The organism is Nocardia sp. NPDC052112 (genome assembly GCF_040680135.1).
GTDB lineage: Bacteria > Actinomycetota > Actinomycetes > Mycobacteriales > Mycobacteriaceae > Nocardia.
Genome location: NZ_JBFAWD010000001.1, coordinates 77329 through 134999 on the forward strand (window position 1 = coordinate 77329; position 57671 = coordinate 134999).

Below are 57671 nucleotides of genomic sequence, written 5' to 3' on the forward strand. Positions count from 1 at the left end.
CCGGAACCGGATTCGGGCGGTGCGGAATCGGATCGCGGGGCGGGTGCCGAAGCGGGCGTCGAGCCCGGTGCGTCTGGGGAAGATTCGTCGGAACCGGATTCGGGCGGTGCGGAATCGGATCGCGGGGCGGGTGCCGAAGCGGGCGTCGAGCCCGGTGCGTCTGGGGAAGATTCGTCGGAACCGGACTCGCAGGGCGGCGGTGTGGGATCGGGCCAAGGCGGCACCGGCTCGTCGGGAGACGAAGTGGGCGACGACTCGGGATCCGACGAAGGGCGTGCGCGTCTGGGGGCGGGTGAGGGCGGTGGGGGTTCGGACGCGGAGGAGTCGAGTACTACCGGGCGTAGTGGGGTGGCTGCGGGGGATGGGGATCGTGGTGGCACAGTGAATGCCGATAAGGCAGCGGAGCAGGGATCAGCCGAAGGAGACGAGGGCTCAGTGAACTCGGTCGAGAGCAGTAATGGCTTCGAGCAGTTCAAGGACGAACTCGATGCCGTCGAGCGGCGCATCGCGGGGGAGATCGATCCGGGGGTGCGCGCGATGGTGGTCGCGGGCGCGGTGTTCCTGCTGCTGTTCTCGCTCGTGCTGTCGCATGCCGGTGGTGCCCGCGGATTCGATGTGCTGCTCGGCACCGATGCTGCGCGCGCCGAGCACATCGGGCTGCCGTCGCGGATCTTCGTCTGGCTTGCCGTGCTCTTCGGCATCGGCTTCTCGTTGCTCGCGCTGATGACCCGCCGCTGGGTGCTCGCCTGGATCGCGGTTGCCGGTTCGGCCATCGGCAGCGTCTTCGGCGTGTTCTCGATCTGGCACCGCCAGACCCCCGGCCTGGGTAATTACCACGGCGCCGGTCCCGGTGTCGGCCTCATCCTCGGCACCATCGCCATCATCGTCCTGACCTTCCACTGGATCCGCGTCGTCTGGAGTCGCACCGCGCTGCAGCTCGCCGCGGAAGAACAGCGCCGCAATGCCGCGGCCGCCGCCGAGGAACGCGACCGTCGCCGCCTCACCGGCGATTCCTGAACCATCGCCGCGTCCGCGACTGCCGGACCGATGCCGACGGTGCACATTCGTGGCTGTGCGGCAGAACGGCTCGAATCTGCCGAACAACGAGGGCTCATGGAGTCGCCTACGGCCTCTGACGTGTCCGCACCCGTTCGGCGGCACACGACGCGCTGATGGAAGCTGGTGGGTTCCTGAGCTGTCTGCGCGGCGGCACTCGGCGCGGACCGCAGGGGCAGCGATCTGGCCACCGCCGAGGACCTCACCTACCGTCTCGGCGAATCTCGAGCCGCCCGCTCCATCGCAAAGCAGCGAGCCGAGTTGGGCCTGCGTGTGCACTTTTGTGCGACCGCGACAGAGAATGCCAAGGGCCCGCGAGCACAATTGGGCGCGGCCGCACGGGTCGCAGCTCGGTTGTGACGAGCGCCAGGTCCGTTGCCCACCGCGAGCCCGGATTCCATGAGCTCGCGGGCCGACCACCAATCCCCGAGTGCTCGAGCCCACGCGGATGATGCCGCCGACTCGGCACCGCTGGTCTCATCCGAGCTGAGATGAACACTGGACCAGTTCCGCGGTTTCGGTCTCGGGGGCTGGACGCCGAGGTACGCACACTGCGTCGCTTCCGAGATGCGGAGTCGAATCGACGGCCGGATGCCGATCGCACGCGAGTTCTACGCGGCCGACCACCCGTCCGCATCAGCGCCTACAGAGGATCAGCGGTTGCTGACGGCGCCTTCCGCGGCCTCGGCCCACTCGCGCCACTGTTTGGCCTGCTCCAGTGCCTTCTCCGCATCGCGCTTATTGCCGGCGGCGGTTGCCTTGGCCGCCTGCTCCTCGAACTGGGCGACGCGCTCGCGGAACTGGGCGGCTCGGGCCACGGCCTCCGGATCGGTGCGGCGCCATTGGGCGTCGACCGCGTCGCGGACGCGCTTTTCGATAGCACGGAGTCTGCCTTCGAGTTCCTGGATGCGTTCGCGCGGGACCTTGCCGATCGTGTCCCATTTGTCCTGGAGTTCGCGCAGGGCGGCGCGGGCGGCGTCCAGATCGGTGGCCGGATCGATGTGTTCGTAGGCGCGCAGCAGATCTTCTTTGGCTGCGGCATTGTGCTCGAATTCGGCGTCGCGCTCGGAGACGGCGGCATTGCGCGCGGCGAAGAAGACGTCCTGGGCGCTCTTGAAACGCCGCCACAGTGCCTCGTCGGCCTCACGCGGTGCCCGGCCCGCGGCTTTCCACTCGGCGAGCAGATCGCGGAAGACACTGGCGGTGCCGGCCCAATCGGTGGAATCGGACAGTTCCTCGGCCTGCACGCAGAGTTCTTCCTTGCGCGACTTCGCCGCCGCACGCTCGCGATCGAGTTCGGCGAAGTGTGCGCCGCGGCGGCGGTTGAACGCCTCCCGAGCCTTGGAATAGCGCTTCCACAGTGCGTCGTCGACCTTGCGGTCCACGCCGCGGATGGACTTCCACTCCTCCAGGATTTCGCGCAGCCGATCGCCCGCGGCCTTCCACTGCGTGGATTCGGTGGCGATCTTCTCGGCCTCGACGCACAGTGCTTCCTTGCGCTCGGTGTGCTCGTGCCTGGCCTTTTCCTTCTCCTCCTTGGCGTGCGCCGCCGCCTCCTCGGAGTGTTCGGCGATGGCCTGCAGTCGTCGCGCCAGCCCGTCGACATCGCCGATGACCGCCGCGGTGGGCAGCGATTCGGCGATGGTGACCGCGGCCGCCTTGGTCTTGCGGGCATCCGCCCCGGCGGCCAGCCGAGCCTCGAGCAACGCCACCTCGGTGGCCAGATCGTCGAACCGACGGCCGAAATGTGCCAGGCCCTCGGCGGCGTCACCGGCCTGCCAGGATCCGACGACGCGTTCGCCTTCGGCGGTCTTCACCCACGCGGTGCCGTCGTCATCGACGCGACCCCACGCACTCGGATCGCTGACGGTCGGGACGACGACGGGATGCGGATGCTGCTGCGCGGCCGGACCCGGCGCCGGCTTTACCGCATGTGGCTTGGGATGGGCCGTCGACCCGCCTGGTTTGGGCGCCGCGGATGGTTTGGGGGCGGCGGAAGGTTTAGGCACGGCGGCCTTCGGGGAATCCGAGGGGCGCGGCGTGCTGCCGGGGGTCGCTTTCGCCGTTCCGTTGCTGTCGCTCATTGCTCCTCGTCCCTGCCGCGCGTCACGGCTGCCTGGTTACGCCCTAGCTCACTCCATTGAACCCGGTCCGAGCCCTGTAAACCATCGATCAATACCCTCCGACTGATGATTCCCAGGGAAATCAACCCGTGATGACCTGGGTTGTAGCACCTCGAACACTATCAATCTCGGCCGAGTTTGCGGCAAAGACACTCGAAGCCCGAGGTTGCGGACGCGACAGCGGCGGTGTGGATCGCCCATTCGGCGAACGACTACGGTTACGGCGTGTTCTCCATTGCGGCCCTGGTCCCGTCGCCGCCGATCCTGGTGCCCGAGCTGTGCGGCGCGCACGCGCACGCGGCCGGGTCGGATTCCGACGACGCACCGGCGGTGTTGCGCGTGGCCGCACTCACCGCGATCGGCGCCTTGGCCGCGACGACCCGGCACTGGACGGTCATCGGTGTGGGCGCCTCCGCGCAAATCATTGGACCGGATGCGGTCGGCACCTTCCGCGGTTTCGGTGCGGACGTGCGGGTCGGGCTTTCGGAGGAGGCGCTGTCGCGATCGGGGCGCACACCCGGCGCGGCGGATCCCCAGCAGCCGCTGCCTGCGCTGATCGCCGGGTGGTTGCGTGGTCAGGTCGCCCCGGAAGCGGCGGCCGCGACCACCCTCGTCGCCGTCGACACCCCTGCCGATGAGTGCGCCCGGATCGGCGCGCGGTTGCGTACCGCGCTGGATGATTCGCCCGAGCAGACGGGCGTACTGGTCGTCGCGGACGGCGCGGCTACGCTGACCCTCGAGGCACCGGGATACCTCGACGAGCGTGCCGCCGACGTGCAGCGCGAACTGGACCGCGCACTGGCCGAAGGCGATACCGCGGGCCTGCTCGCCCTGGAGCCGGCCTTGTGCGACGAACTCGTGCTGTCCGGCCGCGCGGCCTACCAGGTACTCGCCGGACTGTTCGCCGCCGATCCGATCGCACCCGCCGTCGAAACCCTGTACAGCGAGGCCCCGTTCGGCGTCGGATATCAGGTGGGCATCTGGCGGCCGAGCGCATCGGGAGGTGATCGGTGACTACGCCGATCGCCGTGGTCGGCCCCACCGCCACCGGCAAATCCGACCTCGGCCTCGACCTCGCCGAACGACTCGGCGGCGAAATCGTAAATATCGACGCGATGCAGCTCTACCGCGGCATGGATGTGGGCACCGCGAAACTCCGGCCCGCCGAACGCCGGGATATCCCGCACCACCAACTCGATGTCCTCGAGGTGACCGAAACCGCCACCGTCGCCGCCTATCAGGCCGCGGCGGGCGTGGACGTGCGCGAGATCATGGCGCGCGGCCGGACGCCGATCATCGTCGGCGGCTCGATGATGTATGTCCAAGCGCTGCTTGATGATTGGGAGTTTCCGGCCACCGATCCGACGGTCCGGGCGCGCTGGGAGGCGCTGCTTGCCGAGCGTGGCGTCGCTGCCGTGCACGAGGCGCTGCGAGCGGCCGATCCGGCGGCCGCGGCGACGATTCTGCCGACCGACGGCCGCCGCATGGTGCGCGCGCTCGAGGTCGTCGAACTCACCGGCCGCCCGTTCGCCGCCTCGGCGCCGGTCATCGGGAAACCGCGCTGGGATACCGTGATCATCGGCGTGGACCGCGACACCGCCGAACTCGACGCGCGCATCGAACGACGCACCGCGCTGATGTTCGAGGCCGGCCTGGTCGACGAGGTCCGTGGACTGATCGGCAAGGGGCTGCGCGAAGGCGTCACGGCGCGCCGGGCGATCGGCTACGCACAAGTCCTGTCTTATCTGGACAACGAATACGACCTGAACCACGCGCAGGAACGCACCCTGATCGGCACCCGGCGCTATGTCCGGCGGCAGCGCTCGTGGTTCCGCCGCGATCCCAGGGTGCGGTGGGTGGACGGCGCCGATCCCGATCTGGTCGTGACCGCGTTGTCCCTGCTCGAGAGGGAACGGATTCCGCAGTGACTCGTCGTGTGAGTACCCGAAATGCCTCGGTCCAGGTGTGGCAGGCGTATCTGAACAACCGGACCAAGCGTCACCGCGACGGCCGCTTCCTGGTGCAGGGTGTGCGCCCGATCAACCAGGCGATCGCCAACGACTGGCCGCTGGAGACGATGCTCTACCGCCTCGGCGCGCCGGATCTGTCGAGTTGGGCGCGCGAACTCCTGGAGACCAGCGGCGTACCGCAGGTCGGCCTGGTACCGGAGTTGATGGCCGAGCTCGGCGAAAAGTCCAGCGGCATACCGGAATTGGTGGCCGTCGCGATATCCAGGCAACCCGAGCTCGACACCTTCGAGCCGGGCGAGCCCGATGACGCCGCGCCACCGGTCGTGGTGGTTTTCGACCGCCCCAACTCGCCCGGCAATCTCGGCACGCTCATCCGCTCCGCCGACGCGTTCGGCGCCGGCGGCATCATCGTGACCGGTCACGGTGCCGACCAATACGATCCGCAGGCGGTCCGCGCATCCACGGGTTCGCTGTTCGCCATGCCGGTCTTCCGCGCGGCCGGGCCCGCTCAGGTGCTCGAATTCCGCGACCGGCAGATCCAGCGCGGCATCCCGACCCGCATCGTCGGCACCGATGAGCACGGCGCGGCCGCGGTCTTCGACTACGACTTCGCCGAGGCGACGATTCTGGTCGTCGGCAATGAGACCAGCGGCATGAGCGCGGCCTGGCAGGAGGCCTGTGACGATATGGTCTATATCCCGATGGGCGGCACGGCCAGCTCGCTCGGCGCGCCCTCGGCCGCCGCGATCGCGCTGTACGAAATTTCGCGGCAGCGCCGTACGTTGGTTCGAGGACGATAAGCAGGGAGAATGCGCGACGTGTCGGATATCGAGTTCACCAAGGGCCACGGCACCGAGAACGATTTCGTGGTGCTCCCCGATCCGGAGGTCCGGCTGGACTTGACGCCGGACCGGGTCGCCGCACTGTGCGATCGTCGCCGCGGACTCGGCGCGGACGGTGTGCTGCGGGTGGCGCGTGCGGGTGCGCTGCGGGACGCGGGGGTGCTCGCCGAGATACCCGAGGGCATCGCCGAAACCGACTGGTTCATGGACTACCGCAATGCCGACGGCTCGATCGCCGAGATGTGCGGCAACGGTGTGCGGGTTTTCGCGCACTACCTGGCGGCGAAGGGACTCGACTCACGTACGGAGTACATCGTCGGCAGTCGTGCCGGGGCGCGTCCGGTCACGGTGCATTCCGGTGGGCCCGCCCACGGTGAGGTCACCGTGGAGATGGGTATCGTGCGGGAGCTCGGTTCGTCGAACGCGACCATCGGTGGTTGGGCCCTGCCCGGCATCGGCATCGATGTCGGCAACCCGCACCTGGCGTGCGTCGATTCGACCATGTCGGTGGACGCGCTCGCGAAACTCGATCTCACCGTCGCCCCAGGCTTCGACCCGGACCTGTTCCCACAGGGCGTGAATGTCGAGATCCTGACCGGCCTCGTCGACGGCGCGGTCGATATGCGCGTCTACGAACGCAGCGTCGGCGAAACCCGCTCCTGTGGCACCGGAACTGTCGCCGCCGCGGCAGCGGCCTTGGTCGCCAACGGTTTTCGCATCGCCACCGACACCGGTGAGGTGCGCGTGCGGGTGCTCGGTGGCGAGGTCAGCGTCCGGCTCGCCGAGGGCGCGGCGTGGTTGCGCGGACCGTCGGTGCTGGTCGCGACCGGTCGGATTGCCGAAAGCTGGTGGTCGTCGCAGTCGTTGTGATGGCGCCCGCCGGAGCGGACGGTGCTGCCTGGACGCGGCGGTATCGGCCGCGCCCAGGGATAACCGAGTGCACATCGGTGAGCAGTCGTGGCAGCATGGATGCTGTATGACGAAATCGAAGACTTATGAATTCACTCCGGCCGACGGCGACAATGACCACGTCGAGGCCGTCGAGGACACGACGGAAGACACCGGCGACGTAGTCGCCGAGCACGCCGCGCGGATGCAGCGGTCCGGATGGACCGCCGACCCCACCGTCGGCGAGATGCAACTCGACGAACGATCCTCGCTGCGGCGTGTCGCAGGTCTGTCGACCGAGCTTGCCGATATCACCGAGGTCGAGTACCGGCAGCTGCGACTGGAGCGGGTCGTGCTGGTCGGGGTGTGGACGACCGGTACCGCGACGCAGGCCGAGGCGAGCATGACCGAACTGGCGGCGCTCGCCGAAACCGCGGGCTCGGAGGTGCTCGAGGGACTGATCCAGCGTCGGGACAAGCCGGATCCGGCCACCTATATCGGTTCCGGCAAGGCCGACGAACTGCGCGCCGTGGTGCTCGAAACCGGCGCCGACACCGTGATCTGCGACGGTGAACTGACCCCGGCGCAGCTGACTGCGTTGGAGAAGGTCGTCAAGGTCAAGGTGATCGACCGGACCGCGCTGATCCTGGACATTTTCGCCCAGCACGCGACCTCCAGCGAGGGTAAGGCGCAGGTTTCACTCGCCCAGATGGAATACATGCTGCCGCGACTGCGCGGGTGGGGTGAGTCCATGTCCCGGCAGGCCGGTGGTCGTGCGGGCGGCAACGGTGGCGGTGTGGGTCTGCGTGGTCCCGGTGAGACCAAGATCGAGACCGATCGCCGCCGCATTCGCGAACGAATGGCCAAGTTGCGCCGCGAGATTCGGGAAATGAAGACCGCGCGCGATACCAAGCGGGCCCGTCGCACCTCGAGCGGCATCCCGTCGGTCGCCATCGTCGGCTACACCAACGCGGGTAAATCCAGCCTGATGAACGCGCTGACCGGTGCGGGCCTACTGGTCCAGGACGCACTGTTCGCGACCCTGGATCCGACCACCCGCCGGGCCGAACTGGACGACGGCCGCGAGGTCGTCTTCACCGATACCGTCGGATTCGTGCGGCATCTGCCGACCCAGCTGGTCGAGGCGTTCCGATCCACCCTGGAGGAGGTCACCGGCGCCGATCTGCTGCTGCATGTCGTCGACGGTTCCGACCCGCTGCCCGCCGAACAGATCAAGGCGGTCCGCGAGGTGATCACCGATGTGATCAAACAATCGGGGATACCGGCGCCGCCGGAACTGTTGGTGGTCAACAAGATCGACGCGATCGAGCCGGTCGAGCTCACCCGGCTGCGCGCGATGCTGCCCGACGCATCCTACGTCTCGGCGCACAAGGACATCGGCATCACCGAACTACGTGAGCGCCTGGCCGAGGTACTCGGCGGCCTCGATGTCGAAATCAGTGTGCTGCTGCCCTACACCCGTGGCGATCTGCTCGCCCGCATTCATGCGGACGGTCGCATCACCACCTCCGAGCACGAGGAAGGTGGCACCCGGGTGCGCGCTCGCGTCCCGCACGCACTGGCGGCGGCGCTGTCCCCGTTTGCGCATGCCGGTGGATCGTCCGAGGAGAGCAGTGCGGGTTCGCCCGCGGCCAATGGTTCCGTGCACTGAGTAGCGGTTTCGCGTGGCGGACCGGCCGGTCGGTAATGCACGCTCAGCACATCCGGTGCTACACAGGCGAATTCGTTGCGCTATCGTCATCGAATCGACATCAGGAGGGTTAAATGTCGCGTGACCACTCCGGTTCGACCGATTCGGTTGATCGGCGTTCCGGTGCTTCGTCGCTCACCGCGCCGGAGTTGAGTGACGGTGCGCCACTATCGGTTTCGCTCACCGACACCGATATTCGGGTGCTCGACACCGTACTCGCGCCGCTGCGCGCGTGGACGAGTCCACGGTTCTACGGCCTGGAGAACATTCCCGCCGAGGGACCGGTACTGCTGGTCGGCAACCACAATTTGCTGGGCGGTATCGATGCACCGCTGTTGCTGCCCGAGGTGCTGCGCCGGCGTGGTCGACTGATCCGCGGGCTGGCCGAGAATGTGCTCATCAATGTGCCCGGTATCCGTCAGTTGCTGCACCACTTCGGCACGGTGCGGGGCAACCGGCGCAACTGTCTGGCGCTGCTGGCCCGCGGCGAGGCCGTCATCGTATTTCCCGGCGGCGGTCGCGAAGCGGTGCGCCGCAAGAACGAAAAGTACGTCCTCAAGTGGGAGGGCCGTTCCGGCTTCGCGCATATGGCGATCGAGGCGGGCGCGCCGATCGTGCCGGTGGCGATGATCGGCGTCGACGACGCCTACGACATCGTCTTCGACGGCGACCATCCGGTCATGCGACCGCTGCGCTGGGCCGTCGAGGCACTCGGCCTGAACCGCGACCTGACTCCGCCGTTGATCCGTGGCGTCGGCCCGACCGGTATCCCGCGCCCCGAGCGCTTCTACTTCTCCGCCGGTGCGCCGATCGATCCGACGCCGTGGCGTGATGCGCCGGATATGCACGCCGCCGCGGTGGAACTGCGGGACGTGGTGCGCAAGGAGTTGGAGGAGGAGCTGAAGTTCCTGTTCAGCGAGCGCGATCGTGATCCAGGTCGCACCCTATTCGGTCGACTGCGCAGTCTGTTCTGAGGCTGTTCTCAGTTATTTTTCAGTAACTCTCCATACTTTGGCCGGATGGCTGGAACGAGAGTGCGTATGGCGGCAGTAACGGGTGTGGCGGCGGTTCTGGTGGGATTTCCAGCCGCATCGGGTGGTTTTTTCGCGTCCGCGGCCCCCGTCGCCGATCCGGTCATCGCGTCCGGCAAATTGCTCGTTTCGTCGCACTCGTCCGATGGCTCGTATATCGCCGATATCGCGGTACAGGACAACCGCAATCTGACCCTGCAGGTGTTCTCGGCAGCCATGGGTAAGAACATCGAGATCCAGGTGCAGCGCCCCGCCGACACCTCGGTCCCGCGCCCGACCCTGTATCTGCTCAATGGCGCGGGTGGCGGCGAGGATTCGGCGACCTGGCAGGCGCAGACCAATGCCGCGCAGTTTTTCAACGACAAGGATGTGAATGTGATCACACCGGTCGGCGGCGCATGGAGTTACTACACCGACTGGCGCGCCACCGATCCGGAGCTCGGCGTGAATATGTGGAAGACCTTCCTTACCGAGGAATTGCCCCCGCTCATCGACAGCGGCCTCGGTGCCAACGGCACCAATGCGATTGCGGGGCTATCGATGTCGGGTACTTCGGTACTGCAACTGCCGATCGCGGCACCGGGTCTGTACCAATCCGTGGCCGCCTACAGCGGTTGCGCGCAGATTTCCGACCCGGTCGGCTACAACTTCGCGAACGCCGTCATCGCCGCGGGCGGCGGTGACTCGGCGAATATGTATGGGCCAAAAGGTGATCCGATGTGGGCCGCCAACGACCCCTATGTGCACGCCGACCAACTGCGCGGCCTGAACCTGTTCATCTCCGACGGCAGCGGCATTCCCGGCCGATGGGACACTCTCAACGGTCAGCACTCCCTGCCGGGTGCCGGTGGCCTCGCCAACCAGGTCGCCGTCGGCGGTGCTCTCGAAGCCGCGGCCAACTACTGCTCACACAATCTGCAGACCCGCCTGAACCAACTGGGCATCCCCGCCACCTACGACTTCCAATCCACCGGCACCCACTCCTGGGGCTACTGGGAAGACGCTCTGCGGGCTTCCTGGCCCGTCCTGGCGCGGGGACTCGGGTTGCCTGCCTAGCATCTCCGTGTTTACCGATCGGCTTGCCGAATCACCTCCGCCGGTCCAGGTGAGACCACGATTTCCGGCCCAGAAGTAAACGATGGTTCTCATTCCGGGTACCGTGTGTAGCAACGACGGGTCGGTGTGGACCGGCCGTGTGGTCACTAGGAGGTTGGCGTGCAGCGCACACTGTTCGAACCCGAACACGAGCTGTTCCGGGAGTCGTTCCGCAAATTTCTCGATCAGCACGTCGCGCCGAATCACGCGAAGTGGGAAGAGCAGGGCATTGTCGACCGCGAGGTCTGGCTGGAGGCCGGTAAACAGGGATTCCTCGGCATGGCCATGCCGGAGGAGTACGGCGGCGGCGGGGTGCAGGACTTCCGCTACAACGCGATCGTCGCCGAAGAGTCGGTGCGCGGCCAGTACTCCGGCCTCGGCTTCGCCCTGCACAACGATGTGATCGCGCCCTACCTCCTCGAACTCGCCAACGATGAGCAGAAGCAGCGCTGGCTGCCCGGCTTCTGCTCCGGCGAGATCATCACCGCCATCGCGATGACCGAACCGGGCACCGGCTCCGACCTCCAGGGCATCAAGACCCGCGCGGTCCGCGACGGGGACGACTGGATCCTCAACGGCGCCAAGACCTTTATCACCAACGGCATCAACTCCGATATCGTCATCGTGGTCGCCCAGACCGATCCGGACAAGGGCGCGATGGGCTTCAGCCTGCTCGTGGTGGAACGCGGCATGCCCGGCTTCGAACGCGGCCGCAACCTCGACAAGCTCGGCCTCAAGGCCCAGGACACCGCCGAGCTGAGCTTCACCGATGTCCGCGTTCCCGGCAAGAACCTGCTCGGCACCGAGGGCATGGGCTTCATCCACCTGATGAACAACCTGCCGCAGGAACGCCTGTCGATCGCCGTCATGGCGGCCGCGGCCATGGAAGCCTGCCTGGAGATGACCATCCAGTACGTGCGCGACCGCAAGGCCTTCGGCAAGCCGATCGGCGCGCTGCAGAACACCCGCTTCGTGCTGGCCGAACTGGCCACCAAGACCACCGCCGTCCGCGTCCTGGTCGACCGCTTCATCGAAGACCTCAATGCGGGCAAGCTGTCCGTCGAGGACGCCGCCATGGCCAAGTGGTGGAGCACCGAGGAGCAGCTCGATCTCATCGACCGCTGCCTGCAGCTGCACGGCGGCTACGGCTATATGAAGGAATACCCGATCGCCAAGGCCTACATGGACGCCCGCGTCCAGACCATCTACGGCGGCACCACCGAAATCATGAAGGAAATCATCGGCCGTTCGCTGAAACTGAGCTGATACCAATCGGTTTCGCGTCCCAGTCGCAGGCTCCGGTCCGCGGCCGGGGCGCTTTCGTCGACATCGAACCTGTTGCGTCACCGGCCGAAGTTGTCTAGTCCTGTTATCGGGCCACCGCGGCTCGAAGGCTGAGGAGAAGGTAGGTACGGCACAGTGACGGAGCAGGCCCTCGGGCAGGGGCACACCTTCGGTACGAGCGCATTCGCGACTACGGAAGATGGACGGCGGCTGCACTATATGGTGCGGGGAACGGGCGAGCCGACGGTGGTGTTCGAGTCGGGGATGGGTTTTTCGCGGTCGATCTGGGGGCTTGTGCAACCGGTGATCGCCGAGCGAATGCGCGCTGTTGTCTACGATCGAGCCGGTACCGGGCGCAGCGACGACGATGCGCGGCCGCGCACGCTGGGACGGATGGCGGGGGATCTCGACACGCTGCTGCGTGACCTGGGGGCAGGGCCCTTCATCCTGGTCGGACACAGTTGGGGTGGCCCCATCGTTCGGGTTGCCGCGGCGGCCGATCTCGGACGCATTCGGGGAATTGTGTTGGTGGATCAGAGCGATGAGAACTGTGAACTGTACTTCGCGCCGGCAGCGGACAAACGGTACGCGATGACCCGAGTGCTCATGCCCGCACTCGCCCGTTCGGGTCTGTATCGAATGCTCGCCGGCAAGGTGGGTGGTGCGCAGCCCGCCGATATCGCCGCGGACCACCGTGCCGAGGACTTCACCGTGCGAGCGGCGCGTACCTTGCTCGCCGAGCAGGATCAGTTCAGCGGCGAGCTGGGGCGCCTCCGTGAACATCCACCCCAACTCGGCGTGCTGGACATCAGCGTCATCTCCGGCACGAAACAGCCACGTATCGACAAGAACACCCGAAGTGCGCTGACCGCCGCCCATTACCGCACCGCCAACGCATCGCCCAATGCACGGTTGGTCGAGGCGAAGCGCTCGGGACACCTCGTGATGTTCAGCGAGCCCGAGGTGATCGTCGAGGAGATCCGCCGTATGGCCGTGGACGCGTAACCTCGACGCACGGATCTACCCGACTGTCACTGGTTTACGTCGTCGCGCGGTCCATCGTCATGGCGGACAGCAATTCGTATCCGACATGCGCGGCGGCGATACCGGTGATTTCCGCGTGGTCGTAGGCGGGCGATACCTCGACGATATCCGCGCCGACCAGGTTCGCATTGCCGAAAGCGCGCAGCAGGTAGAGCAGTTCGCGGCTGGTCAATCCACCCGCCTCGGGAGTGCCGGTGCCCGGTGCGTGTGCCGGGTCGAGGACGTCGATATCGACCGAAACATAAACCGGACGGTCGCCGATCCTGGCGCGCATTCGTTCGACCGCCGCCGAAACACCGTCGATTTCGATCTCGGGCGCGGTGATCGTTGCGAAGCCGAGCATCCGATCGTCGGCGAGGTCGCCGCTGCCGTAGAGCGGTCCGCGCGTGCCGATGTGCATACTCGCCTCGCGGTCGATCAGCCCTTCTTCCGATGCTCGCCGGAACGGGGTGCCGTGGGTATAGGACGCACCGAAATACGTGTCCCAGGTATCCAGGTGCGCGTCGAAGTGCACCACCGCGACCGGACCGTGTCGCCGCACCACCGAGCGCAGCAGCGGCAGGGCGATGGTGTGGTCACCACCAATGGTCAGCAGCCTGGCACCGGTGCCGGTGATCGCGTCCGCGCCGTATTCGATTTCGGCGATCGCCGCGTCGATATCGAACGGATTGCAGGCCAGGTCCCCGGCGTCGGTGATCTGCAATGCATCGAACGGAGAGACGTCGAGTGCCGGGTTATAGGGCCGCAACAGCTTCGACGACATGCGTACATGGCCGGGGCCGAGTCTGGCACCGGGCCGGTAGCTCACGCCGGTATCGAATGGCACGCCGACGATGGCGATATCGGTCGCGGCGACCTCATCGATGCGCGGCAGCCGGGCGAAGGTCGCCGGGCCGCCGTAGCGAGGAATGACGGTGGCATCGACCGGTCCGACAGTGGTCATGATCGAATGCTCCTCTCTGGGGTGGTTGATACGTCAGTCGACGTAATGCGGATCGATACGGTCGAGCAGCCGCAACAGGGCTGCCCAGGCCAGGTCGTACGCCGAGGTGTCGACGAAGTCGTCGCCGGTTTCGGTGCCGGTCAGCTGCTGTGCGGCGCGCTCGCACACCTGTGGTGGTGGCAGCGTCAACGTTCCGGTCGCGGCGGCCGAGAGCTGGATCTCGCAGGCTCGGTTCAGGTAATACATGCGAAGAAACGCTTGTGCCGCGCTGGCTCCGACGGTGAGCAGGCCATGGTTGCGCAGGATCATGACCGGATGGTCGCCGAGATCGGCAACGAGCCGGGCCTGTTCGTCGAGATCGAGGGCGACGCCCTCGTAGTCGTGGTAGCCGATCCGGCCGTAGAACTCCATCGACATCTGATTGACCGGCAGCAGCCCCGCGGCGGTGGCCGCCACCGCACATCCGGCCCTGGTGTGGGTGTGCAGCACGCAGTGTGCGTCGGGTCGGGCAGCGTGTACGGCGCCGTGGATGACGAAACCGGCCGGATTCACCACGGGCTCCGCATCGCCGAGGGGCTGTCCCGCCGCATCGACGACCACCAGATTCGACGCGGTGATCTCCTCGAACAGCAGCCCGTACGGGTTGATCAGGAAGCGCGGCGTCGGTCCCGGCAGGCGCAGCGAGATATGGGTGAAGATCAGGTCGGCAATCCCGAAGTGGGCGACCAGCCGATACACCGCGGCGAGTTCGCGCCGCAACCGCAGCTCGATCGATGGAGTGTCCGTCGCCATGGTCATCGGTAGCCCGCCTTTGTCGCGACCCGATGCTGGAAGAGCGCGGTGATCTGGTCCCAGTGCGAGACCAGATTCGTCGCGTCCGCAGCGGGTGAGCTGCGACCGATCTGCAGGCGGTGCAGCATCGGCATGTCCTGGTCGTTGACTTCCCACAGCACCTCGGTCAGCTGCTGATGGGCCGGTGCATATTCCGCACCGGCCGCGGCCGAATCGACGAAGACCGCCATATGCTCGATTGTGCGATCGGGGGCGAACGGATGGAAGCCGATGACCTGGAACCAGTCGGCCTCGAGGAATAACAGGGCATTGGGGAAGACACAGAAAATGTCTTGGTGCTCGAGCCGGTCGGCGGGGACGTCGCCGAGCCAGGGCAGGGCGCGATCGGTTTTGTCCGCCTTGCCGACCGCCCCATGCGGATAGGTGCCGCCCATGATGTCGGGATGTAATGCCACATCGTCGACGTCCAGCGACGCGGTCACCGGGCCGACCTGAGGATGCACGAATGGCAGATGGTAGAAGTCGAGGAAGTTCTCCACCACGAGTTTCCAGTTGGCGTCGACGTCGTAGCGTCGCTCCCCGGCGAGGTGGATCCGATCGAAGTCGATATGTGCCCAACGGGTCAGGATCGGCTCGAGATGATGTCCGAAATCATCCGCGCACGCCTGCGGATCGGTATCGGTGGCCGACAGGTCGACGAACACCATGCCTGCCCAGACATGGCTGGCGACGGTGAGCAGACCGAGCCGTTCGGCGATCGCCGGATCCACCTTCGCACGCCGCTCCCGTCCGTAATACGGTGCGGTGGAAAGCTTTCCGTCCAGATCGAAGGACCAGCAGTGATAGGCGCACTGGATCCGGCGGGTGACGACCAGTGGTTCCTCGGTCAGTGCCATCCCACGGTGGCGGCACGAGTTGTGGAACACCCGGATCCGGTCGTCATCGCCGCGCACGATCAGCAGCGGCTTGCCGCCGATCGTGATCGGATGTACCGCGCCGGGCTCGGCGACCCAGTGCGCGTAACCGGCCCACACCCAACCCGCGGAAAAGATGCGGTCCTGCTCGAGCGCGAACTCCGCGCCACCGGTGTAGGCGCGCGCGGGTACCAGTGCGCGGCCGATGGGTAGGTCGGGGAGCGGTCCGGCGACGACCACATTTCCGCTCGGGGTGATCCGCTCGGAAAGGGGAAAGTGTATGTCGCTCAATGTATTCCTCCTCGGGATGCGGTGATCGGAACGCGGCGCGCGGCCGCGGCGAACGCGGCCTCGGCGCGGTCGCGCAGAATCAGGGTTTCGGCCCACCGATCGGACAGTTCATGGCCGTCCCGATCGGTGATCGCGTAGGGCGTGGTGCCCAGTTCGGTGCAGAACAGCACGGGCTCTCGGCTGTCACCGCGACCTGCCAGGATGGCCGTGAAGGCGCGAATCCACCAGTCCTGGAACAGGTCCTCCCAGGCACGGTGCTGTGGGAAGCCGAGCGGGATCTGCACCTGGCAGCGGGTCGCGACGCGGCCCTGCACGGATTCGGCGCGTGCGAACAACGCCGCGAGGTGACCTTCGAGTTCGGCGGTCGGCGGCAGTGGGAACTCGCTGCCGCATACGTAATGGGACAGGTCGATCGCCAGTCGCACGTCCGGATCGAGCTCACGAAGCAGGCGGGTGGTCGTGCGGATATCGTCGGTGAGCGTGTTGCGATGCGTCTCCAACTGCATCGCGACGCCCGCCGTAGCGCACCTGCGGTGCCAGCGCTGCACTGTTTTCGCGACAGTTGTCAGGTCATCGTCGAACAGTCGGCCGCATACCACCATGCGATCGGCGTCGATAATGTCGGCGTAGCGCAGGGCTGCATCGAGATCCTCGTCCTCGCCGACGAATGCAAGGACCGCCGTGCGCAATCGGTGTTCGAGTGCGGCCGCGAGTTCGGCGGCGGCGGGCCGCCCGCGAGCGCCCAGATCGACCGCGACACCATCGAATCCGGATGCCACCAGCCGGTCGAGCTGTTCGGCCAGGGTCCACGCGCGGGTCGCTTTCCAGGGCAGATCTTCCATGGCCCACAGGGAATTGAACATCTCTAGACGCACAGGCTCGCCAGTCACCCGACGGCCATCCAGCGCCGAATCGCGGTGCGGTGCCGCATTCATCGGGCCACCGTGGATGGAGCGGCGACGGGGTGTAGCGGGCGGCCGGTGCGATACCACCGCACCACGTTGCGGGCCTGGGTCAGGACATAATCACGTGCGGTCGCATCCGACAGATAGGCCACGTGCGGGGTCAGCAGGACATTCGGATGTTCGGCTAGCCGGTCACCGGCAGCCGGCGGCTCGGCGTCGAGCACATCGAGCGCCGCACCGGCGAGATGGCCGCTGTCGAGTGCGTCGGCCAACGCAGTGGAATCGACGATGCCGCCGCGGGATACGTTGATCAGCCACGAGCCAGGGCGCATTCGCCCGATGCGGTCGGCGTCGAACAATCGCGCGGTGCTCGGATCGAGCGGCAGATGGATGGAGACGAGGTCGGCATTGGCGACGACCTCCGTGAGCGATGCCGCGGTGACGCCGGCGGGCATCGCGCGCCCCGAATGGTCATGTCCCAGAATCGACGCCACCGAACCGGCGGCGAGTTCGGCGACCTTGGCCCCGATCCGGCCGACTCCGACCAGCCCCACGGTGATCTCGGACAGCCGCCGCGGGCCGGATGCGGGCCGGTCCAGCCACCCCCGGCGACCGTGCAGCGTGAAGAAGTCGAGGCGGCGAACCGCGGCCAACGCCAGCGCCCAGGTGTGGGTGGCGACCTCGGCGGTGGCGATGCCCCCGACGGTCGCGATCCAGATACCACTGGCCGTCGCCGCGTCGATGTCGATGGTGTCGTAGCCGTGCGAGAGCATCGACACGATTCGCACTCGAGGCAGGCGGGCCAGCAAGTTCGCATCGATCGGCGCGTAGCCGACCAGCAGTGCGGTTGCGTCCGCCGCCGCCGCGGCGATGGTGTCGGGGTCGCGCGTCTCGAGTACCCGCACCTCGAAACCGGCCGTCTCCAAAACGGCGATGCCCGGTCCCGGGTCGAGGTCGTCGAGATCGGTGTAGACCGCGATCGGCGCCGACATCGGCCGATCTCCTTCCGAGTCAGTGGACATGGGACAGGAAAGCGCGTGTTCGTTCGTGCTCGGGCTGGGTGAAGAATTGCTCGGGTGGTGCCTGTTCGACGATGACGCCGGAATCGAACAGCGCTACCGCATCGGCGACCCGGCGGGCGAAACGGATCTCGTGGGTCACCACGATCATCGTCATCCCTTGTGCGGCTAGATCTTCCATGACCGACAGCACCTCGTTGACCAGTTCCGGATCGAGCGCGGAGGTCGGTTCGTCGAACAACATCACCGACGGTTCCAGTACCAGTGCCCGCGCGATGGCGACCCGTTGTTGTTGTCCGCCGGACAGTTCCGAGGGATAGTGCCGCAGATGTCCGGCCATGCCGACGCGTTCGAGCATGGTCTCGGCGCGGTGCACCGCCTCGGCCCTGGACAGACCCTTCACCGCAGTCAGGCCGAGCGTGACATTGTGCAGCGCATCGAGATGGGCGAACAGGTTGAAGCGCTGGAATACCATGCCGATATCGGTGCGCTGCCGAGCCAGCCGTCGTTCGGGCATCGGCGCCGGATGACCGGTTCGGCTGGTCTCGATGCCGATCTCCTTGCCGTGCAGCAGGATCGAGCCGCTGTCGGCGGGTTCGAGCAGGGCCATCAGCCGCAGGATGGTGGATTTGCCGGAGCCCGATGGTCCGAGCACAGCCTTGACTTCGCCCGGTGCGATAGCGAAATCCACGCCGTCGAGGACAACGTGGTGGCTGTAGCTCTTGTGTAACGCGATCGTCTGCAGCAGTGGCGTGCCGGTCATACGGTCACCGTGTCCTTCGTGCGGCCGGGCGTCCCCGACGAGACCCAGCGGTAGCGGCGTTCGATAAGGCTCTGCCCGCCCATGAGCGCGCTGACGATCACCAGGTAGTAGACGAGCGCCGCGGTGTAGTACTCGGCGTATCGAAAGGTCACCGAAACGCCGACCTGCGCGGTGGTGAGCAATTCGCGCAGCGAGATCACCGACGCCAATGAGGTGTACTTGAGCATCGCGATGAACTCGTTGCCGGTCGGCGGCAGCGCGACCTTCACCGCCTGCGGCAGTAGGACTTTCAGCAGCACCTGATGCGGCCGCAGTCCGATCGCGCGGGCAGCGAGATGCTGCCCCTCGTCCACGCTCAGCAGCGCCGAGCGCAGGATCTCCGCCATATAGGCGGCCTCCACCACGGCGAATCCGATGAAGGCCGCGATGAACGGCGTGAACCAGTTCTCCCGCAGCCCGGGAAACAGCTGCGGCCCGGCGTTCCAGATGATCAGCAGCACCAGCAGGGAGGGGATGGCGCGGAAGAACCACACGTACGCGCCGCCGAGTGCGCGCAACGTGGGCACCTTACTGATGCGGGTCAGCGCCACGCCGAAGCCGAGTACGGTGGCGAAGATCATCGAGACGGCCGCGAGGGCGACCGAAAGCCAAGCGCCGTGCCGGAATTCGGCCGAGGTCAGGGCCTGGAGGAAAATATCCCGATCGAAGGTCATTGTGCTGTTCCGGGACGAATTCGGGCCGGATCGAGTCCGTACTTGGTGGCGATCTTCGCGAGCGTGCCGTTGTCGGTCAGTGTGCGCACGGCTGCGGCCACCGGGCCGCTCAGCGGTGACCCTTTCTTGGTGAAGACGCCGAAAACCGTTTCTGCGGTGAACACGCCGGGCACAGCGCGCAACGCGCCGCCGGATTTTGCGACCATGTCGACCACCGCGACATCGGTCTCGATCAGTGCGTCGGCCTTGCCATTGGTCACCGCCGCAACGGTTTCGGCGGTCTTGGGGTAGGCCTGAATGGTGATGGTGGGCCTGCCTGCGGCCTCGAATCGTTGCGAAAGCTGTTGCAGGGTCTTCTCGTTGGCGCCGCCGCCTTGGACGGCGATGGTCTTGCCGGACAGGTCGTCGGCGGCGGCGATCCGGGTTTCGCCGCTGCGGACGATCAGTCCCGGTCCGGTCGCGAGGAACGGTGCCGCGTCGGCGACTGCGGTGCGTTCCGGGCTGACGTAGAGCGCGGACCAGAGCACATCGCATCGCTGGGCCTGTAGCGCCGGCATGAGTCCGTCGAACGAGGTGATCTGCCAGCTCGTCTCGACCTGCCACAGTTCGGCGAGTGCGCGGGCGGCGTCGGAGTCGAAACCCACCGGGGCAGTGGTGTTTCCGTTCTCGAAGTACTCCATCGGCGCATACTCGGGATCGGTGCAGACCCGGAGCTCACCACCGCGGATCAGACCCGCCGGTGCGGCACCGCTGGCGGCACTGCCTTGTGATCCGCTTCCGCAACCGGCGATCAGCAATGCCATACCGGTTCCCATGGCTACCAGTCCCAGCTTTTTCATCTGCTCAATCTCCTCCAGTGCAGTGGCGTTATGGTCAACGTTCCTGCTCTGATTGATGCTCGTTCGATTGAGATGCACGATAGAAACTGCGATAGGTTCAGTCCACATGAAGGGCTGAGCAACTAGTGCCACAGTTTGATGTTCTGGCAAAACTCACCCCACATTTTGGGTGGTTATGTATCCAGATGAAGGGAATTACCGATGATTGGTAAAGGACAACTGGTCTGCACGTCGATTGTTAAGTTCCGATGACCGCGGCCGCGACATCCGGCACGCACACGCTGGATGCCCGCATCCTCGAGGAGTTGCGCATCGATGGGCGGATCGGTCGCAACGAACTCTCCGCCAAACTCGGCGCATCCCGCCCGACGATCTCCAAACGGCTCAATACGCTGTTCGATTCGCGGCGGGCGCAGGTGGTCGGCATTGTGCATCCGTCGACGATCGGGCTGACCGCGCTCGCACACGTGTCGATCAGCGTCGATCAACCGGTGCGGCAGGTCGCCGGGCGCGTGGCCGGACTGGACGACATTCCCTATGTGTCCCTGACCAGTGGCCGGTATCCACTGGTCGCCGAGATCCGCACCCAGGGGCCGCAGCAGCTCGCCGCCGCACTCGACCAGATCCGCAGCATCGACGGTGTGCGCGAGACCAATACGCTGTTCTACTCGGAGCTGATCGTCGATGTCGGCCGACCGGAGCAGGCGTCGGCGGCCTCGATCGACGCGCTCGACACGCGTCTGCTCGAGGTGTTGCAGGCGGACGGGCGCGCGTCCTACGCCACCCTCGCCACGGCGGCCGGTACCTCACCGGGTACCGCGCGGTTGCGGGTGAAGCGCTTGATCGATGAGCGTATCGTCCGAATCGCCGCACTGTCCGGACCGGGACACGGCGATACCGAGTACGCAGTCGGATTCGGTGTGCGGGCCAGTGGTCGCACGGCGGGACTCGCGCCTCTGCTCGCCGAACTTCCCGGCCTCCGCTTCCTCGCCGCGACAATTGGGCGGTTCGATCTCGTCGGCACCGTACACGCCGCCGCGCTGGAGGACATCGTGGCCGCCCTCGACACCCTGCGCGCACTGCGCCCAGTGCTCGAAGTCGACAGCTGGGTGCATCTCTTCACGGTCAAGGAGCGCTACAGCAATGTGCCGGCGCGGGCTCTGGTGGCCAAGCCGTGACCACGCGCGGCGACGGGGCCGGGCGTCGGCGTGACGCAGTCGTGACTGCGCCGTTCGCGTCGATCCCGGTGCGCGGGCGCATCACGGTACCGTCCCCGGTCCACGGCGTATCCGATGAACTCGCCGAAGCCGCGTTGACCGCTGTGTTGCTGGCCGGGGTCGTCACCGGTGGCACGGTATCGGCTCGTGCGCCGCTGCCGCAGCAGGTGCTGCGAACGGTGCGGTGCTCGGTCGCCGAAACAGGTGCGTATGTGGTGTCGTCGGCTGCCGGACTGACGGCGACTTCGCGCGCTACCGCGGGTGAGGTGACATCGTTTCGATGCCCGGTGCCCGACCATCTGGTCGGGCTGTACGCAGTCGCGGCCGCTCGGGCATCGGCCACCTGTGTGCTCACTCCGCGCGGGGGCGGTGCGACCGAAACGGCGGCGACATTGGTCCGGCTCGGTCTGTGTGCCCGGGGCGCCGGTGGCTCTGTCGTGATCGAACCCGGCTTCGTCGGCGGGGATGGGGTTATCGATCACGCCGGTGATATCTACCTGGTCCTGGCGACACTGCTCGTCGGTCTGCTGCGGTTCGGTACCCGGATCATCGACACCGCCCCGTTGGACATGTGGATGCCGGACTTCATCGATAGCTGGTCCGCGCTACTGGTCGCCGATGAATTCCTGCTTCCCGGTAGCGCTCTCGTGCCCTCGGACTACATCATGCGTCGGCCGTGACACAGGGGCAGCGCGGTCGACGCCGTTGGAGCCGCGTCCGGCAGGCCGCGCAATGTGCGTCGCTGGGCCAACACCAGCAATGCCTCCCCGACGATCATACCGAGCCTTCCGGCGTGGCGGATTGCGCGCGTCATTCGGGCGGGGTCGTGGCGGGGACCGGCGAGCAGTTCGGTGAGTTCCATTGCGGCCCAGGCCTGGTCGTCGGTCAGTAGGCGATCGGGTAGCCGACTGACGCGCCATCGAGTCGGGTATCCGGGGTTCGCCACGCGCGCGAACTCCACGGTGCGATCGCTGGTCAGCGCCCTATCCGAGCCGGCACGGCCGGGTCGAGTTCGCGGCCCACTGGCCGCTTGCCGAACTCGGCGATCCGGCCCGACCGGCCGCGGCCGGTCGGTGCCATAGTCGGCGGCGGACTCACCTCGCGGCTGCGCTATTCGCTCACCCAGGTGGGACATACGCTGCCGACCTGGCCGCAGCTCGGTACCGCGGCGACCATGGCCGGTGCCGTCGGCGCACTGGCCACGCGTTTGATCGCATGCGGTGGCGGCCTGCGCTCCGGGTGCTATCGGGTCGATCTCGACGAACCGTTGCTCGGTGTGGCAGCCACGAGTACGTCTTCGTGACCGTTGCGGCGGCACCAACTGAGCAGGTAGTGCGCGTGCACGCCGCACCACCGATAGATCGCCGTCGCGGTCAGCGGCAAGTCGGGATCGTGCTCGCCGCGTTCGAGCACGATCGGCCCGATATAGACGCTGGCCACCTTATTGGCGGTATTGAGACCGACCCGCGCGGCCCTGGCCAGTGAGACGGCGTCGGTGGCGCGGCCCGCGGCAATGGCGCCGGCCAGCCGCGCGGCGGTCTCCCCACGCTGCCCTTGGAACAGCCGATACAGCGGGGGCGGCGTGGCGGGCGGCGGCTCGAGATGTGGCCGTCGCCCGGCCGCCGCCAGGGGGATCGCCTCCAACAATGCCGGTATGCCAGCGGATTTGGCATAGAAACCGGCCAATTCCGCAGATCTGAGCAGCGCTTCGTCCAAATGGTCGCGCTCCATGCTGTGGCCCTGCGCCGCCATCAGCACCGCGGCCTGGCGCTGCGCGGCACCCAGCATATCCAGCACATCCAGGCCGTCGAAGCTGTACTCCAGTGCCGGATCGTTCCAGATCAGGTCGGTGATCACCACATCGAAGCGGACCTGGTGCACGACCTCGCGGCGTACGGCCTGCCGGTCCAGGGCCACGGCGATCATCGAACCAGCAAATGCTTGTTCGAGTACCGGTTCGATGACCCGACCCAGCGGCGAGGCCACCAGTATTCGCAGCCGCTCCATATCCCGCTCGGGCAATATATTGCCCGTACCCAGGCTCATCGGGCGATTCTTACACCCGCATCGAGGGAGTACAGGTGAATTGCGGTACAGCACAGTGAATTTCCAGGAAACAATCCCTGCCAAATGTTTGGCTACCGGTGTGCGATGCCCAGAGTGTGACCGTGCGAACCCCGAAGGCTACGCGTTCTGCGGGAACTGTGGGGCGCCCGCGCGTCGAGTGGATCCTGCGGAGGGGAGGACGCAGCCGACCGGACCCGGTCTGCTGCGTCGTGACCAGGCCACCCGGTATCTTCCTCGATCCTCGGCAGCTGAGCCACGCGGCTGTGGCGGGCGGTTGTCGTACTCGTCCTGGCCGCCGGCCGTCCGCGCCGCCGAGCGTCACCACGATCGTCGTGGGCTACTACGTCGTTCGGGGCGGCGCGATCGCTTCCGTGTCTGTCCGCGTGGCCTGGGATTCCAGCAGGGCGACGATGGTCGCGGCGGTCCAGCCGAGGACCGCGCCCGGACGGGTGGCGATATAGGCGGCGATCTCTTCGACTGTCCAGGAATGGGATTCGGTCAGACCCGCGGCGAGGTGGCGTATGTAGGCGGCCGACGGCGGGTTGCCGGGGAGGTCGGTGTAACGCCAGGGTGCGGTGATGGTGAGGACCGGATGTCCTTCGAAAGTGCCGGTACAGACGACGGTTTCGTAGCGACCGGGACCAAGTGTCAAGCGGCCGTGGGTGATTGCTTCGCCGAGGTCGAGGTCGGTGCCGGGGGTTCGGTACATTTCCTGGGCGGCGATGTCGCAGAACTGGTCGACGGTCACCAGGTGGGCGCGGGCCGCGGTCGTACCGTGGGCGTCGGGATCGTAGAAGGCTCGCCCGCCGGTCCAGGTCAGGGATTCGGTGGCGAAGTATTGCAAGCCGGCAAGTGTAAGCGGTTCGGAACGCAGCGGTTCGGCCCGGTGGCGGCAGCCGGGGAGGGTCACCGCGCCGCCATCGGGTGTGCCGCCGGCCAGGTAGCAGCGCAGACGGCTCGAATGCATATTCGAGCCGTACGACGCGTACCACACGGTCTCGGTCATGGCGCTGGTCCGGGCATCGCACCCGCCTTCCGGTCGGAATCGCCCATAGGACGAGCATGCCACGGGTACCGATATCAGCGCCTTGCGACCGTGAGCACGTCCGGCACCAGCGAGTTCGGCAGTGGCCGACGCACCGGCCGCTGTTCGACGACGGTCAGTTCGGCGGCTCCGACCAGCGAACGCATTTGCTCCGGTGACGGGAAGTAGGCGAGTCCGCGCACGGCCGGCCGCTGCAGTGCCATTGCCCACCGGCTGCGTGGATTATTGATCACGATCGCGAGCAACCCGCCGGGCACCAGCACTCGATGGAACTCCGCCAGCGCCGCCGCATGATCGAAGAAATGGAAGGCGTGCGTGGACACCACCGCATCCACCGCACCGTCGGGCAAGCCGAGATCCTCGGCCTGCCGATTGCGCCACCGCACCCGATCGGATCGCGACTGCGCCCGCTTCAACATCCCCACCGACGCATCGCAGCCGTATACCACTTCCGGGCGCAGCTCGCGTTCGATGCGGGCGGCGAGAATGCCGGTGCCGCAGCCGACATCGGCAATCCGACGCGCCTGGCTGATCCGCAATTGCGCGATGATCTCGTCCTGCGGTGGGCGATAGGCCAGGTGCTGCAGTATCGGGAAGTTGTAGAGCTGCGCGGCCCGGTTCCAGCCGTGGGTCACCAATCCGTTGAGTGCGCGCGTCGGCGCTTCCGATTTGGCAGACATCGCTGTCCCTTCGAAGATGTGATAACAGCCTATGTTGTCTGAGACGGAATCGGCACATGTGGCCGACGAGGTGCGCGTGGTAGTTGGTCTGACCGGCAGATACCAAGCCTGGCACAGCATTTCGTGCGCGTTGGGAAGTCGAATCCGTGGCGCGCGCGAGCGGAATGCGTACACTTCTGCCCAGCCGGAAGCAATCTGAAACAGGTGTCTGTCGGCTGACGTTGGAGGGGTAATTGTCAACACGACGCGACGACATTCTCGATGCGGCACGGGACCTCATCGTGCGCGAGGGCTACGCCGGCGCCAGTATGCATGCGATCGCGCGAGCCGCGGGCATCACCCGACCCGGGCTGTACGCCGAATTCGGCGATCGGGACGAGTTGTTCGAGACATTGCTCGATCGTGAGGAAGAACGGGTGCTTGCCATGGCGGCCGAGGCGACTCCGGTATTCCGGGAGGGCGCGGATCCGGCGGCGATCGCGGCTGATGTCTCGACCGACGCCGTCGACATCTTTCTCGACCTCGTCTCGGCGGCGCCACAGAGCTGGCGGTTCGTGCTTATGTCCGGGGACGGGCTGCCCGAAACCGCGCACGAGCGGGTGGATCGCGGTCGCGAGGCACTGCGGGAGCGCAGTCGCGCGGTGCTCGCACTGATCGCCGCGCTCACCGAGCGAGATATGGACGAGGAGTTGTTGAGCCACGCCGTGATCAGTGCGAGCGAGACCGGTGCCAGACTTGTACTCGCCGAGGGGGGTGCGCAACGGCGTGTGGCGGTATCGGAGACATTGCGGTGGCTGGCACGTCGGGCGGTCGCCGCCGCGGGAGCGGGGGAGCAGTAGCCATGGCCGACGCGAAACACGCAGCGCCCCATAAGCAATCGACACCTCGATCGTCCAAACGCAAATACGCCAAGCGGCTGCAACCTGCGGACCGGCGTGAGCAACTACTCGACGCGGCGCTGCGCATTGTGGTGGAGACGGGGTTCACCGGTGTCAGCATTGCCGCCGTCGCCGAGCGCGGCGGGGTGACCAGGCCGGTCGTCTACGACTCCTTCGGCAGCCGCGACGAACTGCTCGAGGCGCTCATCGACCGCGAGACCGCCCGCATGGCGGTGGCCGTGGCCCGCGCGGTCACCGATACCGCCATGACACCCGATTTCGGTTCCGCCGCAACGGAACAGCTGCCCGCGATGCTGAGGCACTTCCTCGGCGAGGTCTGCTCGATGCCCGACACCTGGCGGCTGGTGTACTTCCCCATCGACGGTGTTCCGTCGGTACTGCGGGAACGGGTCGCCGCGGCGCGCGACGAGTTGCGCGCACCGCTGCGGCAGGCACTCGGGCGGTGGCTGGCTGAGCAGCCCGACGCCGATGGCGTCGATCCGGATGTGTTGGCTCAGGTCGTGCAGGGCACGATCCAGACCGCGGCGGGTCTGGTGCTCGACCATCCCGATGAGTTCGGCGTCGACCGGATCCTGGCGCTGTTCGACTATGTGTTCTTTCGTGCGTGAAGGCAGTGCGTGAACCATCAGCGCTGCGGCATAGCGAATTTCGACGGTGAGTGGTTGTGGTCGCCGTACCTGCGGTGCTGGGCATTCCAGGGCGTCCTGCTCGTATCCGCCGATCGTGCGGCGGCGGCGACCGAACTGAGCGTGAGCTTCGCCTGCGTGCTGGGCCAGCTCGACGAGATCGCGGCCGTGTGCGAGCAACTGCCGCCGGGTTGCACGTCGGGGCCACGGCCGATGCTGTGGAATACCGTGGATCTGGAGATCCGCACGCCGGACAGCACCCGGGTGATCATGACGGCGGCGCGGCCACACGATCCGAACAGCGCCGAGGCCGAGCAGTTGCGGTCCATCGGTATCGAGGCGCGCAGACATGAGCGTGCCTGGCGAACTGGCCGGTGCGAGCTGCGCCTTCTATGAAACCTCGCCCCCGGCCTGACCCTGGCTATCCGCCGGCATCCACTCCGACGCCGGTCAGCTGATAACGCACTGATATAGGTGCCATCTCTCGACGTTTGTCGCCATCGGTAGACGGTGATCGACCCTCCAGCGAGCGGCACGACAGCGCAGGCCCGTTCGCGATGGTGTCGATGACCTTGTCCGGCGTGCGCGGCTCGGCAATTTCAGAAGAATGCAGATCGAACGGTAATCGTAATTCCGCTGCGCATGTTAACAACACGGCGGAATTTATATCGTTTTGCGCATCCTGACGTCACGTTTCGGTCATTTGTATATGCGACATAACGCGGCAAAGGCTAGAGCATTCGGTCGTCGGATCGAGGGCCGAAGGTCACTGCGTCGCATCGTCTTACGTGCGACGCCCTCACCAGCGAAAACGTGCTCGACGGTAAACAAGATCGCGGCTCGCCGCAATTATGAATTATGGCGAGAATTCCACGATGAAGATTTCGAAATCCGGGTAGGCACGGCGAATCGATCAGGCTTAGACTGGGCCGTGGTCGGGGATAGAGGAAAGTTCAATGACCGTTCTGCGACCACAGCTCTATCCCGACGCGGGATCGAGCGGACTTACCGAGCCGGACGCGTCAGCAACACAGCTGGTTCCCCTGTCCGCTGGGCAGCGGGGGTTGTGGTTGGCGCAGAAGTTGAGTCCGGATGTGCCGATATCCGAGGCACAGTACGTCGAGTTGCGGGGAGATCTCGATGTCGATCTCCTGCGCGCGGCGTCGATTCGAGCAGGCCATGAGTTCCAGTCGGGATACCTGCGGCTGGTAGAGGTCGACGGCGAGCCGTATCAGTTGTTCGACCCGTCGCTCGAGGACGCGGGGCCGGTGATCGATATGCGCGGTGCACCGGATCCCGTTGCGGCCGCCTTGGAGTGGATGCATCGGGAGTACACCAGGCCGCTCGACATGACGCGGGACCGGTTGGTGGGAACGGCGGTTCTGCAGGTCGGGGATCGGCATTACCTGCTGTACAGCAGAATCCACCACGTCGCGTTGGACGGCTACGCCGGAATGATGATCGTGAACCGCATCGCGGCGCTGTACACGGCGGCGGTGCTGGGACGGACGGCGGAGCCGAACCGGGCGGCGGACGTGCGCACCCTTTACGAGGCCGACCGCGACTATCGGGAGTCGAAGCGGTTCGCCGACGATAGGGAATACTGGCTGAACAGACTGGCCGATGCCGGGGACGAGTCCAGTCTGGTCGCCGGGCAGGCACCTGCCTGCGCGGACAGTACCGTTGCCACCGCCGAACTTTCGCCGGAGACGGTGCAGCGAATCGATCATTGCGCGAAAGCGTTGGACGCGAGCCCGGCCGCGGTGGTGATCGCCGCATTCGGCTGCTATCTGGCCCGGCTGACCGGCCGCGACGAGGTCATGGTCAATATTCCCGTTTCGGGTCGCACCAACGCCGTACTGCGGCGGTCCGGCGGGATGTTCGTCAATGTCGCGCCCCTTCCGCTCGTGCTGGCGCCCGGCGACACCGTGGCGTCAGTGACGCGGCGGGTGCAGTCCGATCTGGTGGGCGCGTTGCGGCACCAGCGGTGCGGCCTCACCGACATCCGTGCCGCCGCCGGATACCACGGCGGACAGCGGCGATTCGCGGGCCCGGTGGTGAATGTCATGTTCTTCCACCAGGAGATCCGGTTCGGATCGACGACCGGGGACGTCCGTATCCTCAGCTCGGGGCCGGTCGACGACCTGCTGATCGACCTGTATCAGACCGGGGACCCGCCGCGGACGATCCTGCACTTCCTGGCCAACCCCAACCTGTATACCGACGCCGAACTGTCGGCACATTGCACCAGATTCGAGGAGTTCCTCGACGCGTTCGCCGCCACTGTGGACACCGCCCTCGACCAGGTTCACTCCGACAGCGTCCGCGACGGCGCCCGGATCAAGCGTCGCCGTACGAATCTGGCGTTCTGGCGGGCCACACTCGCGGACCTGCCCGAGGAGCTTCGTCTGCCGTTCGACCGGCCACGGCCGGCGGTACCGTCGAATCGAGGCGCCACCGCGAGTTACCCGTTGCGCGCCGATCTGGTTCCGGCCTTGGAACGGTACGCGCGGCAGCATGATTCGTCACTGTTCACGGTGATCCACGGCGCAATGGCGGTCCTGCTCGCCCGGTTGAGCGGCACTACCGATATACCGATCGCCACGCGCGCGGTGGCGCTCGACGATGCGTCGGACGAATTCGTCAATACTCTGGTGCTGCGGACCGAGATCGATCTCGATGAATCGTTCACCGACCTACTCGGTCGGGTCGAACAAGTCGATCTGGACGCCCTCCGACATGCCGATATTCCGTTCGAGCAGGTGGTGGACGAACTCCCCGCGCAGCGGCATCCGCTGTTCCAGGTGATGTTGGCACTGCGGAGTCTCGAGCCGCCGGTGACCGATCTGTCCGAAGCGGCGTCGCGATTCGACCTGCGGTTCCTGGTGTCGGTCGACAGCGGCGATATGACCGTCGCGGTCACTTACGCCACCGACCTGTTCGACGCCGTGACCATTGATTCTCTTGCCTATCGCTGGATTCGGATGCTCGAAGCGATAACCACCGATGCGACTGTTCCGGTCGGGGCGATCGACGTACTCGAGCCTGCGGAGCGGGCGGATCTGCTGACCCGCTCCCGCGTGCCGGCGGCGCTACCGACGACACTGCCCGATTTGTTGGCGGCAGCGGTTGCGCTCGATCCCGATGCCACCGCGATCGTCTGCGATGGTCAGCGGTTGAGTTATCGGGAGCTGGACGAACGCTCCAACCGGCTGGCACGACGGCTTATCCGGCGTGCTATCGGACCGGAGGACGTTGTCGCCATCGGTATTCCACGCTCGGTGGACTCGGTGCTCGCGGTATGGGCGGTGGCGAAGTCGGGGGCCGCGTTCGTGCCGATCGATCCGACCTATCCGGCCGAACGCATCATCCACATGATGACCGATTCGAATGCGGCGGTCGGACTGACCGTGACTGCGGTGCGCGCACAATTACCCGGCAATATTGATTGGCTGATATCGGACAATCTCGACACGTCCGGCGACCAGCCCGACACCGACGCCAGTCGTCCTGTCACCGACAGCGACCGGGTTCGTCCGTTGCGGTTCGATGATCTCGCCTACGTCATCTATACCTCCGGCTCGACCGGACTACCCAAGGGTGTCGCGGTCACTCACCGCGGGCTGGGCAACTGTGCGGCGGAACATCGGGTCGCCATGGGCGTAGAACCCGACTCCCGCACGCTGCATCTGGCTTCGCCCAGCTTCGACGTATCGGTACTCGAGTTGCTGGTGCCGCTGTCGGCCGGCGCGACCATGGTCATCGCACCCGATGATGTCTACGGCGGGGATGAACTCGCGGTCTTGCTCGACCGCGAGCACGTCAGCCACGTTCTCATTACGCCGTCGGTACTGTCCACCATCGAGCAGACCCGTTGGCCGCTGCCGGATCTGAAGTATCTGATGGTCGGCGGTGAGGACTACGGCAGCGATTTGGTCGAGCGTTGGGGCGGCGGCCGCGTCGTACTCGACGAATACGGCCCGACCGAGACCACCATCGCCGCGACGCTGAGCGACCCGTTGGCAGTGGGCGAGTTGGTCACGATCGGCCGCCCGATCCCCGGTGCCTCGGCATGGGTGTTGGATCAACGGCTGCAACCGGTTCCGGTCGGTGTGGCCGGTGAGTTGTATGTCGCGGGTGATCTGCTGGCCCGCGGTTACCACCGCCGAGCAGATATCACTGCTGAACGTTTTGTAGCCTGTCCGTGGCTATCGGGCCGACGCATGTATCGCACCGGCGATATCGTCCGCTGGACCGGCACCGGAGCGATCCAGCACCTGGGCCGATCCGATTTCCAGGTGAAGATTCGTGGTCTGCGTATCGAACTCGGCGAAATCGACACTGCGCTGACCACGCATGAGAGTGTCGCCTATGCCGTTACCATCGGCCACCACAACGACACCGGGGCTCAGACGCTGGTGTCCTATGTCGTCGCCGCACCTGAGCACGCGATCGACACGACGGCGCTGACGGATTACCTGAGCGACCGGTTGCCGTCGTATATGGTGCCGTCCTCGATCATGGTTTTGGACCGTATCCCGTTGACGCCGGTGGGCAAACTGGACCGAAAGGCGTTGCCGAAACCGGTTTTCACCGATACCAAACCCTTCCGACCACCACAGACACCCACCGAACACACGATCGCCCAGGCATTCATCGACGTATTGGGCATCGACACCATCGGCCTCGACGATTCGTTCTTCGCCCTCGGCGGCGACAGTTTGGTCGCGACGCGCGTCGCGGCGCGACTCGGGGCCGCATTGGATGCCGAGATTCCGGTGCGACTGTTGTTCGAGGCGTCCACAGTCGCGGAGCTCGCCACCCGCATAGAGCAGCATGCCGGTACGGGACGCAGACGCCCACCGCTGGTCGCCGGGCCCCGCCCCGATCTCGTGCCGTTGGCACCGGCCCAACAACGGATGTGGTTCTTCAATCAGTACGACACCGCATCGGGCGCGTACAACATGCCGATCGCCATTCGGCTGCGTGGCGAATTGAATATCGACGCCCTGCACTCGGCCGTTGTCGACGTGCTGGGTAGACACGAGTCGCTGCGAACGCGGTACCCGGATCACGACGGAATGCTGATCCAACTGATCGAGCCCGTCGAGAAGCTGGACCGCGAGCTGATCGTGGTGCCGGTCGCGCCGAACCGGTTGGTCGAGACCGTAACCGAATTCGTCGCCGAAGGCTTCGATGTGACCGCCCAGGCGCCCGCGCGTGCCCGGTTGTTCCGCATTGTCGGCGACAAGCGACCGGAATACGTATTGGCCGTCGTGGTGCACCACATCGCCGCGGACGGCTTCTCCATGGCGCCGCTGGCCCGCGACGTGACGACTGCCTATGCCGCCCGGATCCACGGAACGGCCCCGGCCTGGGCGCCGCTCCCGGTCCAGTACGCCGACTACGCACTGTGGCAACAAGCTACCCTCGGCGCGCCCGACGATCCGGAATCGCTGTGCGCCGAACAGATCCGATACTGGACCGAGACGCTGGACGGCGTTGCCGAGGAGCTTCGTCTGCCGTTCGACCGGCCGCGGCCGGTGGTGATGTCGAATCGCGGCGCCACGGTCGATTACTCGGTGCCTGCCCATGTGATGCGGGCATTGGAACGGTTTGCGCGCCGGCATAATTCGTCGCTGTTCATGGTGATCCACGGCACCCTGGCGGTCCTGCTCGCCCGGTTGAGCGGCACCACCGACATTCCGATCGGCACACCGATCGCCGGTCGCGGAATAGCCGCACTCGACGACATGATCGGCATGTTCGTCAACACCCTGGTGCTGCGGACCGAGATCGATCTCGATGAATCCTTCACCGAGCTGCTCGGCCGGATCAAACAAGCCGATCTGGACGCCTTCGAACACGCCGACGTTCCGTTCGAACAGGTGGTGGACAAACTCGTCGTACAGCGGTCCCAAGCACGACATCCGCTGTTCCAGGTGATGCTGGCATTCCAAAACCTGGAACCGGTAACGCTCCGACTGCCCGATCTCGAGCTGTCGATGGTCGATCTGCCCAATGCGGTGTCCCGGTTCGACCTGCAGTTCATCCTGTCGGAAAACCATGACAGCGGCGCCATGACTGTCGCGGTCACCTACGCCACGGATCTGTTCGATGCCGCGACCATCGATTCTGCTGTGCATCGGTGGATTCGGATTATGGAATCGATAACCATCGACGCGACCGCCGCTGTCGGAATGATCGATGTGCTCGAGCCCGCGGAGCGAGCGGACCTGCTGACCCGCTCCGGTGCGCCGGCGGCACCGCTCACCGCACTGCCCGATTTGCTCACGGCAGCGGTTGCGCTCGATCCCGATGCCACCGCGATCGTCTGCGATGGTGAGCGGTTGAGTTATCGGGAGCTGGACGAACGCTCCAACCGGTTGGCACGACGGCTTATCCGGCGTGCTATCGGACCGGAGGACGTTGTCGCCATCGGTATTCCACGCTCGGTGGACTCGGTGCTCGCGGTATGGGCGGTGGCGAAGTCGGGGGCCGCGTTCGTGCCGATCGATCCGACCTATCCGGCCGAACGCATCTCCCACATGATGACCGATTCGAATGCGGCCTTCGGTATTACGACCGCGTCCGTACACGCGCAACTGCCCGACGACACCGATTGGCTGATACCGGACAACCTCGACGAGACCGACAGCGATCCGATCACTGACAGCGACCGGGTTCGTCCGTTGCGGATCGATGATCTCGCCTACGTCATCTATACCTCCGGCTCGACCGGACTACCCAAGGGTGTCGCGGTCAGCCATCGCGGGCTGGGCAACTGTGCGGCGGAACACCGGGCCGTCATGGGTGTCGAACCCGGTTCCCGCACATTGCATCTGGCTTCGCCCAGCTTCGATGTATCGGTGCTGGAAATGCTGCTGCCGCTGTCGGCTGGCGCGGCGATGGTCGTCGCACCCGATGATGTCTACGGCGGGGATGAACTCGCGGCGTTGCTCGACCGCGAGCACGTCAGCCACGTTCTCATTTCGCCGTCGGTACTGTCCACCATCGACCAGACCCGTTGGCCGCTGCCGGATCTGAAGTATCTGATGGTCGGTGGTGAGGACTACGGCAGCGATTTGGTCGAGCGTTGGGGCGGCGACCGCGTCGTACTCAATGAATACGGCCCGACCGAGACCACCATCGCCGCGACGCGGGGCCTGTTGTCGGCCGGAGAGCTGGTCACGATCGGCGGCCCGATTCGCGGGGCCTCGGTATGGATCCTCGACCAACGGCTGCAACCGGTTCCGGTTGGTGTGGCTGGTGAGTTGTATGTCGCGGGTGATCTGCTGGCCCGCGGTTACCATCATCGAGCAGACGTAACGGCACAGCGTTTCGTAGCCTGCCCCTGGACACCCGGCCGACGCATGTATCGCACCGGCGATATCGTCCGCTGGACCGGCACCGGAGCGATCCAGCACCTGGGCCGATCCGATTTCCAGGTGAAGATTCGTGGTCTGCGTATCGAACTCGGCGAAATCGACACTGCGCTGACCACGCATGAGAGCGTCGCCTATGCCGTTACCATCGGCCACCACAACGACACCGGGGCTCAGACGCTGGTGTCCTATGTTGTCGCCGCACCTGAGCACGCGATCGACACGACGGCGCTGACGGATTACCTGAGCGACCGGTTGCCGTCGTATATGGTGCCGTCCTCGATCATGGTTTTGGACCGTATCCCGTTGACGCCGGTGGGCAAACTGGACCGAAAGGCGTTGCCGAAACCGGTTTTCACCGATACCAAACCATTCCGAGCACCACAGACACCCACCGAGCACCTCATCGCTCGCGCCTTCGCCGACATACTCGACGCCGATACGGTCGGTCTCGACGATTCCTTCTTCGCCCTCGGCGGCGACAGCATCATGTCGATTCAGTTGGTAACCCGAGCCAGGGCCGCCGGTGTGGCGTTTTCCGCACGCGATGTGTTCGAACAGAAGACGGTCGCCGGACTGGCCGAGGTCGCAGTCCGCGACGGCACCGCGGAATCCCTTGCGACGGAACTGCCCGGCGCAGGTGTGGGGCCGGTACCGCTGACACCGATCATGCGCCAGCTGCTGGAACGAACCGAGACGCGGTTCGGCCGCCTCTCCCAGGCGATGATGTTGAATCTGCCGATCGGAATCGACCGGCAGCGGCTGGTGGAGACCGTGCAGGCGGTCCTGGATCGGCACGACATGCTGCGCGCACGGCTCACGGACGACGGTGGCCACCGGGCGTGGGATGTGCAGCCGATAGGAGCGGTTCGCGCCGACGACGTCATCCATCGAGTGCCGATGCAAACAAGCATCGTGCCGCAGACATCGGCAGCGGTGGAGTCGACTTCCGCTGCGGACCGGCTCGATCCGGACGCCGGAATCGTGCTGCAGGTGGTCTGGTTCGATCCGGTGGACACGGCGGAACCGGGCCGGCTCCTGGTGCTGGTGCATCATTCGGTGATCGATGCGGCTTCCTGGCGAGTGCTGGTGGCCGACCTCGCGGTCGCGTGGGCGCGGATCGAGTGCGGCGAACCACCCGATCTGGCCCCGGTCGGGACATCGATGCGCAGGTGGGTCCATGGGCTGGTCGAGGCGGCCCGACACCCGGAGCGGACAGCCGAGCTCGAGCTGTGGCGAGCGACGGCCAGTGGGCCCGATCCGATGATCGGGTCGCGACCCCTCGACCCGGCGATCGATGTGGCCGCCACTGCTCGGACGGTCGAGATCGAGCTGTCTCCCGAGGTGACCGCTGAGCTGTTGACCGAGGTGCCAGCGGTATTCCACAGCGGGGTTGGCGACGGGCTGCTGACCGCGCTGGCGTTGGCGGTGACGAAATGGCGGCGCGAACGGGAGCCGGAGGCCGCCGGGCTGACGGATATGCTGATCGGTCTCGAAGGGCAGGGTCGGCAGGAAGGTGTCGTCCCAGGCTCGGACCTGACCCGCACGGTCGGCTGGTTCGCCACGAGTTTTCCGGTGCGTTTGGATCTGTCGGGCATCGATATCGACGACGCCTGCGCGGGTGGGGCAGCTATGGGCGCAGCGCTCAAGTCCGTCAAGGAACAGCTGCTCGCCATTCCGGACCACGGGATCGGCTACGGCCTGCTGCGGTACCTCGACGAGGACACCGCCTCGACATTCGGCGCCCTGCCGACGCCGCAGATCGCGTTCAACTACGTCGGCCGCGTGTCCACCGGGCATACCGAAGGGGTACCGGCGGTCGGATGGCTGCCGGTGGACGGCGGCGAGCTCGCCGGTGCGCGGAATCCGGATATGCCGGTGTCGGCGGTGCTCGATATCCAAGCCTGCACCCGCGACGACGGAGCAGGCCCGCGGTTGCGGGCCGTGTGGTCTTATCCCGCCGACGTGCTCACCGCCGACGAGGTGTCCACTGCGGCGCAGCTGTGGTCCCGGGCATTGACCGCCCTGGCGAGCCATGCTCGCAATGCCGGTAGCGGGGGAAGGACGCCATCGGATCTGGAGCTGGTCCGGCTCGAGCAGGCCGAAATCGAGCGACTCGAGCACAGGTATCCGACGTTGAGCGACGTCTGGCCGTTGACACCGTTGCAGGAGGGGTTGCTGTTCCACGCGTTGGTGTCCGTGGATTCGGTCGACGCCTACCTGACCCAGCTGGTACTCGAGCTGCGTGGACAAGTCGATCCGGAGCGGCTGCGCCGGGCCGGGCAAGTGCTGCTGGACCGGCATGCGAATCTGCGCGCTGCCTTCGACTCCGATGTCGGGCCGGTACAGGTGGTCCTGCAAGATGTCGACGCTGCCTGGTCGGAGCTCGACCTGTCCGGGCTCGACGACAGTGCACGTGATCGCGAGTGGGAGCTGCTGCTGGCCGCGGACCGGGCAACCAGATTCGATCCGGCTCGTGCCCCGCTGCTGCGCTGGATGCTGGTCAGCACCGGGCTACAGCGCTATCGACTGGTACTGACCAATCATCACCTGCTGCTCGACGGCTGGTCGACGCCGCTGCTCCTGAGGGAGTTGCTGGTGCTCTACGCCACCGACGGCGATGCCGCGATGCTGCCCGAAGTCCGCCCCTACCGGGACTTCCTGGCCTGGATGGCCGGACAGGATCCGGCCGCGGCACTCGACGCCTGGGCCCGCGCGTTCGACGGCGCCGCGGAGCCGACCCTGGTGGCCCAGGCCGATCCCGGCCGCCGCTACACCGAATCTCGCGATGTGCTCGGCGAGCTGACCGAGGAGCAGACCACAGCGCTGACGAGCATCGCCAGGGCCCGTGGCGTCACCCTCAACACCGTGATCCAGCTGGCATGGGCAATCATGCTGGGCACGTTGACTTCTCGCGACGATGTGACGTTCGGTGCCGTGGTCTCCGGACGGTCCCCCCGGATCACGGGCATCGAATCGATGATCGGACTGTTCATCAACACAGTGCCGGTGCGCGTCCGTCTCGAACCCGACCAGAGCCTGGGACAGTTGCTCGACCGAATCCAGACGGAACAGGCGGCCCTGCTCGACCACCAGTTCGTCGGACTCACCGAAATCGAGCGGGTGGCCGGGCCGGGTGCGATATTCGACACGATGACGGTTTTCGAGTCATTCCCGATCGACCGTTTCGGGCTGACCGCGAACACCGATATAGCTGGTATGCGAGTAGTCGATGTCACGGGCATGGACGGCGCGCACTATCCGCTGGGATTGGTCGCGCAGGTCGACACTCGACTGCATCTGAAGATCAAGTACCTGCCCGAACTCTTCGATCGCGACACGATGAACGCGACCCTGCAGCGTGTCCTGCGCGTACTCGGCACCGTCGCAACCGACCCGGATCTGCCGCTGGCCCGGCTGAACCTGCTCTCCGCCGCGGAATACCGGGAGTTGACGCCGGTTTCGGGCTCCCCGGCGGTGCCGGGACGAGTGCTGCCGGAACTGTTGGCGGCGGCGGTCGCGCGGGATCCGGGTGCGGTCGCGGTGGTGTACGAGGATCGGCAGTGGACCTACGGCGAACTCGATGCGCAGTCGAATCGGCTGGCACGGTTGCTGATCGATCAGGGGGTGGGGCCGGAGACCGATGTCGCGGTAGCGCTGCCGCGATCGGTCGAGTCGGTGCTCTCGATTTGGGCGGTGGCGAAGTCGGGGGCGGCATTCGTACCGATAGACCCGGAGTATCCGACCGACCGGATCGAGCACATGCTCACCGATGCCGGCGTGGCGGTGGGAATCACCTCGGCACAGTGGCGGCATCGATTGCCCGGCTCGGTGCCGTGGTTGGTGCTCGACGAGGCGGCGGCCGAAGCCGAGATGTCGGTGGCGTCGGCGGCGCCGGTGACCGATGCGGAGCGAACCGCGCCGCTCCGGCTCGACCATGCCGCGTACCTGATCTACACCTCCGGTTCCACGGGTGTGCCCAAGGGCGTGGTGGTGTCGCACCAAGGGTTGGCGGATCTGGTGGTCGAGCAGCATTCGCGGTTCGATATCGAGCCCGGTGCGCGGGTGCTGCACATCGCATCGCCGAGTTTCGATGCGGCGGTCCTGGAACTGCTCTGGGCATTCACCTCGGGTGGGCGGCTGGTGATCGCGCCGCCGACCGTCTACGGCGGGAACGAGCTGGCGCGGATCCTGTCGAGCGAGCGGGTGACCCACGCGGCGATGACGCCGACCGCCCTGGCGACGATCGACCCGGCCGGGCTGGAGAACCTCGAGACCGTCGTGGTCGGTGGCGAAGCGCCCCCACCCGAGCTGGTGTCCCGGTGGGCGCCGGGCCGGCGGCTGTTCAACACCTACGGTCCGGCAGAGGCCACGATCCAGACCGACGCCAGTGCGCCGCTGGTGGCAGGTGAGCCGGTGACGGTCGGCGAACCGATCCGCGGGGTCGGGCAGGTCGTGCTCGACGCCTGGTTGCGGCCGGTGCCCGTCGGAGTTATCGGCGAGCTGTATCTCACGGGTCCTGCGCTGGCTCGTGGCTACCGCAACCGAATGGGGCTGACGGCGACGCGGTTCGTCGCCGATCCGTTCGCAGCGCGGGGACAGCGCATGTATCGGACCGGTGACCTGGTGCGGTGGCTGCGCCTTCCGGAGGGGAACCTGGCGCTCGACTATGTGGGGCGGGCCGACTTCCAGGTCAAGCTCCGTGGTTTCCGCATCGAACTCGGCGAGGTCGAATCGGCCATAGCGACGTGCGCCGGTGTGGCACGTGCGGTCGCGGCCGTCCACCGTGGCGGCACCGGTGATCGGTTGATCGGGTACGTGGTGCCCGAGCCCGGCGTCGTCCTCGACCCGGCCGCGGTCCTCGCGGTCGCCGGACAGCGGCTGGCCTCGCACATGGTGCCCGCGACAGTGATGGTGCTCGACACGCTGCCCGTGACAGCGAGCGGCAAACTCGACCGCGCCGCGCTACCCGAACCGGACTTCACCACGGGCCGAGCCGAATTCCGGGCGCCGGTCACCGATGTGGAGAAAACGCTGGCCGGACTGTTCACCGAGGTACTGGGTATCGATGCGGTCGGTCTCGATGATTCGTTCTTCGCCCTGGGCGGCGACAGCATCATGTCGATCCAGTTGGTTACCCGAGCCAGGGCCGCCGGTGTGGTGTTCTCCACGCGGGAGGTGTTCGAACGGAAGACGGTCGCCGGACTGGCCCAGGTCGCAGTCCGCGACGGCACCGCGGTCGCCCTTCCCGCGGAGCTCCCCGGCGCAGGCGTGGGACCGGTACCGCTGACACCGATCATGTGCTGGATGTTCGAACGTGGCGGATTCGATCGGTTCTGCCAATGGGTGACGCTCACGCTGCCGAGCGGCATCGACATGACCGGAATCGAGGCCACCGTGCAAGCGGTGATCGATCACCACGACATGCTGCGGGCCCAGCTGCGTCCAGAACCCACGCACCCGTCCGGGTGGGCAATGCAGGTGCGCCCGGCCGCGATGACCGCCGCCGGGCTGATCCGGCGCGTTTCGGTGGAAGTCCCGCCGGACAGCGCTTACTTCGCCGCGATCGCCGCCGCCGAGGCGAGCGCGGCCGCCGAACGCCTCGACCCCGGCGCGGGCATCATGCTGCAGCTGGTCTGGTTCGACTGGGCCGACCGGCCGGGACGGGTGCTCGTGGTCGCACACCACCTGGTCGTCGATGGGGTGTCGTGGCGGATCCTGATTCCCGATCTCGCTGCGGCGTGGGCCCAAATCAGTGCCGGGCAACGGCCGCGGCTCGCGCCCGTCGGCACCTCGATGCGACGCTGGGCCCATGGTCTGAGCACCGCGGCCGAGAGCCTCGATGAACTCGACTGGTGGCGATCCACACTCGCGGCCGCTGATCCGGCGATCGGTACCCGGCCGCTCGATCCGGAAGTGGACGTACAGGCCACCGTCGCGACCATCGAGGTGACGCTGCCGACCGCGGTGACCCGCGCCGTGCTCACCACCCTGCCCCAGGCGTTCCGCGGCAATGTGGACGATGCCCTCATCGCCGGGCTCGCACTGGCACTGGCGCGATGGCGGCATTGCCGCGGCGACAAGGTGACCGAAACGCTGCTCACCCTCGAAAGCCACGGTCGCGACGATGCGGTGCTGCCCGGCGCCGACCTCACCCGCACGATCGGCTGGTTCACCACCACCTATCCGGTGCGAGTCGACCTGTCCGGTATCGACCTCGATGACGCGTTCGCCGCCGGTCCTGCCGCGGCAGCGGTCATCAAATCGGTCAAGGAGCAACTCCGCGAGGTCCCCAACCGCGGCATCGGCTACGGGCTGCTGCGCTACCTCAACGCCGACACCGCGCCCATCCTGAGTGGGCTACCCGACCCGCAGGTCAGCTTCAACTACCTCGGTCGTTTCGACACCATTCCCACGGAATTGCGCAATATCGGATGGATGCCCGCCGGTGGCGATACCGACGGCGGCGGCAATCAGAATTCCGACGCGGCCGCGGCAGCCGTGATCGGCATCAACGCGGTCACCACGGATACCTCGGATGGCCCCGCCCTGACCGCCGCCTGGGACTACCCGACCGGCGTACTCACCTCCGCCGAAGTCACCGAGATCGCCGAACTGTGGCGCGACGCCGTGACGGCTCTCGCCAGCCACGCGTCTCGACCCGGTATCGGCGGGCTGACGCCCTCCGATATCGGCCTCGTCGATCTCGACCAGGCCGCGATCGATCGGCTGGAGATCCGACACCCGGCATTGGACGACATCTGGCCGCTCACGCCGCTGCAGGCGGGGCTGCTGTTCCACGCCCAGCTCGCCGACGGCGCCTCCGACGCCTACATCGTGCAACTCGGCATGGAACTCGGCGGGCGCGTCGACGCCGACCGGCTGCGCCGTGCCGCGCAGACCCTCCTCGGACGGCACCCGAACCTGCGGGCCGCGTTCGTGCGCGACGGAGCCCGCGAGCCGGTCCAGGTGGTCTACCAGCATGTCGACGTGCCGTTCGCCGAGATCGACCTCACCGAACGCGACGACACGGCGGCCGCGCTCGAAGAAGTCATGGACAGCGAGCGCCATTTCGACGTGACCGCGGCACCTCTGCTGCGACTGGCATTGATCAGCATCGCTCCCGAGCAGTACCGGCTGCTGTTGAGCATGCATCACATCCTGATAGACGGCTGGTCCACACCGCTGCTGATCCGGGAACTGCTCGTCCTCTACGCCAGCGACAGCGACACCGCAGCACTGCCGTCGGTGCGTCCCTACCGCGATTACCTGATGTGGCTGAACGACCAGGACCGGGCCGGTGCGGAAACCGTGTGGGCACAGGCACTCGAGGGCGTCGCCGAGCCGACGCTGCTGGCGCCCGCGGACCGCGGCCGCCGATCCATCGCCGCAGCGGGCGAAGTGCGGGTGCAGCTCGACGAGGACCGCACCGCTGCGCTGGTAACGGTGGCCCACCACCAGGAGACCACTCTCAACACCATCGTCCAAGCGGCCTGGGCGCTCGTACTCGCCAATGCGACAGCCCGCGAAGACGTGGTCTTCGGTACGACCGTCTCCGGGCGGCCGCCACAGCTTCCCGGCATCGAATCGATGATCGGACTGTTCGTCAACACCGTGCCCGTCCGGGTCCGGCTCGATCACCGCGAGACCCTCGCGCAACTCCTGCGGCGAATCCAAACCGAACAAGCCGCGCTGCTCGACCATCAACATCTCGGACTGGCACGGATCCAACAGGTGAGCGGTCCCGGCGCGATGTTCGATACGGTGACCGTCTTCGAGTCCTATCCGGTCGACCGGGCCGGGCTGTCCGAAGACGTCGATATCGCCGGGATGCACGTCCGCGACATCCAGGGACGAGACGCCGCGCACTATCCGCTCGGCCTGATCGCCCACCACGACAACCAGCTGCACCTGACCTTCGAATACCTGCCCGAACTGTTCACTCGAGAGCAGATCGACGCCCTCGCCGACCGCGTGTTGCGGGTGCTCGACACCGTCGCCGCGAATATCGACCTCCCGCTTACCGAACTGCTGCTGCTCTCGCCGGTCGAGCAGGCCACGCTGGTGCCCGTCCGCGGTCGGGCCGGCACGGTGGCATCGCCGTTGCCACAGGTGTTGTCGGATGCGGCCATGACGACGCCGGACACGGAAGCGCTGGTCGGTGACGGCGTAAGGCTGTCGTACCGCGAACTCGATGAAACTTCCAACCGGTTGGCACAGATATTCATCGATATGGGGATAGGACCGGAAGTGATCGTTGCTGTGGCGCTGCCGCGCTGCACCGACGCGATGATCGCCGTCTGGGCGGTCGCCAAGAGCGGCGGCGCGTTCGTCCAGGTCGACCCGACCCATCCGCGCGACCGGGTGACGCGCATTCTCGCCGATTCCGGTGCCGCTGTCGGGCTGACCCTCGATTCCTACCGAGACCAACTACCGGACGCGCTCGAATGGCTCGCCCTCGACGATCCCGCCTTCGCCGCGAGGATGGCGGCGGCGGCCCCCACAGCGATCGATGACGCCGAACGCGTAACCCCGCTACGGCCGGAGCATCCGGCCTACCTGATCTACACTTCGGGCTCTACCGGGACCCCCAAGGGCGTCGTGGTCACCCATACCGGGATAGCGAACCTGGCCGCCGAAACCCGGGAGCGGTACGGCCTCACCCCGGCTTCTCGGATGCTGGGCGTCGCCTCGCCGACCTTCGACGTCTCGATCCTCGAATGGCTCAGCGCGACCGCCGCTGGCGCCACCCTGGTCCTGGCACCCGCGTCGGTTGCCGTCGGCACCGAACTGGCCGAGTTGATCAATGCCGAACGCGTGACTCATGCCGCCATCACGCCTACCGTGCTCGCAGCACTGCACCCCGACACCGTCGACACCGTCGAAACCCTGATCCTCGGCGGCGAGAAGTGTCCACCCGATCTGGCGGCGCGGTGGACGCCGGGCCGCACCGTGCTCAACAGCTACGGGGCCACCGAAACCACAGTCGTCAGCTGTGGGCATGCTCCGTTGACCACGACCACGGGCGCCCCGATGACCATCGGCGGGCCGACGCTCGGATTCAGCGCCGTCGTACTCGACCGCAGATTGCGCCCCGTCCCGCCCGGAGTAGTCGGCGAACTGTACGTTTCCGGACCTGGCCTGGCCCGCGGCTACCACCGGCAGCTCGCGACCACAGCGGCCCGATTCGTCCCCGACCCCTACGGACCGCCCGGGACACGCATGTACCGGACCGGCGACCTGGTCAGCTGGACCAACGATCGAACACTGCGATTCTCCGGTCGCAGTGACCTGCAGCTCAAGATCAACGGCCACCGCATCGAACCCGGCGATATCGAAGCCGCGCTGCGCGACCACCCCGATATCGACCGGGCCGCCGTCACGATCCACACCCGACCCAACGGCAGCAATCAACTCGTCGGCTACGTCGTGCCCGCTTCCGGTACCACGCCCGACACGGCCACACTGACCGCCCACCTCGCAACGCGACTACCCACGCACATGATCCCCACGGCCATCCTCACCGTCGACCGGATACCCCTCACCTCCACCGGCAAAGTCGACTACAAAGCCCTGCCCACACCCCGGTGGCGACCTGCCCGGTTCCGGCCGCCGTCCACCGCACTCGAGGCCACCGTCTGCGATGCCTTCACCCGAACCCTCGGCATCGAGCGGATCGGTCTCGATGACGGCTTCTTCACCCTCGGCGGCAACTCGCTGGCCGCGGCCGAGTTGGTGGCGCGGCTGGCGGAGTCGACCGGTGTCACCGTGCCGGTTCAGTGGATCTTCACCGATCCGACACCCGAGTCGCTGGCCCGCCGCATCGACGCCGGCCGCTACGGGATCGACGAGCAGGACCCCGGTGCGGCGCTGTCCGTCGTGCTGCCCCTGCGCGCCGCCGGCACCGAGCCGCCGCTGTTCTGTGTCCATCCCGCCATCGGATTGGCTTGGGGTTTCAGCGGACTCGTGCAGCATCTCGATCCGGACCGCCCCGTGTACGGGGTGCAATCCCCGGCGTTCAGCGACGCCACCGCGAAGTTCGAGACGCTCGACCAACTGGCCGCCCGCTACGTCCGAGAGATCCGGGCGGTCCAGCCGCACGGCCCCTATCATCTGCTCGGGTACTCGCTCGGCGGCACCATCGCGCATGCGATCGCCGTCCAACTCGGCCGCGACGGCGAGTCGGTCGCCACCCTGGCCATGATGGACACTCGTGTCGTCACCGCCGGTACCGTCCGCGCACCAACTCCTCCCATCGGGCAGCTGCTGGCCGAGTTCGCCGGTCTCGAAGTGCCACCGGACCGGGCCGATCTCACCGCCGAGTCCGCGGCCGAGCTGCTCCACCGGCAAGGTGGACTGTTCACCGCCGTCACCCCCGAGCAGCTCGTGCTCCTGCACGACGACTACACCCGGCTCGTCGACCTCACGTGGCACCACCGGCCGACGCCCTTCGACGGTGACCTGATCTACTTCAGCGCCGCTGCCCACACAGCGGACGGCCCCGCCCCGGTCCTCGCCTGGAACGACCTCGTCACCGGCCGGATCACCGAACATCGCATTCCGGTCCGCCACGAACGGATGATCGAACCCGAATCGCTGCGCGCGATCGGATTCGCCCTCACCGAGCACTTCCGCTCCGCACACACCACCCCCATGGAGTCCCCACCCCCTACAAGGACAAGCCGATCATGAACACCTGCCGAATCGTCGGGTCGCGCTCCGGCGTCGAGCCAGTCAACCTGTTCGCTCCCGATCCCGCGACTCCTATCGCCGCGCACCCCCGTGCCGCCGAATTACGTAGGTGGACTCAGGAATACCTGTGTCAGCCGCATCCCGACCTAGGTCGAACCGGTCCGGTCTGTCCTTACACCAACCGCGCCATCACAAACCACTTCCTGTGGGCCGCATTCATCGAAGGTCGTTCCATCGACGCTCGGATCCTGACCGCGGTCGTCGACGATCTGTACGAACTGTTCCCCGTCCTGCCACCCCGGGACGAACCCGATTCCAAGTTCAAGGCCGTCCTCGTGGTCTTTCCGAACCTCACCGAATACGCGGACATAGACGCGGTTCAAATCGAGCACAAGTCTCGATTCGTCGAAAAGGGTCTGATGCTGGGGCAGTTCTATCCGGGGTGCACCGCCCCGGGGCTGCACAACCCGGCCTTCCCCGCACTCGACGCGCCACTGCCCATTCTCGCCGTTCGCCATATGGCCCCCACCGACTTCCCATTCCTCAGCACCCGCCATGAATGGATGGATTCCTACCTCAAACTGTTCGCCCCTGCGATCCCCAAGTTCATCACCAGCACCATGTCCGACAGACTCACACATCCGACCGATGGCGCCGCGAACGCCGCCGCCCGCGCGGATCCGCGGGTGACAGCGCGACGAAATCGACCGTAGCGCAACGACGGTCCGCTAACCGGTGCCGACCAGATGGGTCCGGTGGAGCGCGGATGTGGACGACGACCTGCTCGGGGCGGTCATTCGCGCCCGAAACTCCTGCGGTGGACAACCTTTCCAGCGTCGGAACGCGCGAATGAACGATGCCGCCTCCGCGTAACCGAGCCGCGCGGCCACCTGCTCGGTGGTCATATCGGTGTGGGTCAACAGCTCCTCCGACATCATCTCGCGAACCTCGTCGAGCAACGTGCGGAACGACGTGCCCTCGTCCCGCAGCCGCCGCGACAGGGTGCGCGGGCTCATGAAAAGGGCTGCGGCGATGGCGATCTGGTCGGGAATCTCGCCCGGATTGCGGACCAGCAGATCACGCACCGAACCGGCGACACCGGTGCGGGCGCGGCGGGCGGTGAGCAGATCGCGGCACAGCTGTTCGCATGTCCCGCGCGCCCATTCGTTGGCCTGCGGCAGCGCGACATCGAGATACGCACTGTCGAAGACCGATTCGTTGACCGCCGCGTCGAAATCCGGCTCGATACCGAAGACATCGCGATAGCGCGTCGTATCCGCGGGAGCGGGATGGCGGAAGCTGATCCTGGTGGCGGGTACACCCGCGGAGAACCGCTCCCGGCCGATGGTCTGGATACCGGTGATGACGCGTTCGGTCAGGAAGGCGCGCATATCCTCCGGAATCTGCGAATCGTCGAAGATGAGCCGCGACTCGGCCGGTCCCTCCTCGAAGGTCAACCGGCCGAAGAGGAACGCCGAATCGAGATAGCGCAGCGAAACCTCGATCACCTCGCGCACCGTGCGGCTGCTGAGCAGCGCCAGCCCCCACGGCCCGTACAGCGATAAGTGATAGCGGCTCCCGGCCTCGACGCCCAATCCCGGTTCGGCACCGAATCGCGCGAGCAGATTCCGCACGACACGCACCTCTTGACGTGCCGTCACCTCGGCATCGGGATCGGTCACCGTCTCGGGCACCAGTTTCGTGCCCTCCAGACAGGCTTCCGGCGACATGCCGCGTTCCTGTGCCATTTGCATCAGCACATGCACGCTGGAGGTACTACGCAGTAGATCCCAATCGAACACCGAACTGCATCCTCGTCGAAGCCGCTTCCATCCTGCTCTCGGCGGAACGTATCAATCATTTCTTCTTCATCGCAGGAAAATCGGAACACCCGGTGCCACGCCGGCGGAAATGCCACGCTGGAGGGTGGGGCACAGCACAGGAGGTGAGCCGGATGAGTACGGCAGAACAGCAGGTCGACATCGCGGTGCACAATCCGGCCGACGGTAGCGTCACCGGCCGGGTACCCGACGAATCGAGTGTGGCCGTGGCCGCGACGGTGCGCGCATTGCGCCTGTTCCAGCCGGAATGGGAGGCGATCGGTCCGGACGAGCGCGCCGAATGGCTATTTCGGCTGCAGGATTGGCTGATCGATAATTCCGATGAGCTCACCGATGTGGTCCAGTCCGAAACCGGCAAGACTCGCTACGACGCGGAGATCGAGGTGCCCGCCGCGGTCGATCTGATCAAATACTGGGCGCGCAATGCCGCGAAATTCCTGCTCGACGAGCATCCGGCGCCGCACAGCCCGCTCGGCCGGACCAAGCGACTGATCAAGGCCTATCGGCCGTATCCGGTGGTCGGGATCGTTACGCCGTGGAACTTTCCGCTGCTCAATGTGTGCTTCGATGCGCTCCCCGCGCTGATGGCCGGGGCCGCGGTGCTGGTCAAGCCGTCGGAGGTCACGCCGTTGAGTGCGGTCGCGCTGGCGCGTGGGTGGGCCGAGATCGGTGCGCCGCCGGTCTTCGCGGTGTCGACGGGGCGCGGGGATACCGGGCGCGCGGTGGTCGAGGCGGTCGATTACGTGCAGTTCACCGGGTCCACGAAGACCGGCAAGACGATCGCGGCGGCCTGCGGTGCGACGCTGACCCCGTACAGCCTCGAGCTCGGCGGCAAGGATCCGGCGATCGTGCTCGCTGATGCCGATATCGAGCGGGCGGCGGCGGGCATCGCCTACGGCGGACTGTTCAATTCCGGGCAGGTCTGTGTGTCGATCGAGCGGGTGTACGTCGAGGCGCCGGTCTACGACGAGTTCGTGACCAGCCTGACCGAACAGGTGCGCAAGCTGCGGCAGGGGCACGACGGGCGCGGGTTCGCCTTCGATATCGGCGCGATGGCAACCGAGGCGCAGCGCGATATCGTGGCCCGCCATGTCGACCAGGCGGTGGCCGCGGGCGCGCGGATCACCATCGGCGGCAAGGCGACCGGGGCCGGCACGTTCTTTGAACCGACCGTGCTGGTGGATGTGGACCATTCGATGGCGTGCATCAGCGAGGAGACATTCGGACCGACCATTCCGGTGCTGAAGGTCACCGACGAGGACGAGGCGGTTCACCTGGCCAATGATTCGGTCTACGGTCTGTCGGCCACGGTCTGGACCGGAGACCGCAAGCGCGGCGAGCGGGTGGCGCGGCGGCTGGAAGCGGGTGCGGTCAATATCAACGACGCCTTCGCGAATCTGTTCAGCTTCGCGCTGCCGATGGGCGGGTGGAAGGATTCCGGGGTCGGCGCCCGATGGGGCGGTGCCGCCGGAATCCGGAAATACTGTCGCCAGCAAGCGATTACGGTGCCGCGCATACCGACGATGAAGCGTGAGCTGACGTGGTATCCGGCCTCCCGCACGCGCTTGCGTATGGTGCGGGGATTGATGCGCGCGCTCGACGGACGCGGCCGACGTAAACTGCCGAAGTTACTGGGCGGCAAGCGATAAGGCGTCGATTCAGGCGAATATCGACCGGGCGACCCGGAATCCGACATCGTCGATCCGATAGGTCGGATGGCTGCGCCGTCGCACCGAGGCCCGGCAGCTCCACTGCTCGTCGGACCAGCCGCCGCCGCGCAGCACCCGATACGACTCGTACACCTCGGCATCGTAGATGTCCCAGCACCAATCCCATACGTTGCCGAGCATGTCGTACAGGCCCCACGCGTTGGGCAGCTTGCCGCCCACCTCGTGCATGTGTTCCGCGGAATTGTCTCGGTACCAGGCGATTTCGTCGAGTTCGCCATATCGAGGACCCGAAGTGCCCGCCCGACACGCGTATTCCCATTCGGCCTCGGTCGGCAGCCGGTATCCGTCGCTGTCGGCATCCCACTCGACCTCGTCGTCGTGCACGTGATACGCGGGCGGCACACCCGCACGAAGCGACAGGCCGTTGCAGAACCGGACCGCATCGAACCACGAAACACCCTCGACCGGCAGCCGGTCACCGCGCGCCGCACTCGGCAGCTCACCCGTGACCTGCGCATACTGCGACTGGGTAATAGAAAACGCCGCCAACCGAAAACCGGCCACCTCGACCGCCCAGCTCCGCTGGGTCCGCCGATCCGACAGCGTCACCCGCCCGGCGGGTAGCCCGACCATCTCGATTTCCGCACGCACAGCTAGCCGATCTTAATGCATGCGTACCGTGACTGCCGGTACCGCCGACACGATGGGAGAGGCTGTTCAGCATGACCGAATCTGATCTGTCCGAACTGCGGAAACTAGCCGAGAGCGGTGATGTCGACGCGATCGCCGAACTGGTCGAACTTGCTGGGGAGCAGGGCAATGTGGACGAGTTGCGTCGTCTCTCCGACAGCGGCAATGCCGACGCGACCGATATTCTCATCGAACTCGCCACCGAGCGGGGTGACATCACCGAATTGCGCCGTCTCGCCGACCAGGGCAATGTCGCCGCCACCGACCAGCTGATCGAACTCGCGGTCGAACAGTGTAACCTCGACGAACTCCGGCGCCTCGCCGAGCAGGGCAATACCGATGCGGCCGAACAACTTATGGAACTGACCGCTGAATAATGCGCGGCGGGCGGGGAGTGGCTAGGCGAAAATCTTGGCGCGCCGATGGCCTCCGGCCTAGCCTTGACTCGCATCGCGCGAAGAGGAGACGACCGTGCCCGACGTCCGTGAAGTGTGGCAGAGCCGAGTCTGGGGGAATCTCGGGGCTCCGGTATACGACTTCGTGCTCGACCACCCGCAAGTGGCCCGGCCCGCCGGACAGGTGATGTGGGGCTGCGATACCCGCCGGATGTACGCGGCGATGGATGTCGTCAACGAGTTGCCGGAGGGCGCCGCGGTGCTGGACCTACCGGTCGGCGGCGGCGTCACCCTGCGTCGACTCGAACCCGGTCGCAAGCTCCGCTATGTGGCCGCGGACATTTCCGATGACCAGTTGGCGGCGGCGCGCCGCGCGGCCGAGCGCAACGGACTGTCCGATATCGACTATGTCCGCGCCGATGTGGTCGATCTACCCTTCGCCACCGGCGAATTCGATCTGGTGGTGAGCTTCGCCGGTCTGCACTGCATGCCGGATCCGGCCGCCGCGGTCGCATCGCTGGCCAGGGTGCTCGCGCCGGGTGGACGGCTGGTCGGCAGTTGTGTGGTGCGCGGGGTCCGGCCGCGCTTCGACGCGCACATGCGGGTGATGCGGACCATGGGCGTATTCGGTCCGTCCGGTACTCCGGCCGACCTGTCGGGCTGGATCGCCGCGGCGGGTCTGCGCGAGGTCGAGCTGGTGTGCAACGGCGCGCTGGCGCAGTTCACGGCTGTGAAGGACTAGCGTGGCTCATAGCGCGGGCCGACCAGGGCAATGGCCGTATCGACCGCGACGTCGATGATGTCGCGGATATCCTTGCCCGCCTCGACCGTCGAGGCAATGAGTTCGCGGAAGCCGCCGTAGAGGATCGTCGCCATCTGACGGGTCGGTGGATGCAATCCGGGGGCTTCGAACCCCGGCGTGGCGGTGATGCTCTGGATCAGATTGATGAAGGCCTCGCCCACGTCGTGATGGAGTTGGCGAGCCGCCTCGCCGAGCGCGGGAGTATCCCGAATCCAGGCCAGGGTGATCGTCGGGTCCTGATGGGATGCGCGGATCCACGCCTCGATGGCCTGCCGGATCTGGGTGCGCCAAGCTGCGGTCGGGTCGACGGCATCGTAGATCTGCTGGATCGTCTCATTGTTGCGCTCGGTGAGCAGCGCGATGAAGCAGTCCTGCTTGCTGTCGAAATGTTCGTAGAAGGTGCGACGGGACGTGCGCGCATTGCGGACCACATCGGCCACGGTTGTTTCGCGATAACCGCGATCGCGCACGGCCTCGGCCATCGCGTCGAGAAGCCGACGCCGGAATGCCGATTCCGGCGTGGCCTCGGCGGCGCTGCTTACGGCGGGCTCGGCACGGGTCACGAGAACGAGGTTAGTTCGCCCCGCCGCCACGGCGATCATGGCCTCACACGCACCGGTATACGGTCGGGTACGGCGGCCCGGCGCGCGAACCGGATGGTGCCGTCCTCGATCCGCCCATGGCGCAGTGCGAGCACATCGTGGGCGTAGTTCATGCCCAATCGCCAGGGCCGTCGCGATCCGGCCCGGGGAAAGTGGTCGATGGAGCGTTGGACGTAGCCGGATTGGAAATTCAACAGTGGTTCCTGGGCGATGCTCGGATCCGGCCACGGTGTGCACCGGTCATAGCCGCTGTCGTCCATATGCCGCAGCAATCGGCACACGAATTCGCCGACCAGATCTGCCTTCAACGTCCAGGACGCGTTGGTGTAGCCGATGGTGAAGGCGAAGTTGGGGACGCCGCTCAGCATCATGCCCTTGTAGGCCATGGTGTCCGACAGCGCGATCGTGCGGCCGTCGACGGTGAATTCGATCCCGCCGAAGGCGAGCAGCTGCAGACCGGTGGCCGTCACCACGATATCGGCGGGGAGGTCGGTGCCCGAGGCCAGACGCAGGCCGTCGGGGGTGAACTTCTCGATGCGGTCGGTCACCACGGTGGCACGCCCGGTTCGGATCGCCTGGAACAGATCCCCGTCCGGCACCAGGCAGAGCCGTTGGTCCCACGGGTTGTAGGTCGGTTTGAAGTGGACGTCCACCTCGTATCCGGTCGGCAGTTGCGCGGCCGTCTGCTTGCGGATGAAGTTGCGCATCATGCGGGGACGGCGCTGGCTCAGTTGGTAGATGACTGTGCCGATGAGCACGTTCTTCCACCGGGTGATCGTGTAGGCGCGGCGCGGGCCGAGCCGTTCGCGTAGGCGGATCGCCACCGCGTCCTCGGTGGGCACGGACATGATGTACGTGGGCGAGCGCTGCAGCATGGTCACCTGCGCTGCCGTCTCGGCCATGGCCGGGACGAGGGTGACCGCGGTGGCCCCGCTGCCGATCACCACGACTCGCTTACCCGCATAGTCCAGGTCGGCGGGCCACTGCTGCGGATGTACGAGTTGCCCACGGAAGTCGTCGATTCCGGCGAATTCGGGGGTGTAGCCGTGGTCGTAGCGGTAGTAGCCACTGCACACGTACAGGAAGCCGCAGGTGAACGTCGAGGTGGTGCCGTCGTGTTCGGCCGTCACCGTCCACTGCGCCGCTCCGGTCGACCAGGATGCCCCGATGACCTTGTGTCCGAATCGGATTCGGCGATCGATTCCCGCTTCAGCTGCGGTGTCACGGATGTAATCGAGGATCGAGGCCCCGTCGGCGATGGCCGCGGCCTGCGTCCACGGACGGAAACGGTAACCGAGGGTGTGCATATCGGAATCCGAACGCACCCCCGGATAGTGGAACAGATCCCAGGTGCCGCCGATTGCCGTGCGCGCCTCCAGAATTGCGTAGCTGCGCTTCGGGAAGGCGGTCTGCAGGTGGTGTGCCGCGCCGATGCCGGAGAGACCGGCACCGACGATCAGCACATCGAAGTGCTCGGGCTCATCTGTCGCGCTACCGTCAACCGCCATCGAGTCGCCGAGCGGTGGTGTCATACCGTCACCTCCGCCTTGGTGCGATTCCGCAGCTGCCGCTCGAGCACCGCGTATATGTCGTAGTAGTGGGTCGGCGCGATACGTGCGAGCGCGTCGAAGACGTAGGCGTCCGGCCCGACCAGAATGCGGGACTTGCCGCGTTCCACTCCGCGACAGATGATTTCGGCCGCCTTGTCCGGTGCGGTCAAGGTGATCGCTTCGAACTCCGCCGCCATCTGCTCATGCGAACGGCCGCGCCCCTCGGGATCCTTGCGCCACCGGGCATTGCGCGCGATGTTGGTGGTGATACCGCCCGGATGCACATTCACCGCGGACACTCCCGTGCCCCGAAGTTCTTGGCGCAGTGCGTCGGTGAAGCCGCGCACCGCGAATTTCGCCGCGCAGTAGGCACTTTGATACGGCATGCCGAGCAATCCGAACACACTGGAGGTATTCACGATGACACCCTGATCCTGTTCGACCAAGATGGGCAGAAATGCGCGGGTGCCGTTGACCACGCCGTCGAAGTTGATCCGCCGCAACCATTCGTCATCCTCGGGAACCGCGTCGAGCACCGACGAGGACGTCGCGACACCGGCATTGTTGAACACCGCCGCCAACGGCTCGGTCAGCCATGCCTTGACCTCGGCGGCGAACGCGAGTTGGTCGGCGGCATCGCTTACATCGAGCACCCGGGTGAGCACGGGACCGGTCAGCGTGGCGGCCGTCTGCTTCAAGCCGACCGCGTCGATATCGGCGATCGCCACGGGTGACCCACGGCGCGAAAGCAATTGGGCGAGACTTCGACCGATACCGGAGGCGGCGCCGGTGATCATGGCGGGACGGCCGGACAGCGGCCTAGCGTTGCGGGGCATCGGTGCTCCTGACGGTGCGGATATGGGTGTCGATGAGATCGGTGAGCGTGGGCCGGACACCGACGGGCAGGTCGTGTCCCATCCCGGGCAGGGTGTGCAGCCGCGCACCGGTGATGGCGCGCGCCGTGACGGTGCCGCCGGTCGGGTTCACCATCAGGTCGCGGTCACCGTGCAGGATCAGGGTCGGGGCGGTGACGGCGGCGAGTTCCGTGGTGCGGTCACCGGATTTGAGTATCCCGGCGAGTTGACGGCCGACCCCCGGTGCCGGATGGGGATCGCGGTCCCAGGTCGTCGCCGCGGCGGTGCGCACCGCTTGCTCGTCGAACGGATAGCCGTGCGAGCGGATGTGGCGGTACATGCGCACCGAGCGTTCGATGTGTTCGGTGCGCGTGCGGGCCGGTCGGCTGAACATCAATCGCCAGGTCGACAGGGCCGGACGCCCGACGCGTGCCGCACCCGTGGTCGACATGATCGAGGTCAGTGAGGCGACCCGGGCCGGATAGCGGGCGGCGACGGTTTGCGCGATCATGCCGCCGAGCGACATCCCCACCAGATGCGCGGAACCCAGCTCCAGCGCATCGAGCAGACCGACGGTGTCGGCGGCCATGTCGGAGAGGTCGTATTGCGCTGTGTGCCAGCGCTTTCGCAGGAAGTCGAGCGGACCAGGCGGTGCGAAGCCGAAATGCGTCGACATGCCGACATCGCGATTGTCGAAGCGGATGACGTCGTAGCCGCGCGCGACCAGGAGTTCGCACAGACCGTCGGGCCAGTCGTGCAGTTGCTGACCCAGTCCGGCGACGAGCAGCAGCGGGGTGCCGCCGTCACCCAGGCGCTCGTAGGCGAGTGTGACGCCACCGCCGACATCGGCGTACTGCTGCGTCATGCCGTCACCTGTTCGGCCTTGGCCTCGGCCGTGACGGGCCGGGGCGCACGGCGGTACACCACGGCGCGGCCCTTCTTGGCGGGCACCAGCGCGACTCCGCGGAAGTGTGTGCGCTCATCCGGCGCGTTGGTCGGCTCGAGTGTGAAATCCCGCAGCAGCGTGCGCAATACGACATTCATCTCCATGGTGGCGAAGGCCGCGCCGATGCAGCGCCGAGCGCCGCCGCCGAATGGAATCCAGCTGAAGGTGCCCGGCCGGACACCGACGAAACGATCCGGATCGAAGGCGCGGGCATTCGGGAACAATTCCTCGTTGTCGTGCATGAGCCGAATGCTGACCAGCACATTCTGCCCCTTGGGCAGGGTCCACCGACCCAGCTGCATCGACTGCGCCCGGATCTTGCGGGCCGTCGCGTCGATGACCGGGCGCACCCGCTGCACCTCCAGCAGGGTGGCCTCGCGCAGCGCCGAACCGCCCTCGTCGACCTCGGCGACCAAGCGCCGCAACACTTCCGGATGCCTGCGCAACCGCTCGATGGTCCAGGACAGCGTGGTCGCCGTGGTCTCGTGGCCCGCGGTGAGCAGGGTGAGCAGTTCATCGGCGATCTCGCCGCGGGTCATCGCGGTGCCATCGTCGTAGCGGGCCTGCAGCATCATTGCCAGCACATCGTCGCGGTCGGCGACGTGCTCGTCGGTGGCGGCTCGATCGATGAGCCTGCCGACGATCTCGTCGTAGTGGCGGCGATGCGCGGCGAAGCGGGCCCATGGCCCGTACCGCCCCAAGAACTTTCGCGGCACCGGCAGTGCTGCCAGCGCCGAGCCGACCAACACCAGTTTGGGCAGCAGCTCGCGCAGTTCGTCGAATTCCTTGCCCTCGGCGCCGAATACGGCGCGCAGGATCACATTCAGGGTGATCCGCATCATCGAATCCATCGTCGCGAACTCCCGGCCCTGCGGCCAGGTGGCCAGCTCGCGCACCGTCTCCTCCTCGATCAGCGTCTCGTACACCGCGAGGCGACGACCGTGAAACGGCGGGGTGAGCAATTTGCGCTGCTTACGGTGTTCGGCGCCCTCGAGCGCGAACAGCGAGCCGGGACCGAGGAACTGTCCGAGATTGACATCGCCATTATCGGCCACCTCGGAGCTCGCGGTGAACAGCGCTTTCACCTCGGCCGGTTCGGATAGCACCACCATCCGCCCGAAGCGCGGTAGGTAGACCGTGAACGCCGAGCCGTAGCGCTCATGCAACCTGCGCCACGCATGGGTGCGGCCCGCCATCACCTCGATGGCCTGTACGAAGGCCGGACTCGTCGGTCCGTCGGGCAATTTCACCGTGGTCATGCGGCACCTCCCAGCGTGGTACATCTGTGTACCAACAGCACGGTACGCTCACGTACCGGATGTGGCAAGGGTCACTTTCGGAATTGCCGCCCGCTGCGGCGGTGTGGGTGGTTAGCGTGAGCGCGTGCGCAAGCATCGTTGGGTGACAACGGGAGGCTGGTTTCGCGGCAGGCGTGAGCTGCGCAAACCCGATCGGTGGGCAGCACGGGGATGGTTCGCCATCCTCGCGACGGTCATCGTGTTGATCGGTGTTGCCGGACCCGCGCCCGCCGAACCGGTCCCCGCCGATCTCGTCACCGTCGAAACCGGTCAGTTGCGCGGCGTCCTGGACGCGGAGCATCGGTTGTTCGCGGGCATTCCCTACGCGGCGCCGCCGGTCGGCGAACTGCGCTGGCGGCCACCGGCGCCGGCCGCGCCATGGCCCGGTATTCGGGACGCCGCGGTGGCCGGGCCGAGCTGCCCGCAGGAAAACGACGTCTACGGGATAATCGGGGCGAACCCGACGAAGTCGGAAGACTGTCTGTATTTGAATGTCTCGACGCCGCGCAGCTTCCCTGCCGACGGTGCGGGGCTACCGGTGCTGGTCTGGATTCACGGCGGCAGTTTCGTTACCGGTTCCGGCGACACCTACGGTGCCGCGCCGCTGATCGCACACGGCGACGGTGATCTGATCGTGGTCACGATCAATTACCGGCTCGGCACGCTCGGCTATCTCGCCGCGTCGGCACTGGACGAAGGTTCCGGTGCCGGGAATTACGGCTATCTGGATCAGCAGGCCGCATTGCGCTGGGTGCGGCGCAATATCGCGGCATTCGGTGGCGATCCGGAGCGCGTGACGCTAGCGGGGGAGTCGGCCGGTGCGGCGTCGGTATGCACGCAGATGGCCGCGCCGAGCTCGCGTGGACTGTTCCGGGCCGCGATCATGGAGAGCGGGCCGTGCAGTACCGGGGTGCCCACCGCGACGGCGATGGCCGACAGCGACGCTTACGCCGCACGTCACGGGTGCGCCGGACCTGGTACTGCGGCGTGTCTGCGTGCGTTGCCGATCGATACGCTGGTGAACGATTCCTTCACCGCGACGGTATTCGGGGGCCCGTTCCTGCCGTCCGGGCCGCAGGCGGCCCTGCGCAACGGCGCCGTGGCCGATGTGCCCATTCTCGTCGGGGCGAACAACGATGAGATGTCGCTGTTCGTGTACACGAGATACGGTGTGCCCCTTGGTAGGCCGCTGACGGCCGCCGGATACCGTGACGCGCTGGCCGGCGCCATGCCCGACCTGACGCCGGAGCAACTCGACCGCGTCGAACAGGCCTACCCGGCCGCCGCCTATCCGCAGCCCGCGCTCGCATTGTCACGCGCCTGGACCGACCGCGTCCTCACCCAGCTGATCGTCCAATACGATGCGTTGGGCCCGCGCACCCCCACCTACACCTATTCCTTCGACGACCCGGCGCCGCTCGGCCCACCGAATATCTTCCCGCTGGGCGCATTCCACGCCAGTGAGCTGGTATCGCTGTGGAGTCTGCGCGACCTCGGCTGGCTCTACGGCGCGGTCATGACACCGGACCAGCAACGCCTCGCCGCCGAAATGCGAAGGTACTGGTCCCGATTCACCATCGATGCCCGTCCGGATCCGGCAGGTCTCGAGCCGATCCCGGCCTACGATCCGGCCGCACCACTGGTCATGTCCTTCCGGCCCAGCGGAAATCGGCTCATCGACTCCTATGCCGCCGACCATCGAGCCGACTTCTGGAAGCCCATGCTGCCGCGCTGAGCTGGGACGGATCGCGCCGAACCGGGGTCAGATCTTGCGGATGACCGTGACGACCTTGCCGAGGATCTGCGCGTCGTTGCCCGGAATCGGTTCGAACAGCGGATTGTGTGGCATGAGCCAGACATCCTTGCCGGTGCGTTTGAACGTCTTCACCGTCGCCTCGCCCTCGATCATCGCGGCCACGATATCGCCGTTGTCGGCGACATTCTGCTGGCGCACGACCACCCAGTCGCCATCGCAGATGGCCGCGTCGACCATCGATTCTCCGACGACCTTGAGTAGGAACAGCGATCCGTCGCCGACCAGTTCGCGCGGCAGCGGAAAGACGTCCTCCACCGCCTGCTCGGCCAGGATCGGGCCACCGGCGGCGATCCGGCCGAGGACGGGCACGAAGGTCGGGACCGGCCTGCCGGTCTCGACCTCCTCGGCGCTCGGCAGGCTGGTCACCGCGCGC

The 57671-nt window shown here is 66.5% G+C and carries 43 protein-coding genes (1 of these 43 running past the window's edge); 22 read left to right on the top strand and 21 right to left on the bottom strand.

Translation table 11 applies throughout. From position 1 onward, the window contains the following. The first annotated feature begins 435 nt into the window (after window positions 1-435). Entirely contained in the window at window positions 436-1017 is a 582-nt protein-coding gene (locus tag AB0L58_RS00375) for a hypothetical protein (RefSeq protein ID WP_364380107.1), read from the top strand. A gap of 692 nt (window positions 1018-1709) precedes the next feature. Here the strand turns inward: AB0L58_RS00375 and AB0L58_RS00380 are convergent. Next, a complete protein-coding gene (locus tag AB0L58_RS00380) occupies window positions 1710-3140 on the bottom strand; it encodes a DUF349 domain-containing protein (RefSeq protein WP_364378588.1) in 1431 nt (476 codons plus the stop codon). Between the two features lie 264 nt (window positions 3141-3404). Here AB0L58_RS00380 and AB0L58_RS00385 point away from each other — a divergent pair, with 264 nt between their 5' ends. The 9 genes from AB0L58_RS00385 to AB0L58_RS00425 all read left to right on the top strand — a co-directional run bounded on the left by AB0L58_RS00385 (window position 3405) and on the right by AB0L58_RS00425 (window position 13005). Continuing rightward, window positions 3405-4193 (top strand): hypothetical protein, encoded by a 789-nt coding sequence (locus AB0L58_RS00385; RefSeq protein WP_364378590.1) that lies wholly within the window; start codon window positions 3405-3407, stop codon window positions 4191-4193. After that, window positions 4190-5107 (top strand): tRNA (adenosine(37)-N6)-dimethylallyltransferase MiaA, encoded by a 918-nt coding sequence (miaA, locus tag AB0L58_RS00390; RefSeq protein WP_364378593.1) that lies wholly within the window; start codon window positions 4190-4192, stop codon window positions 5105-5107. Before AB0L58_RS00385 ends, miaA begins: the two co-directional genes overlap by 4 nt. Further along, entirely contained in the window at window positions 5104-5949 is an 846-nt protein-coding gene (locus AB0L58_RS00395) for a TrmH family RNA methyltransferase (protein ID WP_364378596.1), read from the top strand. Before miaA ends, AB0L58_RS00395 begins: the two co-directional genes overlap by 4 nt. A gap of 27 nt (window positions 5950-5976) precedes the next feature. Then, window positions 5977-6861, top strand: a complete 885-nt coding sequence (dapF, locus tag AB0L58_RS00400) for a diaminopimelate epimerase (RefSeq protein WP_364380110.1) — start codon at window positions 5977-5979, stop codon at window positions 6859-6861. 223 nt (window positions 6862-7084) lie between these two features. Continuing rightward, window positions 7085-8551 (top strand): GTPase HflX, encoded by a 1467-nt coding sequence (gene hflX / locus AB0L58_RS00405; protein ID WP_364380113.1) that lies wholly within the window; start codon window positions 7085-7087, stop codon window positions 8549-8551. Window positions 8552-8664: 113 nt separating this feature from the next. Further along, a complete protein-coding gene (locus AB0L58_RS00410) occupies window positions 8665-9564 on the top strand; it encodes a lysophospholipid acyltransferase family protein (RefSeq protein ID WP_364378599.1) in 900 nt (299 codons plus the stop codon). A 66-nt stretch (window positions 9565-9630) separates the two neighbouring features. Beyond that, window positions 9631-10677 carry an alpha/beta hydrolase family protein gene (locus AB0L58_RS00415; protein WP_364378602.1) on the top strand — a complete coding sequence of 349 codons (1047 nt, stop codon included), beginning with the start codon at window positions 9631-9633 and terminating at the stop codon, window positions 10675-10677. A gap of 159 nt (window positions 10678-10836) precedes the next feature. Further along, window positions 10837-11982, top strand: coding sequence for an acyl-CoA dehydrogenase family protein (locus AB0L58_RS00420; RefSeq protein WP_364378605.1), 1146 nt, complete (start codon window positions 10837-10839; stop codon window positions 11980-11982). Window positions 11983-12135: 153 nt separating this feature from the next. Continuing rightward, window positions 12136-13005, top strand: coding sequence for an alpha/beta hydrolase (locus AB0L58_RS00425; RefSeq protein ID WP_364378608.1), 870 nt, complete (start codon window positions 12136-12138; stop codon window positions 13003-13005). 34 nt (window positions 13006-13039) lie between these two features. On the opposite strand, the gene speB is transcribed toward AB0L58_RS00425, so the two are convergent. The 8 genes from speB to AB0L58_RS00465 all read right to left on the bottom strand — a co-directional run bounded on the left by speB (window position 13040) and on the right by AB0L58_RS00465 (window position 20223). Then, on the bottom strand, window positions 13040-13987 hold the full coding sequence (speB, locus tag AB0L58_RS00430) for an agmatinase (protein ID WP_364378611.1): 948 nt from the start codon (window positions 13985-13987) through the stop codon (window positions 13040-13042). 33 nt (window positions 13988-14020) lie between these two features. Further along, a complete protein-coding gene (locus AB0L58_RS00435) occupies window positions 14021-14785 on the bottom strand; it encodes a class II aldolase/adducin family protein (protein ID WP_364378614.1) in 765 nt (254 codons plus the stop codon). Continuing rightward, window positions 14782-15984, bottom strand: a complete 1203-nt coding sequence (locus AB0L58_RS00440; RefSeq protein WP_364378617.1) for an aromatic ring-hydroxylating dioxygenase subunit alpha — start codon at window positions 15982-15984, stop codon at window positions 14782-14784. Before AB0L58_RS00440 ends, AB0L58_RS00435 begins: the two co-directional genes overlap by 4 nt. After that, on the bottom strand, window positions 15981-16847 hold the full coding sequence (locus AB0L58_RS00445; protein ID WP_364378620.1) for a hypothetical protein: 867 nt from the start codon (window positions 16845-16847) through the stop codon (window positions 15981-15983). Before AB0L58_RS00445 ends, AB0L58_RS00440 begins: the two co-directional genes overlap by 4 nt. A gap of 68 nt (window positions 16848-16915) precedes the next feature. Beyond that, on the bottom strand, window positions 16916-17881 hold the full coding sequence (locus tag AB0L58_RS00450) for a C-terminal binding protein (protein WP_364378623.1): 966 nt from the start codon (window positions 17879-17881) through the stop codon (window positions 16916-16918). Between the two features lie 19 nt (window positions 17882-17900). Further along, window positions 17901-18671, bottom strand: coding sequence for an amino acid ABC transporter ATP-binding protein (locus tag AB0L58_RS00455; RefSeq protein ID WP_364378626.1), 771 nt, complete (start codon window positions 18669-18671; stop codon window positions 17901-17903). Further along, window positions 18668-19384, bottom strand: coding sequence for an amino acid ABC transporter permease (locus AB0L58_RS00460; protein ID WP_364378629.1), 717 nt, complete (start codon window positions 19382-19384; stop codon window positions 18668-18670). Before AB0L58_RS00460 ends, AB0L58_RS00455 begins: the two co-directional genes overlap by 4 nt. Continuing rightward, the gene (locus AB0L58_RS00465) at window positions 19381-20223 is read right to left on the bottom strand and encodes a transporter substrate-binding domain-containing protein (RefSeq protein WP_364378632.1); all 843 of its coding nucleotides are present in this window, start codon (window positions 20221-20223) and stop codon (window positions 19381-19383) included. Before AB0L58_RS00465 ends, AB0L58_RS00460 begins: the two co-directional genes overlap by 4 nt. 248 nt (window positions 20224-20471) lie before the next feature. Here AB0L58_RS00465 and AB0L58_RS00470 point away from each other — a divergent pair, with 248 nt between their 5' ends. Together AB0L58_RS00470 and AB0L58_RS00475 are read left to right on the top strand one after the other, a co-directional pair. Beyond that, window positions 20472-21401 carry an Lrp/AsnC family transcriptional regulator gene (locus AB0L58_RS00470; protein WP_364378635.1) on the top strand — a complete coding sequence of 310 codons (930 nt, stop codon included), beginning with the start codon at window positions 20472-20474 and terminating at the stop codon, window positions 21399-21401. Beyond that, complete coding sequence (locus tag AB0L58_RS00475; protein WP_364378638.1) at window positions 21398-22120, top strand: hypothetical protein; 723 nt, start codon at window positions 21398-21400, stop codon at window positions 22118-22120. Before AB0L58_RS00470 ends, AB0L58_RS00475 begins: the two co-directional genes overlap by 4 nt. On the opposite strand, the gene AB0L58_RS00480 is transcribed toward AB0L58_RS00475, so the two are convergent. Next, window positions 22099-22386 carry a hypothetical protein gene (locus AB0L58_RS00480; protein WP_364378641.1) on the bottom strand — a complete coding sequence of 96 codons (288 nt, stop codon included), beginning with the start codon at window positions 22384-22386 and terminating at the stop codon, window positions 22099-22101. The two genes, AB0L58_RS00475 and AB0L58_RS00480, sit on opposite strands and share 22 nt — an antisense overlap. 84 nt (window positions 22387-22470) lie before the next feature. Here AB0L58_RS00480 and AB0L58_RS00485 point away from each other — a divergent pair, with 84 nt between their 5' ends. Beyond that, window positions 22471-22743, top strand: a complete 273-nt coding sequence (locus AB0L58_RS00485; RefSeq protein WP_364378642.1) for a hypothetical protein — start codon at window positions 22471-22473, stop codon at window positions 22741-22743. Here the strand turns inward: AB0L58_RS00485 and AB0L58_RS00490 are convergent. From AB0L58_RS00490 to AB0L58_RS00500, 3 genes are all read right to left on the bottom strand, one after another. After that, complete coding sequence (locus tag AB0L58_RS00490) at window positions 22683-23486, bottom strand: response regulator (RefSeq protein WP_364378644.1); 804 nt, start codon at window positions 23484-23486, stop codon at window positions 22683-22685. The two genes, AB0L58_RS00485 and AB0L58_RS00490, sit on opposite strands and share 61 nt — an antisense overlap. A 361-nt stretch (window positions 23487-23847) precedes the next feature. Next, window positions 23848-24513, bottom strand: coding sequence for a histone deacetylase (locus AB0L58_RS00495; protein WP_364378647.1), 666 nt, complete (start codon window positions 24511-24513; stop codon window positions 23848-23850). A 74-nt stretch (window positions 24514-24587) separates the two neighbouring features. Further along, a complete protein-coding gene (locus tag AB0L58_RS00500; protein WP_364378650.1) occupies window positions 24588-25232 on the bottom strand; it encodes a methyltransferase domain-containing protein in 645 nt (214 codons plus the stop codon). Window positions 25233-25465: 233 nt separating this feature from the next. Between AB0L58_RS00500 and AB0L58_RS00505 the strand changes: the two genes are divergently transcribed. From AB0L58_RS00505 to AB0L58_RS00525, 5 genes are all read left to right on the top strand, one after another. Beyond that, entirely contained in the window at window positions 25466-26071 is a 606-nt protein-coding gene (locus AB0L58_RS00505) for a helix-turn-helix domain-containing protein (protein ID WP_364378653.1), read from the top strand. 2 nt (window positions 26072-26073) lie between these two features. Beyond that, the gene (locus AB0L58_RS00510) at window positions 26074-26739 is read left to right on the top strand and encodes a TetR/AcrR family transcriptional regulator (RefSeq protein WP_364378656.1); all 666 of its coding nucleotides are present in this window, start codon (window positions 26074-26076) and stop codon (window positions 26737-26739) included. A gap of 9 nt (window positions 26740-26748) precedes the next feature. After that, complete coding sequence (locus AB0L58_RS00515) at window positions 26749-27153, top strand: VOC family protein (protein ID WP_364378659.1); 405 nt, start codon at window positions 26749-26751, stop codon at window positions 27151-27153. Window positions 27154-27713: 560 nt separating this feature from the next. Beyond that, a complete protein-coding gene (locus AB0L58_RS00520; protein ID WP_364378661.1) occupies window positions 27714-44834 on the top strand; it encodes an amino acid adenylation domain-containing protein in 17121 nt (5706 codons plus the stop codon). Then, a complete protein-coding gene (locus AB0L58_RS00525; protein ID WP_364378664.1) occupies window positions 44831-45547 on the top strand; it encodes a DUF6875 domain-containing protein in 717 nt (238 codons plus the stop codon). Before AB0L58_RS00520 ends, AB0L58_RS00525 begins: the two co-directional genes overlap by 4 nt. Window positions 45548-45562: 15 nt before the next feature. On the opposite strand, the gene AB0L58_RS00530 is transcribed toward AB0L58_RS00525, so the two are convergent. Next, window positions 45563-46636, bottom strand: coding sequence for an AraC family transcriptional regulator (locus AB0L58_RS00530; RefSeq protein WP_364378667.1), 1074 nt, complete (start codon window positions 46634-46636; stop codon window positions 45563-45565). A 152-nt stretch (window positions 46637-46788) separates the two neighbouring features. Between AB0L58_RS00530 and AB0L58_RS00535 the strand changes: the two genes are divergently transcribed. Continuing rightward, on the top strand, window positions 46789-48324 hold the full coding sequence (locus tag AB0L58_RS00535) for an aldehyde dehydrogenase family protein (RefSeq protein WP_364378671.1): 1536 nt from the start codon (window positions 46789-46791) through the stop codon (window positions 48322-48324). Between the two features lie 9 nt (window positions 48325-48333). Here the strand turns inward: AB0L58_RS00535 and AB0L58_RS00540 are convergent, their stop codons facing one another. Then, window positions 48334-48978 carry a formylglycine-generating enzyme family protein gene (locus AB0L58_RS00540; protein WP_364380116.1) on the bottom strand — a complete coding sequence of 215 codons (645 nt, stop codon included), beginning with the start codon at window positions 48976-48978 and terminating at the stop codon, window positions 48334-48336. An 89-nt stretch (window positions 48979-49067) separates the two neighbouring features. Here AB0L58_RS00540 and AB0L58_RS00545 point away from each other — a divergent pair, with 89 nt between their 5' ends. Further along, window positions 49068-49412 (top strand): hypothetical protein, encoded by a 345-nt coding sequence (locus AB0L58_RS00545; RefSeq protein WP_364378674.1) that lies wholly within the window; start codon window positions 49068-49070, stop codon window positions 49410-49412. A 94-nt stretch (window positions 49413-49506) separates the two neighbouring features. Next, window positions 49507-50172, top strand: coding sequence for a class I SAM-dependent methyltransferase (locus tag AB0L58_RS00550; RefSeq protein ID WP_364378677.1), 666 nt, complete (start codon window positions 49507-49509; stop codon window positions 50170-50172). On the opposite strand, the gene AB0L58_RS00555 is transcribed toward AB0L58_RS00550, so the two are convergent. From AB0L58_RS00555 to AB0L58_RS00575, 5 genes are read right to left on the bottom strand one after another with little or no spacing between them, the layout of a single operon-like run. Further along, entirely contained in the window at window positions 50169-50795 is a 627-nt protein-coding gene (locus AB0L58_RS00555) for a TetR/AcrR family transcriptional regulator (protein ID WP_364378680.1), read from the bottom strand. The genes AB0L58_RS00550 and AB0L58_RS00555 overlap by 4 nt on opposite strands. A gap of 35 nt (window positions 50796-50830) precedes the next feature. Continuing rightward, the gene (locus AB0L58_RS00560) at window positions 50831-52366 is read right to left on the bottom strand and encodes an NAD(P)/FAD-dependent oxidoreductase (RefSeq protein ID WP_364378683.1); all 1536 of its coding nucleotides are present in this window, start codon (window positions 52364-52366) and stop codon (window positions 50831-50833) included. Beyond that, window positions 52363-53220 carry an SDR family NAD(P)-dependent oxidoreductase gene (locus AB0L58_RS00565; protein WP_364378686.1) on the bottom strand — a complete coding sequence of 286 codons (858 nt, stop codon included), beginning with the start codon at window positions 53218-53220 and terminating at the stop codon, window positions 52363-52365. Before AB0L58_RS00565 ends, AB0L58_RS00560 begins: the two co-directional genes overlap by 4 nt. Then, complete coding sequence (locus AB0L58_RS00570) at window positions 53204-54103, bottom strand: alpha/beta hydrolase (protein WP_364378689.1); 900 nt, start codon at window positions 54101-54103, stop codon at window positions 53204-53206. Before AB0L58_RS00570 ends, AB0L58_RS00565 begins: the two co-directional genes overlap by 17 nt. Next, window positions 54100-55443 carry a cytochrome P450 gene (locus AB0L58_RS00575; protein ID WP_364378692.1) on the bottom strand — a complete coding sequence of 448 codons (1344 nt, stop codon included), beginning with the start codon at window positions 55441-55443 and terminating at the stop codon, window positions 54100-54102. Before AB0L58_RS00575 ends, AB0L58_RS00570 begins: the two co-directional genes overlap by 4 nt. Before the next feature lie 124 nt (window positions 55444-55567). On the opposite strand from AB0L58_RS00575, the gene AB0L58_RS00580 reads away from it, so the two are divergent. Beyond that, complete coding sequence (locus AB0L58_RS00580) at window positions 55568-57217, top strand: carboxylesterase family protein (RefSeq protein ID WP_364378695.1); 1650 nt, start codon at window positions 55568-55570, stop codon at window positions 57215-57217. A gap of 27 nt (window positions 57218-57244) precedes the next feature. Here AB0L58_RS00580 and lexA read toward each other — a convergent pair whose 3' ends face one another. Then, window positions 57245-57671: the 3' portion of a transcriptional repressor LexA gene (lexA, locus tag AB0L58_RS00585; protein WP_364378698.1), read on the bottom strand. Its footprint extends 284 nt past the window's final position; only the last 427 of its 711 coding nucleotides appear in the window; its start codon lies off the right edge, out of view; it ends in the stop codon at window positions 57245-57247.

Coding starts and splice junctions, on each gene's coding strand:
- AB0L58_RS00380 (WP_364378588.1), bottom strand. CDS start 3,140: ATGAGCGACAGCAACGGAACGGCGAAAGCGACCCCCGGCAGCACGCCG.
- hflX (WP_364380113.1), top strand. CDS start 7,085: ATGCAGCGGTCCGGATGGACCGCCGACCCCACCGTCGGCGAGATGCAA.
- AB0L58_RS00410 (WP_364378599.1), top strand. CDS start 8,665: ATGTCGCGTGACCACTCCGGTTCGACCGATTCGGTTGATCGGCGTTCC.
- AB0L58_RS00415 (WP_364378602.1), top strand. CDS start 9,631: ATGGCGGCAGTAACGGGTGTGGCGGCGGTTCTGGTGGGATTTCCAGCC.
- speB (WP_364378611.1), bottom strand. CDS start 13,987: ATGACCACTGTCGGACCGGTCGATGCCACCGTCATTCCTCGCTACGGC.
- AB0L58_RS00435 (WP_364378614.1), bottom strand. CDS start 14,785: ATGACCATGGCGACGGACACTCCATCGATCGAGCTGCGGTTGCGGCGC.
- AB0L58_RS00445 (WP_364378620.1), bottom strand. CDS start 16,847: ATGTTCAATTCCCTGTGGGCCATGGAAGATCTGCCCTGGAAAGCGACC.
- AB0L58_RS00450 (WP_364378623.1), bottom strand. CDS start 17,881: ATGTCGGCGCCGATCGCGGTCTACACCGATCTCGACGACCTCGACCCG.
- AB0L58_RS00455 (WP_364378626.1), bottom strand. CDS start 18,671: ATGACCGGCACGCCACTGCTGCAGACGATCGCGTTACACAAGAGCTAC.
- AB0L58_RS00460 (WP_364378629.1), bottom strand. CDS start 19,384: ATGACCTTCGATCGGGATATTTTCCTCCAGGCCCTGACCTCGGCCGAA.
- AB0L58_RS00465 (WP_364378632.1), bottom strand. CDS start 20,223: ATGAAAAAGCTGGGACTGGTAGCCATGGGAACCGGTATGGCATTGCTG.
- AB0L58_RS00470 (WP_364378635.1), top strand. CDS start 20,472: ATGACCGCGGCCGCGACATCCGGCACGCACACGCTGGATGCCCGCATC.
- AB0L58_RS00490 (WP_364378644.1), bottom strand. CDS start 23,486: ATGAGCCTGGGTACGGGCAATATATTGCCCGAGCGGGATATGGAGCGG.
- AB0L58_RS00495 (WP_364378647.1), bottom strand. CDS start 24,513: ATGACCGAGACCGTGTGGTACGCGTCGTACGGCTCGAATATGCATTCG.
- AB0L58_RS00500 (WP_364378650.1), bottom strand. CDS start 25,232: ATGTCTGCCAAATCGGAAGCGCCGACGCGCGCACTCAACGGATTGGTG.
- AB0L58_RS00510 (WP_364378656.1), top strand. CDS start 26,074: ATGGCCGACGCGAAACACGCAGCGCCCCATAAGCAATCGACACCTCGA.
- AB0L58_RS00520 (WP_364378661.1), top strand. CDS start 27,714: ATGACCGTTCTGCGACCACAGCTCTATCCCGACGCGGGATCGAGCGGA.
- AB0L58_RS00525 (WP_364378664.1), top strand. CDS start 44,831: ATGAACACCTGCCGAATCGTCGGGTCGCGCTCCGGCGTCGAGCCAGTC.
- AB0L58_RS00535 (WP_364378671.1), top strand. CDS start 46,789: ATGAGTACGGCAGAACAGCAGGTCGACATCGCGGTGCACAATCCGGCC.
- AB0L58_RS00540 (WP_364380116.1), bottom strand. CDS start 48,978: ATGGTCGGGCTACCCGCCGGGCGGGTGACGCTGTCGGATCGGCGGACC.
- AB0L58_RS00545 (WP_364378674.1), top strand. CDS start 49,068: ATGACCGAATCTGATCTGTCCGAACTGCGGAAACTAGCCGAGAGCGGT.
- AB0L58_RS00560 (WP_364378683.1), bottom strand. CDS start 52,366: ATGACACCACCGCTCGGCGACTCGATGGCGGTTGACGGTAGCGCGACA.
- AB0L58_RS00565 (WP_364378686.1), bottom strand. CDS start 53,220: ATGCCCCGCAACGCTAGGCCGCTGTCCGGCCGTCCCGCCATGATCACC.
- AB0L58_RS00570 (WP_364378689.1), bottom strand. CDS start 54,103: ATGACGCAGCAGTACGCCGATGTCGGCGGTGGCGTCACACTCGCCTAC.
- AB0L58_RS00575 (WP_364378692.1), bottom strand. CDS start 55,443: ATGACCACGGTGAAATTGCCCGACGGACCGACGAGTCCGGCCTTCGTA.